General features: G+C 34.9%; 48 protein-coding genes and 14 tRNA genes (2 of these 62 only partly in view). 16 read left to right on the forward strand and 46 right to left on the reverse strand.

Features of this window, described 5'->3' with window-relative positions; all coding sequences use genetic code 11:
* On the reverse strand, nt 1-438 hold the 5' portion of the coding sequence (locus tag V6R96_RS17760; RefSeq protein ID WP_336379761.1) for an HAD family hydrolase. It extends 231 nt beyond the left edge of the window; the window shows 438 of its 669 coding nt (coding positions 1-438); the start codon lies at nt 436-438; the stop codon falls past the left edge of the window.
* Between the two features lie 659 nt (nt 439-1,097).
* Nucleotides 1,098-2,633 carry a SulP family inorganic anion transporter gene (locus tag V6R96_RS17765; protein WP_336379762.1) on the reverse strand — a complete coding sequence of 512 codons (1,536 nt, stop codon included), beginning with the start codon at nt 2,631-2,633 and terminating at the stop codon, nt 1,098-1,100.
* A 585-nt stretch (nt 2,634-3,218) separates the two neighbouring features.
* On the opposite strand from V6R96_RS17765, the gene V6R96_RS17770 reads away from it, so the two are divergent.
* The 3 genes from V6R96_RS17770 to V6R96_RS17780 all read left to right on the forward strand — a co-directional run bounded on the left by V6R96_RS17770 (nt 3,219) and on the right by V6R96_RS17780 (nt 4,814).
* A complete protein-coding gene (locus V6R96_RS17770; protein ID WP_111959102.1) occupies nt 3,219-3,650 on the forward strand; it encodes a transposase in 432 nt (143 codons plus the stop codon).
* The gene (locus tag V6R96_RS17775) at nt 3,631-4,011 is read left to right on the forward strand and encodes a helix-turn-helix domain-containing protein (protein ID WP_336379763.1); all 381 of its coding nucleotides are present in this window, start codon (nt 3,631-3,633) and stop codon (nt 4,009-4,011) included. The genes V6R96_RS17770 and V6R96_RS17775 overlap by 20 nt, the downstream gene beginning before the upstream one ends.
* Before the next feature lie 665 nt (nt 4,012-4,676).
* Complete coding sequence (locus V6R96_RS17780) at nt 4,677-4,814, forward strand: hypothetical protein (protein ID WP_336379764.1); 138 nt, start codon at nt 4,677-4,679, stop codon at nt 4,812-4,814.
* A 111-nt stretch (nt 4,815-4,925) separates the two neighbouring features.
* Here the strand turns inward: V6R96_RS17780 and V6R96_RS17785 are convergent, their stop codons facing one another.
* Together V6R96_RS17785 and V6R96_RS17790 are read right to left on the reverse strand one after the other, a co-directional pair.
* Nucleotides 4,926-5,162, reverse strand: a complete 237-nt coding sequence (locus V6R96_RS17785; RefSeq protein WP_223558382.1) for a phosphate ABC transporter substrate-binding protein — start codon at nt 5,160-5,162, stop codon at nt 4,926-4,928.
* 365 nt (nt 5,163-5,527) lie between these two features.
* A complete protein-coding gene (locus V6R96_RS17790; protein ID WP_336379765.1) occupies nt 5,528-7,045 on the reverse strand; it encodes a TROVE domain-containing protein in 1,518 nt (505 codons plus the stop codon).
* A 375-nt stretch (nt 7,046-7,420) separates the two neighbouring features.
* On the opposite strand from V6R96_RS17790, the gene V6R96_RS17795 reads away from it, so the two are divergent.
* Nucleotides 7,421-7,870 (forward strand): VOC family protein, encoded by a 450-nt coding sequence (locus V6R96_RS17795; RefSeq protein WP_111959098.1) that lies wholly within the window; start codon nt 7,421-7,423, stop codon nt 7,868-7,870.
* A 36-nt stretch (nt 7,871-7,906) separates the two neighbouring features.
* On the opposite strand, the gene V6R96_RS17800 is transcribed toward V6R96_RS17795, so the two are convergent.
* The 25 genes from V6R96_RS17800 to V6R96_RS17920 form a co-directional block, all read right to left on the reverse strand.
* Nucleotides 7,907-9,250 carry an SWIM zinc finger family protein gene (locus V6R96_RS17800; protein WP_111959097.1) on the reverse strand — a complete coding sequence of 448 codons (1,344 nt, stop codon included), beginning with the start codon at nt 9,248-9,250 and terminating at the stop codon, nt 7,907-7,909.
* Nucleotides 9,251-9,254: 4 nt separating this feature from the next.
* The gene (locus V6R96_RS17805) at nt 9,255-11,951 is read right to left on the reverse strand and encodes a DUF6493 family protein (protein WP_336379766.1); all 2,697 of its coding nucleotides are present in this window, start codon (nt 11,949-11,951) and stop codon (nt 9,255-9,257) included.
* A gap of 581 nt (nt 11,952-12,532) precedes the next feature.
* Complete coding sequence (locus tag V6R96_RS17810) at nt 12,533-12,904, reverse strand: cyclic-phosphate processing receiver domain-containing protein (RefSeq protein ID WP_336379767.1); 372 nt, start codon at nt 12,902-12,904, stop codon at nt 12,533-12,535.
* Between the two features lie 19 nt (nt 12,905-12,923).
* Complete coding sequence (locus V6R96_RS17815) at nt 12,924-13,409, reverse strand: ribonuclease H-like YkuK family protein (protein ID WP_223558376.1); 486 nt, start codon at nt 13,407-13,409, stop codon at nt 12,924-12,926.
* A gap of 132 nt (nt 13,410-13,541) precedes the next feature.
* Nucleotides 13,542-13,612: transfer RNA gene (locus V6R96_RS17820), tRNA-Trp, on the reverse strand.
* A gap of 8 nt (nt 13,613-13,620) precedes the next feature.
* Nucleotides 13,621-13,693: transfer RNA gene (locus tag V6R96_RS17825), tRNA-Gln, on the reverse strand.
* A gap of 7 nt (nt 13,694-13,700) precedes the next feature.
* Nucleotides 13,701-13,773 (reverse strand) — tRNA-Phe (locus V6R96_RS17830).
* A gap of 87 nt (nt 13,774-13,860) precedes the next feature.
* Nucleotides 13,861-13,934: transfer RNA gene (locus V6R96_RS17835), tRNA-Leu, on the reverse strand.
* 338 nt (nt 13,935-14,272) lie between these two features.
* A tRNA-Glu gene (locus V6R96_RS17840) sits at nt 14,273-14,344 on the reverse strand.
* Nucleotides 14,345-14,428: 84 nt separating this feature from the next.
* A tRNA-Tyr gene (locus V6R96_RS17845) sits at nt 14,429-14,512 on the reverse strand.
* 145 nt (nt 14,513-14,657) lie between these two features.
* Nucleotides 14,658-14,739: transfer RNA gene (locus V6R96_RS17850), tRNA-Cys, on the reverse strand.
* A 244-nt stretch (nt 14,740-14,983) separates the two neighbouring features.
* Nucleotides 14,984-15,055, reverse strand: a tRNA-Asn gene (locus V6R96_RS17855).
* A gap of 92 nt (nt 15,056-15,147) precedes the next feature.
* Nucleotides 15,148-15,221: transfer RNA gene (locus tag V6R96_RS17860), tRNA-Ile, on the reverse strand.
* 94 nt (nt 15,222-15,315) lie between these two features.
* Nucleotides 15,316-15,387, reverse strand: a tRNA-Pro gene (locus tag V6R96_RS17865).
* A gap of 63 nt (nt 15,388-15,450) precedes the next feature.
* Nucleotides 15,451-15,522: transfer RNA gene (locus tag V6R96_RS17870), tRNA-Asp, on the reverse strand.
* Nucleotides 15,523-15,527: 5 nt separating this feature from the next.
* Nucleotides 15,528-15,601 (reverse strand) — tRNA-Arg (locus V6R96_RS17875).
* Nucleotides 15,602-15,605: 4 nt separating this feature from the next.
* A tRNA-Lys gene (locus V6R96_RS17880) sits at nt 15,606-15,679 on the reverse strand.
* A gap of 116 nt (nt 15,680-15,795) precedes the next feature.
* A tRNA-His gene (locus tag V6R96_RS17885) sits at nt 15,796-15,868 on the reverse strand.
* A gap of 880 nt (nt 15,869-16,748) precedes the next feature.
* Nucleotides 16,749-17,771 (reverse strand): hypothetical protein, encoded by a 1,023-nt coding sequence (locus V6R96_RS17890; protein ID WP_336379768.1) that lies wholly within the window; start codon nt 17,769-17,771, stop codon nt 16,749-16,751.
* Nucleotides 17,761-19,467: an APC family permease gene (locus V6R96_RS17895; RefSeq protein ID WP_336379769.1), complete on the reverse strand. Its 1,707-nt coding sequence runs from the start codon at nt 19,465-19,467 to the stop codon at nt 17,761-17,763. Before V6R96_RS17895 ends, V6R96_RS17890 begins: the two co-directional genes overlap by 11 nt.
* On the reverse strand, nt 19,457-21,838 hold the full coding sequence (locus V6R96_RS17900) for a hypothetical protein (RefSeq protein WP_336379770.1): 2,382 nt from the start codon (nt 21,836-21,838) through the stop codon (nt 19,457-19,459). The genes V6R96_RS17895 and V6R96_RS17900 overlap by 11 nt, the downstream gene beginning before the upstream one ends.
* Nucleotides 21,829-22,572 carry a hypothetical protein gene (locus V6R96_RS17905; protein WP_111959089.1) on the reverse strand — a complete coding sequence of 248 codons (744 nt, stop codon included), beginning with the start codon at nt 22,570-22,572 and terminating at the stop codon, nt 21,829-21,831. The genes V6R96_RS17900 and V6R96_RS17905 overlap by 10 nt, the downstream gene beginning before the upstream one ends.
* Nucleotides 22,545-23,678 carry an AAA family ATPase gene (locus tag V6R96_RS17910; protein ID WP_336379771.1) on the reverse strand — a complete coding sequence of 378 codons (1,134 nt, stop codon included), beginning with the start codon at nt 23,676-23,678 and terminating at the stop codon, nt 22,545-22,547. Before V6R96_RS17910 ends, V6R96_RS17905 begins: the two co-directional genes overlap by 28 nt.
* Nucleotides 23,678-24,325: a hypothetical protein gene (locus tag V6R96_RS17915; protein WP_336379772.1), complete on the reverse strand. Its 648-nt coding sequence runs from the start codon at nt 24,323-24,325 to the stop codon at nt 23,678-23,680. The genes V6R96_RS17910 and V6R96_RS17915 overlap by 1 nt, the downstream gene beginning before the upstream one ends.
* 199 nt (nt 24,326-24,524) lie before the next feature.
* Nucleotides 24,525-24,914, reverse strand: a complete 390-nt coding sequence (locus V6R96_RS17920) for a VOC family protein (protein WP_336379773.1) — start codon at nt 24,912-24,914, stop codon at nt 24,525-24,527.
* A 306-nt stretch (nt 24,915-25,220) separates the two neighbouring features.
* Between V6R96_RS17920 and deoD the strand changes: the two genes are divergently transcribed.
* Nucleotides 25,221-25,931, forward strand: coding sequence for a purine-nucleoside phosphorylase (gene deoD, locus V6R96_RS17925; RefSeq protein ID WP_111959085.1), 711 nt, complete (start codon nt 25,221-25,223; stop codon nt 25,929-25,931).
* A gap of 75 nt (nt 25,932-26,006) precedes the next feature.
* Here deoD and V6R96_RS17930 read toward each other — a convergent pair whose 3' ends face one another.
* The 3 genes from V6R96_RS17930 to V6R96_RS17940 form a co-directional block, all read right to left on the reverse strand.
* Complete coding sequence (locus V6R96_RS17930; protein ID WP_336379774.1) at nt 26,007-26,792, reverse strand: TatD family hydrolase; 786 nt, start codon at nt 26,790-26,792, stop codon at nt 26,007-26,009.
* 127 nt (nt 26,793-26,919) lie between these two features.
* Nucleotides 26,920-27,570 (reverse strand): hypothetical protein, encoded by a 651-nt coding sequence (locus tag V6R96_RS17935; protein WP_336379775.1) that lies wholly within the window; start codon nt 27,568-27,570, stop codon nt 26,920-26,922.
* Between the two features lie 56 nt (nt 27,571-27,626).
* The gene (locus tag V6R96_RS17940; RefSeq protein WP_336379776.1) at nt 27,627-28,673 is read right to left on the reverse strand and encodes an MBL fold metallo-hydrolase; all 1,047 of its coding nucleotides are present in this window, start codon (nt 28,671-28,673) and stop codon (nt 27,627-27,629) included.
* A gap of 305 nt (nt 28,674-28,978) precedes the next feature.
* Between V6R96_RS17940 and V6R96_RS17945 the strand changes: the two genes are divergently transcribed.
* Nucleotides 28,979-31,120, forward strand: coding sequence for an outer membrane beta-barrel protein (locus V6R96_RS17945; protein ID WP_336379777.1), 2,142 nt, complete (start codon nt 28,979-28,981; stop codon nt 31,118-31,120).
* A 121-nt stretch (nt 31,121-31,241) separates the two neighbouring features.
* On the opposite strand, the gene map is transcribed toward V6R96_RS17945, so the two are convergent.
* A complete protein-coding gene (gene map, locus V6R96_RS17950; protein WP_336379778.1) occupies nt 31,242-32,006 on the reverse strand; it encodes a type I methionyl aminopeptidase in 765 nt (254 codons plus the stop codon).
* A 233-nt stretch (nt 32,007-32,239) separates the two neighbouring features.
* Nucleotides 32,240-33,634 (reverse strand): MAC/perforin domain-containing protein, encoded by a 1,395-nt coding sequence (locus V6R96_RS17955; RefSeq protein WP_336379779.1) that lies wholly within the window; start codon nt 33,632-33,634, stop codon nt 32,240-32,242.
* Nucleotides 33,635-33,878: 244 nt separating this feature from the next.
* On the opposite strand from V6R96_RS17955, the gene V6R96_RS17960 reads away from it, so the two are divergent.
* The 10 genes from V6R96_RS17960 (at nt 33,879) to V6R96_RS18005 (ending at nt 45,801) form a co-directional block, all read left to right on the forward strand.
* The gene (locus V6R96_RS17960) at nt 33,879-35,456 is read left to right on the forward strand and encodes a Na+/H+ antiporter (RefSeq protein ID WP_336379780.1); all 1,578 of its coding nucleotides are present in this window, start codon (nt 33,879-33,881) and stop codon (nt 35,454-35,456) included.
* A 156-nt stretch (nt 35,457-35,612) separates the two neighbouring features.
* Nucleotides 35,613-39,008 carry a VCBS repeat-containing protein gene (locus tag V6R96_RS17965; protein WP_336379781.1) on the forward strand — a complete coding sequence of 1,132 codons (3,396 nt, stop codon included), beginning with the start codon at nt 35,613-35,615 and terminating at the stop codon, nt 39,006-39,008.
* Nucleotides 39,009-39,526: 518 nt separating this feature from the next.
* Nucleotides 39,527-40,966, forward strand: coding sequence for an SIR2 family protein (locus V6R96_RS17970; RefSeq protein WP_336379782.1), 1,440 nt, complete (start codon nt 39,527-39,529; stop codon nt 40,964-40,966).
* Complete coding sequence (locus V6R96_RS17975) at nt 40,966-41,658, forward strand: TIR domain-containing protein (RefSeq protein WP_336379783.1); 693 nt, start codon at nt 40,966-40,968, stop codon at nt 41,656-41,658. Before V6R96_RS17970 ends, V6R96_RS17975 begins: the two co-directional genes overlap by 1 nt.
* Nucleotides 41,659-41,660: 2 nt before the next feature.
* Entirely contained in the window at nt 41,661-42,242 is a 582-nt protein-coding gene (locus tag V6R96_RS17980) for a toll/interleukin-1 receptor domain-containing protein (RefSeq protein ID WP_142724212.1), read from the forward strand.
* Between the two features lie 60 nt (nt 42,243-42,302).
* Nucleotides 42,303-43,463 (forward strand): toll/interleukin-1 receptor domain-containing protein, encoded by a 1,161-nt coding sequence (locus V6R96_RS17985; RefSeq protein ID WP_336379784.1) that lies wholly within the window; start codon nt 42,303-42,305, stop codon nt 43,461-43,463.
* Between the two features lie 7 nt (nt 43,464-43,470).
* On the forward strand, nt 43,471-44,139 hold the full coding sequence (locus V6R96_RS17990; RefSeq protein ID WP_336379785.1) for a hypothetical protein: 669 nt from the start codon (nt 43,471-43,473) through the stop codon (nt 44,137-44,139).
* Nucleotides 44,140-44,449: 310 nt separating this feature from the next.
* On the forward strand, nt 44,450-44,725 hold the full coding sequence (locus V6R96_RS17995) for a nucleotide modification associated domain-containing protein (RefSeq protein WP_336379786.1): 276 nt from the start codon (nt 44,450-44,452) through the stop codon (nt 44,723-44,725).
* Nucleotides 44,712-45,197: a TIR domain-containing protein gene (locus V6R96_RS18000; protein WP_336379787.1), complete on the forward strand. Its 486-nt coding sequence runs from the start codon at nt 44,712-44,714 to the stop codon at nt 45,195-45,197. Before V6R96_RS17995 ends, V6R96_RS18000 begins: the two co-directional genes overlap by 14 nt.
* Before the next feature lies 1 nt (nt 45,198).
* Nucleotides 45,199-45,801 (forward strand): hypothetical protein, encoded by a 603-nt coding sequence (locus V6R96_RS18005; RefSeq protein WP_336379788.1) that lies wholly within the window; start codon nt 45,199-45,201, stop codon nt 45,799-45,801.
* Here V6R96_RS18005 and V6R96_RS18010 read toward each other — a convergent pair.
* From V6R96_RS18010 to V6R96_RS18065, 12 genes are all read right to left on the reverse strand, one after another.
* Nucleotides 45,798-46,802 (reverse strand): thymidylate synthase, encoded by a 1,005-nt coding sequence (locus tag V6R96_RS18010; RefSeq protein ID WP_336379789.1) that lies wholly within the window; start codon nt 46,800-46,802, stop codon nt 45,798-45,800. The genes V6R96_RS18005 and V6R96_RS18010 overlap by 4 nt on opposite strands.
* Complete coding sequence (locus tag V6R96_RS18015; protein WP_336379790.1) at nt 46,763-47,785, reverse strand: nucleotide kinase domain-containing protein; 1,023 nt, start codon at nt 47,783-47,785, stop codon at nt 46,763-46,765. Before V6R96_RS18015 ends, V6R96_RS18010 begins: the two co-directional genes overlap by 40 nt.
* 33 nt (nt 47,786-47,818) lie before the next feature.
* On the reverse strand, nt 47,819-48,109 hold the full coding sequence (locus V6R96_RS18020) for a hypothetical protein (RefSeq protein WP_336379791.1): 291 nt from the start codon (nt 48,107-48,109) through the stop codon (nt 47,819-47,821).
* A gap of 179 nt (nt 48,110-48,288) precedes the next feature.
* Complete coding sequence (locus V6R96_RS18025) at nt 48,289-49,167, reverse strand: hypothetical protein (protein ID WP_336380201.1); 879 nt, start codon at nt 49,165-49,167, stop codon at nt 48,289-48,291.
* Nucleotides 49,168-49,217: 50 nt separating this feature from the next.
* Nucleotides 49,218-49,865, reverse strand: a complete 648-nt coding sequence (locus V6R96_RS18030; RefSeq protein WP_336379793.1) for a hypothetical protein — start codon at nt 49,863-49,865, stop codon at nt 49,218-49,220.
* Nucleotides 49,866-50,409: 544 nt separating this feature from the next.
* Nucleotides 50,410-51,048, reverse strand: a complete 639-nt coding sequence (locus V6R96_RS18035) for a hypothetical protein (RefSeq protein ID WP_336379794.1) — start codon at nt 51,046-51,048, stop codon at nt 50,410-50,412.
* A gap of 911 nt (nt 51,049-51,959) precedes the next feature.
* Nucleotides 51,960-52,625: an EndoU domain-containing protein gene (locus V6R96_RS18040; RefSeq protein WP_336379795.1), complete on the reverse strand. Its 666-nt coding sequence runs from the start codon at nt 52,623-52,625 to the stop codon at nt 51,960-51,962.
* Nucleotides 52,626-52,718: 93 nt separating this feature from the next.
* Nucleotides 52,719-53,966 carry a tyrosine-type recombinase/integrase gene (locus V6R96_RS18045; RefSeq protein WP_336379796.1) on the reverse strand — a complete coding sequence of 416 codons (1,248 nt, stop codon included), beginning with the start codon at nt 53,964-53,966 and terminating at the stop codon, nt 52,719-52,721.
* A gap of 123 nt (nt 53,967-54,089) precedes the next feature.
* Nucleotides 54,090-55,106 carry a hypothetical protein gene (locus V6R96_RS18050; protein ID WP_336379797.1) on the reverse strand — a complete coding sequence of 339 codons (1,017 nt, stop codon included), beginning with the start codon at nt 55,104-55,106 and terminating at the stop codon, nt 54,090-54,092.
* 31 nt (nt 55,107-55,137) lie between these two features.
* A complete protein-coding gene (locus V6R96_RS18055) occupies nt 55,138-56,415 on the reverse strand; it encodes a DNA polymerase (RefSeq protein ID WP_336379798.1) in 1,278 nt (425 codons plus the stop codon).
* A gap of 1 nt (nt 56,416) precedes the next feature.
* On the reverse strand, nt 56,417-56,917 hold the full coding sequence (locus tag V6R96_RS18060) for a ribonuclease H-like domain-containing protein (RefSeq protein ID WP_336379799.1): 501 nt from the start codon (nt 56,915-56,917) through the stop codon (nt 56,417-56,419).
* Between the two features lie 18 nt (nt 56,918-56,935).
* Nucleotides 56,936-57,671: the final stretch of a primase-helicase family protein gene (locus V6R96_RS18065; protein WP_336379800.1), read on the reverse strand. It continues 830 nt past the right edge of the window; 736 of the gene's 1,566 nt are visible here — the last part of the coding sequence; its start codon lies beyond the right edge, outside the window; the stop codon is at nt 56,936-56,938.

Consider the following 57,671-nt stretch of genomic DNA (forward strand, 5'->3'; position numbering starts at 1 on the left):
TGTTCTCCCTTTGATAAATCCTGTATTGCTCAGAATATTAACCGTCTTTCCTTCATTCTTGATCTGATCAAAAAATTCTTTTATGTTTTCGAAAATGATAACAGGCTTATATTCTAAAAACAGGTCTTCACTTTTCAGATAAAAGCCGTTCAGTATTTCTTTATCCAATTGTTTTACATCTACATCCAGCGAACCCAGAATCAGTAAATACATTTCAAAAGTATCAATATTTCCACCTGTAACTTCATTAATTGTATTGCAGAGATCATCATAATATTTTACAGTCTTCGCAACTTCCTCTACAGGTTTGTTAATATCAAAAAACAAGGTGAACAGCTCAACTCTTTTTGTTTTAAATTCAGGGTGAGATTTGATTAAGGTGAGCCACAGGTCAAAAGAAAAATGACAGTGGTTGTGAATGTCGATATCCGTTTTCAATAGTTTTAAGTTAAAAGTTTTATTTAGCTTTCTTGAAAAAGATTTAAAATTGTTTAATCATCAACAAGTGTTTCTTTGGGTATTCTTCCCAAAGATAAAATTTTTCTTAGAAAAGCATGATGTACTTCTCTGTTTTAAGAAATTTTTATGAATTTTCACCTGTTTTTCTATTGATTTCAGTTGGGCTTAACAATTTGTTTAAATTCATTAGCGAAAAAAACCAGCATGAAACTGTCGCACTATGCTTTAGCGCTGGATTTCATTGCCAATACATTAGTAACCTAAAAAACGGGGGCTGTAAAATGATTTTACAGTCCTTGTTTGGTTATTGCAGAGTGAAATGTGAATGGTCAATTGTGAATTTTTGCGTACTATTTAACCACAAAAGTCACAAAAGATTTTAATTCTAAACACTTTAGCTTTAGTTTCAAAAGTTTTACCATCCTGAAAACAAGAAGATCACATAAGTGAAAAATCAAAGATTTTCATAAAACTGTAGTGCACTTTATGCGAATGATATATTCAACTTAAAAAAACTTTTGTGACTTTTGTGTTGATGCTTTGCTTCCCACAGATTTCTCAGTTGAAACAGATTTTTAAATTTCTGAATCTCTAAATCTTTTAATTCTTAAATTTTTAAATCTTTCAGTCTCCCCCCCTTATTCCGGCATCACCTTATAAGTAGGGTCCTCCTGAATATTGACTTCAATCATGGCCTCCGCATTTTTCAGCATGGCACGGCAATCTTCACTGAGGTGGCGCAGATAAAGCTTTTTGTTTTGCTGACTATATTTTTTAGATAGTTTATCCAAAGCATCAATAGCACTCATATCCACAATGCGGCTTTCTCTGAAATCTACTACAACTTCATCCGGATCATCCATCAGATCAAACTTATCCATGAATGCAGTTACTGAACCAAAAAATAAGGGGCCGTATATTTCATAATGCTTTACTCCATTTTCGTCGATGGACTTCCTTGCCCTGATTCTCTTGGCATTATCCCACGCAAAAACCAATGCAGCAATTATAACGCCTACAAGCACTGCCAGTGCAAGATTGTGAAGGATAATCGTTATCAGGGCTACAGTAATCCCTACAAAAATATCGGACTTCGGCATTTTATTGACGATCCGGATAGAAACCCACTGAAATGTACCTATGGCAACCATCATCATAACTCCCACCAATGCTGCCATTGGTATTCTTTCAATAAACGGAGCTCCGAATAAGATGATAGCAAGGATCATTACCGAACCTATAATCCCGGACAGTCTGGCCCTTGAACCTGCATTGAGATTGACCAATGTCTGTGCTACCATGGCACAGCCTCCCATTCCTCCGAAAAAACCATTGGTAATATTGGCTATTCCCTGTGCTACAGACTCTTTGTTGGCATTTCCTTTTGAATTGGTGATCTCATCTACCATGGATAACGTAAGAAGAGATTCGATAAGACCAACCCCAGCCATCACCAAAGCATAGGGAAAAATGATCTGCAGCGTTTCTAAGGTAAAAGGAATTTGCGGGATATGAAAACTTGGAAGATTTCCATTGATGTGTGCTATATCTGCTACAGTTTTTGTAGGAATATTAAAACCAAAAACCACCGCAAAAACTACGATAATTGCCACCAAAGATGCAGGAACAGCTTTTGTAATCTTAGGAAAAAAGTATACGATAGCAATGGTAAGAGCTGTGAGTCCTGCCATAATATATAAAGGCATTCCCTGAAGCCAGCTGATGGCTCCTGTGCTGTCTGTTATTTTAAACTGTTCTATCTGGGCCATAAAAATAATGACCGCGAGACCGTTCAAAAAGCCATACATTACAGGCTGCGGAATGAGCCTTACAAATTTCCCAAGCTTAAAAACTCCGACAAGTATCTGAAAAATTCCGGCAAGAGCAACGGCGGCAAAAAGGTATTCTATTCCATGAGATTTTATCAGAGCGATCAATACAACAATAGTGGCTCCGGCTCCTCCCGAAACCATTCCGGGGCGGCCTCCTAAAATTGCCGTGATAAGTCCCATCATAAAGGCAGCATAAAGCCCTGTAAGCGGGGACAATCCGGCCAGAATCGCAAAAGAAAGTGATTCAGGGATCATGGTCATAGCCACTGTAAAACCTGCCAGAAGTTCGTTTTTATAATTTATTTTTTTCGAAAAATCGAATAAGCTTATGGTATTTTTCATTGAGCTGCAAAGGTATATACTTGAAAGATGGAATGCAATTACAATGTTTAAACTTTTTGATTGAAATAATTCACATCCCCGTATAATTAATATGTTAATTTTATTTAAAATTCATTCTGAAAGAGATTTTTTATGCATTTTTAGGAATTAGGTTCTATTTTTTCTTTAAATTTGAAAACTAACAGGCAGATTATTCACTATCAATTAACATTTTACGGATAGTATGATCTGCCCATACTAAGGTTAATAGTTGAAAATATTACGAAAACTGTATGAAAAAGTTTTAAAGACATATTCCTACAGAACATGATAAAGGCACATGAATCAATGACTAAGAATACAGCAATTGAAAAATTGAGGTATAAAATATTTTTTAAGACATAGAGCCTGAAACAATATCGGCCGGTCATCCCTCTGACTGTCGACTGTACATATATCAAAGTATGGTACTAAGCTTAAATTTCTTTTTTGCTGCCGCTGAGATTTTCTCGACGTACCCGTATTTTAAATGTGCTGTCATTCGCCGGAATGTAATATATTTTCTATTTTCTTTAATTCATGAATTAAAAAAATAGTACTCAATAAATGTTATATAAAGAAATTCATATAGGAAAGTTTATCAAGGAGATGGTTGATGAAAATGAGGTATCTATGGAAAGGATCTGCAATTTTCTCAATAAGGATGATAAATTTATTGAAAATGTATACCAAAGCAAATCCATAGATACGGATTTACTTTTGAGATGGAGCAAGCTACTGGAATATGACTTTTTCAGACTCTACAGCTCGCATCTTATCCTTTATGCACCTCCATCTGCAGTAAATAAGAATCAAAAGAAATCTGATAAGATTCCTTATTTCAGGAAGAATATTTATACTCAGGAGATCAAAGATTTTATTCTGAAAAGGATTCTATCCGGCGAGATGACCTACGGTGAGGTCATCAAAGAATATTCTATCCCCAAAAGCACGCTTCACAGATGGCTTCAGAAAAATAATGATAATAATAACGGATAAACAGAAATTCTTTATGCGTCCCAATTACAAAAAGATATATTATGATATGCTGAGGCTGGAGCATCCGGAAAAGCTGAAAGATCCAAAGATCAAAGAGCTCTTAGGAAAGCTGAATACCACAGAAGATGTGTTAAATTTCAACGAAAAGATTTTTGAGCAGTCGAAAGAAAGCCAGGTCAACAATCAGAAGCTTAGAACTTATGATAAGGAAACCATGTTCAAGCTTTTACAGTATCAGAATAAGCATGGTTTTTCTACCAGCTACATGTCACGAAAATATAAGATCAGCAGAACAACGATCATGAACTGGAAGAAAGCTTTCGAAGAAGAAATAGAACAAGTAATTAATGCCGGCGAATAATTCACCGGCATTTTTGTAAAAGGTAATGAATTGCAATAAGTAAGGAAGCTTGATGCAAGAAGAGGGAAGTTATCAAAGTTGAAAACTACAACTGTAACCAAACTATATTATTTTTTAAGACAACTCCATAAAATTCTCTGGTAACTGCCTGAAATTATTATAACCTATAGTTAACTCTCATCTTCCTTCTTCCATCTTCCTGTCGTTTAATTTTTTAAAACAAGGCAACAGCTGAAAGTGTATAAGCGTGCTCTAACCAACTGAGCTACTCTTCCTATTGATAGACTGTGTTTTTTTTGTGGAAGAGACGGGACTCGAACCCGTGACCCCGTCGTGATGAGCGAAGTAACACTGTTCTACGGCACTTGATATTAACCTTTTTTACTTTTAATTTATACTCTCATTTAAATGAGTGATTTTTATAAATCAAGGTAATACTGAAAGGATCTTCTGCGTTTTGCTCTACCTGCTGAGCTACAATCCCGTTTACAACAAGGAAGGCAGGGATCGAACCTGCGGCCTAAACGTTTAACAATCGAAGTATGATCCTAAAACGACACTTGATTATTTAAATTTTCATGATTATTTATTTTTACTTAATGGTTGATTTTAATTGATGTCATATTTATCTAAATGATATTCCTTTTTTTTAAATCAAGGTAACAATGAAAGGATCTTCCGTGCATTTGCTCTACCTTCTGAGCTACCTCTCCTTTTCGAGGGAAAAGGCAGGAATCGAACCTGCGACCCAATGTTTCAAAATCCCGAAGTATGATCCTAAAACGACACTTGATTATTTTTAAGCAGGGCATTCAGTTCAAACAGAAACTTACGGCAGAGTGATACCCTTACACCATCTGTTTCCAGAACAGGATTCGAACCTGTATTGCTGCCCCCAACGAAGCAATTCTGTTTTACGGCACCTGCTTTATATTTTTATAGTGAACCTTTCTATATTTTTTCCAGTTTCTCTGGTATTTTTCCTGACGGGAATTCACCGTTTCGAAGCCATGTGGAAAGCAATATGAACATCCCATTTTATCTCCATGCAGCAATCTTGAGATCTGTATGCCGGAAATTTTCTTTGGAAAATCAATAATACCATATTCATTGACTCCAAAAGCTTGCCTTAATACTTTTTCTATTTTCATATATTGAGAATTAACCTCAATACACTGCTTCTTTAAGACATGGTTTATAAATTTTCATGGTTATTTGTTTTTAAATTTTACTTTCCATTTTATAAAAACCAAGCAACTAGCCATAAGAGTCTTTGAATGTATTCAAATTGGAAGTTTGACGATGAAACTCTTATTGTACGACATTGGTTTGTTTAAGCGGGCGATTAAGCGGAAAGACTTTGTTTCAAGTCGAAGTCGAAGAAGTTCTTTCCTTACGGCACCGGATTAATAACAATGCAAAGCTATTCCTGAAGTGCGCATTCTTTTTACGCAGTTAATTTTATTTCTGTTATTGTAAGATTAAAATCATTGATCATTGATGAAAGCAGCGCCTTTTACAGCACTACTTTTTTAATGATTTGAACGGCAGACTCTCTGTCTTCCAGGGCATTCAGTACATCGAAAACCTTGTCTGACCAGCCGGCAATAAGATATACGTCATTTTTTCTGATATCCAACGGCTGTTTTCCGTAACCTGCCAGATCAAAAATATACAATTTTGCATCCGGAGCAATACTTTTGTATCTGTTCCAGGAATCTTCAAAAGAATGTCTGGTCCCATTGCTGTTCCACAACTGAGTGTCGGTAAACACCATTACTTTATCTGCTCTCTCTCTTCTTTTGATCAGATCTTCAATCACCAGATAACCGTTGGTGGAATAACCTACTTCGCCTTCACGCTTGTAAAACTCATTCACGTTTCTCAGAATACCGTTTTTAGGCATCGGCACTCTCTTCCAGCTGTCACCAAACATACCGGTGATTACAGTCTTACACTTTGACTGCAAGATCATAGCCAACAGTAATCCAATATCGTAAAGCAATACTTTACTTTTAGGAGAAACAGGCTGTTGCATAGAACCTGAAACATCCGCTGCAATAACCACCGAAGTGTTAAAACCAAAACCTTTAATGTTTTTTGCACTCACCATCACAGCATCTTCCAATGCTTCCAAAATGGATGACAGGTAAGGTGAATCAAGAGTCTTCAGTTCCCTGTAAGCAGCTAAAAATCTGAACGGAAGCTGTGTTGAATTCATGACAGCTTTTTCATTAGATAAATAGGTACAGACTTTATACATCGCATCAGAAGAAACACCTGCTTGTATAATATTTCTCAGGTTTCTTAAGGTTGCCATATAACCCAACTTATTACTGAAGATCAATTCTTCCCATTTATTTTTAAATGCCTGCTTTTTTTCGGTTTCATCAGCAAATTTTGTCTGACCTAAAACGGAAAGCTCAACTTCCCATGTGTAGGGAACTTCCAGAGTATCACCCACAATTTTGTTAAAAACTGCCTGCTGATCTTCATCTTTTGCTTTCGGGTGAACCAAAAATAAGGCATCTTTAAGCGTTACTTCTGCTTTTCTGTTGTATTTTGCGAACTGGTATTCATCAAATTTATTGAAAGACTTTGCAAGGCCTTTCTGGATCTGCTTGGAAAGCCTATTTAGCTTTTTGGTTTCTGTTCTTTCATTAGCAATCTGATAGTAAGCTAAGAGTTCAGTGATTTCATCTGCCCTCTGAACAACACCATCTACTGTTTTGCTCACTAAGTCTGTACCTGAGGCTTGTTTTGCCAGTTCTGCAGTCAGCACCAGAGGAATAGAACGTAAATACATATCTTTTCTCGCATAAACCGCCAGCTTAGCAACAAATTCAGGGTCATTTTTTTTGATCAGAGATTGAATTCTTTCCAATCTGTCATTTCCTTTCTCATAAGATGTATTGGATAATCCTGTTGTAACAACAGCACTATATAGTTCTTCGGCAGGGGTCATACTAAATGCTTTTGCACCTTCGTAGTTCACTACGGTATTTTTCTCTTTTTTTAAAAAATTAAATTTCATAAGTTACTGTTTTTTTTGTTAAGCATACAGAGGATCCTCTTCCTCTCTGATTTCTGATGCAAAGTAAAAACAGTATTACGCAGTCTTTTTGCGCAGTAAATATTTATGTGATTTTTTTTAATTGAGAGAAAATATTTCTCATAGGTTTCTTGCACAGATTGTGGAAATTTATACTTGAAAATTTAAGTTTTGGCTGAAACCAATAGTTATGATTACGTTTTGTAAGCGGGTTAAAGCCCACTCCTATTGAATTTTAATAATAAGTTCTTTTTTCTTTAAATAAAATTTTTCTATTACTCAATTCAAATAAAGGAATCACAGAACTTATATTGTTGGAGACGCATTGCCTAGCTTTGTGGGTATAAAAATAAAATCATGATCAAAGGATTATATGAAACCCACATTCAGGTAAGCAATTTAGAGAAATCTATCAAATTTTATACTGAGGTATTGGGATTGAAACTGGCACATAGGGATGAAACACGTCCCATTGCATTTTTGTGGATCGGTGAAGGTAAAGAATTCATGTTGGGATTGTGGGAACAGAAGGAAAACCTTCAGATAAGACATTTTGCTTTTTCAAGCAGCAAGGAGGACATCTTAAATCATTCTGCAAATTTTCTGAAGAAAAAAGAACTGAAGCCTTATAATTTTCTAAAAGACGGCAAAGATGAGCCTATGGTCTTTGCATGGATGCCAGCACTTGCCATCTATTTTAATGATCCGGACGGTAATCAGCTTGAATTTATTTCAGTCCTTGAAGGCGAAGGGAGACCGGAATTGGGCGTACTTTCCTATGAAGAATGGATGAAGATCCATGAATAAAAAGGACAGACTTATTTTCAGAAGCTGTCCTTTTAGTTAGTCATATATTAATTTCTTTACGGCCAGAACGTGTTTACATGGTCCTCTTTCGCCTTGGTATTTGCTGAACCATTCGCAAGTACACCGTTCTTTATCATGATCTATGATCACCGTGTGATGTACGTCGGTGCCTTCTACTCTGGCTTCGGTTCTGGCTGCAATTTTATTTAAAATCTCTACCTTTCCTTCTGCAATAAGCTTTTCTGCATTTTTCATCCGTGGATTTAAACCTGCAATTCTATTGAGCTTAAATGGCAGCCTTCGATAGAAAAATCCCTTATCATCCAGATCATAACCCAAAAGTCCCATAGCAGCCAATCTTCCTGTAAGATTTTCTGTTTTTTTCAGACTTATATTTTCTTCTAAGGCAAATGCCGAAGGGTTAAAAGACTGATTGGCATAAGCGTATTTATCCAGTGCATTGATCCATTCATCAGAAATATTATCGATCAGGCTGTCCAGTATTGCTCCTTCCCCGGAAAATCCCCGCCAGGTTTCTCTTGACAATGAAAAGCTGAACTTTATATTTCCCATATAAAGCTGCCATGTAGTAGACTGCATGTCAACATGTGGAAATACCTGCATCTGGTCAATATAAGGAAGAAGAGGTTCCAGCAGGCGCAACCTGTGAAGTCCGCCAATACAAATTGAATCGGCCGATTTTACCGGCGAAAACATGGGTTTATTTCCTCTGATGATTAGGTAGTAATCTGATTTTACAGATCCTTTCGGTATTCCTCTGAAGAGCTGCTGGGTCTGGATTTTATTAAAGCAATGAAGCTTTTCCGATTCGGACAGATAAATCTGAACAGTACTCAATCCTTTGATCCATTTTACAGGCAACGGAACCTTCCGTTCGATCACTTTTTCCTCTTCTTTGTAAAGTCCGACTTCTTTTTCTCCCACGGAAAGCATTATTTTTTCATTGGGACGTATACTTCCTAAAGCAGTAATCATCGACTGGTTAAAATCTACATTGGTAGTTCCATTTTCCAGAAATTCACCATGCAGACCATCCGGCAGTACATCTACTCTGGCGTAAACACCGGCACAGTGTGAAAATCCTTCAAAACGCAACCTGCTGTTTCCGGCAGTAACGATAGGGTCTTTAAGCAAAGCCATATGAAACGGCGACAGGTTAAAGCTTGATTTCACAATATTAGAAAGTGTGATAAGGCATCTTGCCAATATAAACGGCTGGCTAACATCTCCCCAAAAAAAGCAGGGAGCATCTGTATTTTTCTGAATTTCGCTATACTTAGACAGGAATAATTCTTCGGATACATCTTTTTTTATCAGAGACGAGGGCCTATGATAGTTGTAAATGAGCATATCTTCCATTAATTTATTTTTTTAGAAGAAGATTGCAGGTTTTTTTCAGACTGGAATTATCTTTCCAGCTATTCAGTTTTTCTTTTAAGTTTTTATCAGGCTCTGATTGATTCAAAGCCAAAACCTCGTTGTAAATATCCAATATTTTTTTAAGATTGGTAACCGGGGTCTCCATCTGCAGCAAAATATGAGTGAGAAGCTGTTCCAGCGCGAGATTGTGATCTTTACTGACGTTAAGCATCTGGTGTTGTACAAGATCTGCAAATCTCTTTACAGGAGCCCATTCCAGTTTTTCATGAAGCCCGACAACCTGTCCCAAACGGGCATTATCCATTACTTTATGGGAAACATGTTCCAGCCAGATTTCAGCAGCAGTTCCGCGGATCACTTTGTCTCCGTCCAGGAAAACAGTTCCCAGAAACAGGTACCCCATTGAATCCAGAGGCTTTTTCATCTGATGCAGTGCCTGTGCCGTACTCAGAACAAGTCCTCTTTCGTAAACTTCTGCGATCCCTGAATAAAACAGACAGTTTTTAATGATTCTGGCAAAAACATTTCCAGGCGTATTGGGAAAGCTCCATATAAAGGACGGGGTCTCAGAAATATTTTTCTGTTCTGAGATAAAGTATTCTAAGAAAAGCTGATGTTCTCTTTTTTTTAAGTGATATTTAGGAACGTTGATATTAAGCTCGACAGGATAATAGGAATTCTTTTTGCTGTCTATGGTTTTCCATTTATAATTACCGGTAAGGAATTCTTTAGGAATATCATCATACCCGAAGCCTTTGAATTGTTCAAAAACTTTTTCCGGAGAGCGTGTAATTCCTGCAGTCATCCACCATGATGGATGTTCAATTTTTCCTTTCGGAGCAGAGTCTTTGTTAAAGAAGAAAAGCAGAAGCTCTTTATATTCTCCTTTTAATTTCTCTTCAGCCTGCTGTAAGGCGTCTGAGGTTTTTTCCAGTGAACAGCGCTGCAATGCAAGCTGTACATCCAAATCATGGGGCTTTATATTTTTATTCTGATAAATTTCAAATCTTTCTACCAATGCTTCGGGGCTTATCCAACATGGTTCATGGGTTACTGTAGATAGCAGAGGAGTTTGATCTCCTGATGTAATCTTATCAAAAATATGTATTGCAATATGTTTGAATGGCTCCATGGCCAATCCTCCGGCATAGATATCTTTGATGGGTCTCAGCTTTTTATGATAGGAAGAATAAGCCTCTCTTGTGGCTTCGTCTTCACGGGTTTTTTTATATATTTTTTCCAGGCTTTTAAGCTGAAATGGAAATTTTTCTAATAATGAAAGTCCGTAATTAATAATCAGATTGCACAGTAATACATTAAAATGGTGTACTTCCCATCTGGCAATAGTTTTACATGCTTTTTGAAATACGGGTTCAAACAGTTTTACAGAATTTGCATCAGCTTCATCAGCAAAACGTACAAGTGCTGCCAGGGAAATATCGTAATAATGCGTTCCGGGATTTTCTATGGCTTGTGGAAGAAGAAACATGAGGTCTTCAAAGCTTTCGGGTTCCTTAACTTTGCATTCTTTATTGATGAGTTCCAGCGTTTCTGTTTCAACAGCATCCAGCTCCAGCTTCCTGTTTTCTATGTATTGAACCAGCCCCGGCCTTACATTAGCCAAAATATTATCTTCGTAATGAGACAGAGCTTCTTTTATTCCTTCTGATACAGGGATATATTTAATAATAATTTTTGCTGCTTTGGTCTGTATACTTTCGTCTTTGTTTACAAATGCTGCACTTAAGGCTGTTGCCAGATTTTGTGTATCAGTTTTCTTTTTCTGAAAGATTTTTTCAGTGACTGCCAGGCTGGCTGCCACAACTGTTTTAACTTCTGAACTTAACAGATTAGGAAGAAAATATGAAAATTCACCGGTTCTGAATGCCGGATACTGAACTATTTTTTTTAATTGAGCAAGTATAGTATTAACCGCTTTGGACTGTACGGAAGCCAGCCCTGCCATCAGTTCGTCCTGCAGAATGATCAGCTCCTCATCAGAAGGTTTCAGAATATTGAATGCATCCATGAACCATCCTGTCACATTTTTATTAAAATTCCTGTTTGCAGCCAGAAGACATTCTCTGAGGAATCTTTTTCTTTCAATTTTATTTTCAGCAATCAGTTTTTGAACCAATGGAAGCCATTCTCTTTTAAAAGGCAATGATTTTGAAGGAAATTCGCACAGGTACCAGAAATGGATTTCCAGTGTTTCCGGAAATTTTTCCAGATCATATGGATGAAGGCTTAAATGGTACCCAAGAAGTTCGGGTCTGGGCTGTACATAGCCTTTTTCTGCCCAGCCTAAAATATCATGGTAATTAAATGCTGTAAATTCTGCATCTATGGAGTCATTAATAAAATCCGAAAACCAATGCGGACATCCCCACTCCAGTATTTTTTCGGTTTGCTCTTTATCTCTGAAAAGACTCCAGTAATTTTTCCCGTAATGCTTCTGATCCATACAGACAAAAGATGCGATATCAATAATAGAATGCTGATCTGCAGAACCGGCAGTGTGATAGGAGTTTTTCGTCATTACAATCTTGCTGATCTCCCGGTCCAGTTTTTTTATGGTCGGGACCAGCGCTTTCTTTTCTTCTTCTGTAAGCTGTTTCAGAAGTGGAATAATCTCATGTACTCTTTCCTCATTAAGGATCTCATAAAGTCTTTCTTTCATTTGTTTTTTAATTTGATAATAATTTTTTTCAGGTTATTTTTTGTTTTTTGCATTCGTTTAGCCGTCCGGCTACAGCCTGGTCATATAATTCATCATAAGATCTTTGGTACTGTGGCAAGCATAGAAATGTTGTCATGCCCCAATTTTTATTTAAGAATTTCTTTAGAATTACTGAAGTTCTTTTTTTTCTTTTGAGGTTCACTTTATAAGAAAAAGGAATAATTTTCCTGATTTTATAGTGTAAATAAATCGCCTTTCGTTCATCTTCAATAAGTATAATTCCAAACTTAGGGACTAAAATAATAAAAAATGTCTGACAGACATGAAATTAACCTTTTAAAGTGATTTTTTTTAACAAAAAATTATGTTTTCAATGACAGTTTAAGGGGCATTTCTGAATAAAAGTTAAAAAATTTCTTTTTAATTTTCCAGGCTTTTTATATTTGATGATGTAAAATAAATAATATTCCGAATATTTTTTTTATACAAAAAAAACTCCCTTAAAAAAGGGAGTCATCAGATTTCAATTTTTAATATTGTGAAATGGTGATCAGCTGTAAAAAATATATTTGGTTTCTTTTTTAATAGTTTTTAAAGTTTTCCAAAAGGCTTAATATATTCTTCTTTCCTACCGGATTCATTGAGTGGCAGTAGAATTTGGGTAAGTCTAAATAGTTATCCATACAATATTCTATCAGCCATTTGGCACAATCGTAACCTGTTTTTTCAGCATATTCATCAGAATTAGGTTTCAGATAATGTATATCTGCAAGGTCATGGTCAAAAGAAATCATTTCCGGAAGTCCTTTTTTCAAAATTCTGTTGACAAACTGCCCGTAATTGCGAACGATATGCCAGTCTTTTCTAAGGAAAATATCCTGTTTGGTATAATGATACGCCTCAATGGGATATCTGATATCATCCAGAAATAATAATCTTTTGGTCATTTCCATGATTGTGTATTTTATTTTTTTAAACCATCATATCAGCACAATTGGAGCTTGCAAATGCGTGGGGTTTTGCTTTAAACACATATCCCATTCCCAGAATATAGCCCATAGCATCTTTTAATGCAGTATTTGACTTGAAATCCGGATCGGTATTAATGTCTGCGTGTACCTCCATTTCCACACCATAAGCATCCAGAACGGCACAGATAGCGTAAGCAATTTCTACGGATCTGTTGACCTCGTTCAGCATTCGTTCTTTGATACTGATCTTCTGTATTTGTCTTTCTTTTCTGATAAAGGTAAACGCTCCTTTTCCCTCACGTACAAATACTACTGCCGTAGCATAGCTGATCGCTTCGCCGTAAACATGGGAATCTGAGCCCACACATACTTTCAGGCGGTGACCGTTAGCCTGTTCGCGGATAATGGCTTCTTCTACCAGCTGGGTGATAGGTTTCTGGAAAAAATTTCCTTTCATATTCTGCCATACTTCTTGTTGCGTTTCCATTTTTTACATGTTTTAAATTTGTTTTGTTTATAAATCAATTTGTGAATTGTGAATTGTGAACTGTTAATTCGCTTTGCTGTCAATTTTAATATTCACTTGAGCAGCAAATTCACATTGCCCCTTCACTTTTTGCACTCCGAACAGGACTCGAACCTATACCATCAGTTTTGGAGACTGAGATGCTGCCATTACACCATCAGAGTAGTTTTTGTTGATTCATCAGGACTTGAACCTGAACAATAAGAGTCAAAGTCTTGTGTGCTGACCCATTACACTATGAATCATTTTTTGTGGATCAAAACCGAATTGAACGGTTCCCTTTTGCTTTTCAGACAAACGTGCAGACCTTCTACACCACTGATCCTTTTTTGTGCCTCTCCCCAGATTCAAACTGGGACTTTACGGGGTTTAAAGCCGTTTTCTCTGCCTATTGGAATAGAGAGGCATTTTGTACGGGAAGAGGGACTCGAACCCCCAAAACCTTGAGCCTAAATCAAGTGTGTCTACCATTTCCACCATTCCCGCGGGTTTTATGAATAATGAGTAATCTGTAATATTTGTGAATTGTCAATGGTCAGCTGTCAATTTTTTCATGGTTTTTAATTCACATTTGATGTATTACAATTCACAATTGACTATTCATTACCAGTCAAATTACTTATTGCTATTATTCGTTACTTATATAATTAAGGTCAGAGAAAGCCTGTCTTTAAAACTATGCCTGTTAGTGTTTGTAAGATCTTCTGCGCTGGACAAACTTTTCTCTTTCCTGTTTTTCTGTGAATGATCAGCCAATTTATTTTCTCGATCTGAACTTTCATGGTATTAATAATTCATAACTGACTTTGGACCATTCACGTCTGTACTCCATAAGGGAATCGAACCCTTGTCGTCCGGTAGAAAGCCGGATGCACTTACCGCTATGCTAATGGAGCATTTTAACCAACCGACCAGGAATCGAACCTGAACAACAAGAGTACTTTTCCTGCATGCTGCCGTTACATTATCAGCGGTTTTTGTGGAAGTAGCAGGATTTGAACCTGCTCAGCAATGAAGCAACAGATTTACAGTCTGCCCCGGCTCTCCAACTCCGGCGTACTTCCATGATAAAGAGTAATTCTAATTTCTAACCTCTAATCCTCTTGTGAAGAAAACAAAAGCCTGTCTGTATTTTTAGTTTGATATAAGAACTTCTTCGCTCGACAAACTTTTACTTTTCTCCGGAACTAATCTCATTTTAGTTATTTGAGATGGTTATGGGATTCAAACCCACTCAGCTTATGCAACGGTTTTGCAGACCGTCCCGACTCTTCCACTTCGGCGAACCATCAGATGTGACACAAATGATCAATGATAGTTGATAGTTAATAGTTAATAGTTAATAGTTAATAGTTAATAGTGAATTTACACCCTTCTAACTTCTAACTTCTAACTTCTATTTTCTAACTTCTCTCATCTAACTTCTAATAAAAAAGAAAAAGGCTGTCGGTATTTTCCATATTTGGCGTAAAGATCTTCTGCTCTTGACATACCTTTTTTCTCTTCTTTTGAAACAATTAACATTGAGTTATCTGCGATCCCGGAAAGATTCGAACTTTCAACTTCCGGTTTAACAGACCGGCGCTCTACCATTGAGCTACGAAATCTTTTTTGATGTGAATGGTGAATTGTCAATCCGCTACTGTCAATTTTTAAATTCACTTGCGAAGCAAATGCGCCATTCACTTATCATCTTTTGTAATTTCGGAAGGACTCGAACCTTCAGCCTCCGGTGTATCAGACCGACGCTCTAACCAATTGAGCTACGAAATCTTTTTTGATGTGAATGGTGAATTGTCAATCCGCTACTGTCAATTTTTAAATTCACTTGCGAAGCAAACTCACAATTTACCATTCACTTTTTTAGTCTGGAAAGCAAGATTCGAACTTGCGACCTCCCGCGTCCAAGACGGGTAAACAACCACCGTTATCTTTCCAGTTTTCAGGTTCCGTTTCCATTTTTTCCGGGAGACAGCCGGAATAAAACGTTTCATGAACCTTGCGGTCTATGCGGGAATCGAACCCGCAGTGCCCAAGAGACAGTCGGGCAGGTTAGCCTTTACCTCAATAGACCTTTTGTGACCTCGACAGGATTTGAACCTGTACCCTACGGTTTAGAAAACCGATACTCTATCCAATTGAGTTACGAGACCATTGTAATCCCAGAAAGACTTGAACTTTCAACCCCCGGTTTAAAAGACCGGTGCTCTAACCCATTGAGCTATGAGATTGTTTTTTAATGTGAATGGTGAATTGTCAATTTGCTTTGCGTGTCAATTTAAATTCACAATTAACTATTGACCATTTCACATTTAACAAGATTCATCATTAACCATTCACATGTGTTGGGTATCTTCGGGGATTGAACCCTGTTCTCCGGTTCCACAGACCGGCGCTTTACCAAATAAGCTAAAGAAACCATAAAAAAAGCACCTCTTTTCGGGAGGTGCTGTATATATTCTGACGTAAGAGATCATTAGCTGACCCACATATATAAGCACCTTTTAACTATAAATTCACTATCGAGAATGATACATGCATATCCTTTCGGCTCCTGTCCGTGTAATCTCGAATATTGATTAGATATGTTATGTAATTGTTTCATTATATTCCTGCTATTTAAAAAGTTTTTGAATCCTGAAAACCTGCTGCTTTCAATTTTCGGTTGCAAAGTAAGTATGAAATTTTTTAACTCACAAATTTATTTTTTACTCAAACTATTGAAAACCAATAAGTTAAATTTAATTTTTAGCATAAGAAATATCTGTCCGCAATATCCTGCAGATCTGTTAAATACCTAAATGACTGTCTCTCATCGGGTTACTCATCACTCTTATTTATTGTATTAAATGTTCATTGTTAATTAAAAATTTTTTGTTTTTATGGTTATTTTTTTTCATTCTAAATAATTTATGGCCTAAAACACAAGAAACGCCTCGATAACTCGAGGCGTTTCTGCGGTATTTTGTTTAAATTTTTACGGGTTTATTGTAAATAATTTTCAAAGCAAGCACATTTCGCCTCATTCCATATCATCCATTCGTATCCGAATAATCCTTTTATTGAAGGGCTATCGCATAGATTTACATTGATATGTGCTCTTTGTATTGTCATAATTTTTCTGGCGCAAAGATATGAAAAATTGTTTTTCAGCAAGGAAATTACTCCTTCTGTCCGCTGGAAGGAGGGATAAAACCGAGTTGACTTCGAGGGCCTCAGCCAACTCAATTTTGCCGGCAGAACATAATTTTGTTCAAATTTTTAATCTTTAAATTATTAAAATCTTTAAATGCTACAATCTTAATTCCTCAACATTTTGTTCCTTCCTGTTTTAAACCTCGAAATATCCTTTAATATCACACTGTCATCAGGATTGAAATATTTGAGCTCGTTAATGATCTCTGAACGGGTACCTACTTTTTCCGCAATAATTTCATAGGCGATAGTTCGGGTTACATCCTGCAATTTGGTATCTTTTTTAAATTCATGCTTCATGGCTTCAAGGTAAATCATCTTTTTGTAGGAAGGTGTTTTCTGATAAAGATTCTGAATTTCAGTTTCGAGTTTTTTGATGTCATAAACATTGGCAAAATAATTATTCAGGCAATTGAATGCATCTTTATCTTCATTCCAACCCTTCAATAGCACTTTTTGAGCTTCTTCAGGCAGCTCCATTTTCTTGCTGTATATCAAAGAAGCTTTTACCATCTGGCTGTTGGCCGTATAGTCGTCTGCCATCATCTGATAGTAGCTGTGGGCATTTTTAAGATCATTCAGTTCTTTGTAAAGATCTCCTACTTTCTCTTTCTGCTGCATTTCTTTATACAGATCGATAGCTTTTTTGTACTGCTTTGCTTTTTCGTAACAGGATGCCGCTTCTGACTTATTGTTTAGTTTTTTTAGATAGACTGCGGCCGCCTCATTGTAGAAGCCCCCATTTTCCAGTGTTTTTGCACCCCTAAAATTATCCTGAAGAAGATTCATATATACTTTTGCTGCCTTTTTATAGTCCTTTTCAGCGATATATTTTTCGGCAAGTTCTTCGTATTTATTTCTGATCCTATCAAATAAGGAGGTTTCCAGATAAAAATTTCCGCCTCCGGAGCCTCTTCGTCCAGAGTTTTGTTGGTTTTGTTCTTTATCTTTTAAAGCAGTGATCACAATCATGATTATAAAAGCTATGACCAGGAAAATCACCAACGTTCCCACCACACTCCAAAAGCTTTCGTGAAATAACTGTGCTGCAATACCAATGATCTTAAACACCGCCAGGATCATAAATGCAATCAGGAATTTGTCTATAAATTTCTGCTTATTCATCATCTTCAGGGTTTAAAATGGTTTTATCTTCGTTAAACAGGCGGTAAAGAAGAAGGATGACACAGATCACCAGAATCCATACAAACCAGTTGTACCCAAACATCTTTATCAAAGGATAGAATAGATAAACCAGCATGGAAACAAGAACAGCAGACAGAATCAGCTTTACCCATAAAGGTACATTATCTCCGCCAAGGTTCAGCGACTTCCTTCTGAAGATGAAAGAATAGATTCCTACAGCTCCAAACATGAAAATCACAAGATACAGGATATCTGAAACTTTTGTTTTTTCAGGTAAACTACTGTCCCCGGACTCAAGCTGTCCTATTTTTGAATCTTTAACAGGAGTAGGTGGAAGATCCATTATATCAAGTGTTCCGTACAGTTTTCCAAGAGAATCCGCTACGAGTGCCTGTTTTTTCTTTAAAACAAATTTTACCACTTCGCCATTAACCGGCTTTCCCTTACTATATTGTTTGAGGGAATCTGAAATACTGCGTTTCATAGTGGCTTCCTGCTGAACCAGATGTTTCGTTATTTTTTTCGAATAAATAATTTTCAGGGAGTCCCTACTGCTCTGTTCTCTGGCATTAAGTTTTTCAATATCATTTCCAACCTCTCCAAGGTTTCTGCCACCTGATTTTTTATACTGCTCCCTTTCGTTTTTGTCTTTTGACATGGCAGCACCAGCCGCAACATATTCACTGGAAAGTTTTTTTCTTGTTTTTCCGTAAATAGAGTCAATTTTCATGTCAATATCCGTCACACCTGACTGATAAGCGATCATATCTGCCTGTGCTTTTTCAGCTCCGTTCATGATCTTACCGGATGAAACGAGAAAATCCTCTTTCACGGTTCTGTCTTTATCTGAAGGTATAAAAATTCTGAAGACTATAGCCATCACGACAACGCCCCAGAATATCCATCGGAAATTCCGGCTTCCTGCTGTTTCTTTTTTACTGCCCGGACCTCCGAACAGAGCACTCAGCCAGCTGTCTCCGAAAGTGAATTTTCCAAAGCCATCACCACGAGAAGTCCCCATAATATCTAAAGGCACGCCCAGTTCTACAGCTCGGTCAGGATACTTTTCTATATATTTTAAATATTTTTCAATTTCTTTTTTATTTCCTGCCATCACTTTTTTGAGATCAAAAGGCAGGTTTTTCATCCACTCTTCTTCATTTCTTGGCTGCTGAAGGGTTGCCAGAACTTTTTCATCATCCATCTCAACAGCAAAGCTTTCGATATATTGAGGGGTTTTCACCCCATTGGATGGTTTTCTCGCCCTGCCTTCTGTTATTTCAGGTTCCTTCAGCACAGAGAGCCAGTCTATTTCTTCTGAGAGCTTCACTAGACCAAAGTCGGGATGCATAACGACATACCGTGAACCGACAGACTGCCAGTCTTCCGGATTGATCCTTGGATAAAATATGGTATTTTCAGGAATAAAAAGTCTGTCATCTACACACTGGAAATAAGCATTTTTCCCGATTTCCTGTGGAACTTCATCATAAAATATAAGCAGGCATCCGTATAAAACATTAGGCTGGTCTGCCGGAATAGCATAGGATTTTACTTTATTGAGATCTATTCCCAATACTTCCATTTCATAAAGCCATACGCGAGGCGACGGGTCTTTGATCAAAAGCCCTTTTTTAGGATAGTTGTTTTTCGGAAAAGGTTTTATTCTAAGCTCCATAATCCAGGATCTGATCAATAAACGCTGTTAAATATTGAGCATACATTTCTTCCATAGTCTTCACTTTCAGCAGGGTCTGTTTCGGAAAGTAATATTCCGAACCTCCATACTCTGTATGGGTTGCTAAGGCCAAAAATCCATACTCCGTGGAAGGAATATAAAATGTAGGAATACCGGTATTGCTGCTTTTAAAAGTAAGCATTCCGCGGGAATCCGTAATGATCTCGCTGCCATCCTGAAATGTAAACTTATTTTTGTTCTGCTCTGCAGGGATTTTAACCGTAAATCTGTTTTTATAAAGGTTTAATGAGTTGTCATACAGCCTGCACAGTTCATTTCCGGAAATGACGAGATTGTTATTCTCATTGATTCCTATTTTATTGAAGTTACTGATTATTTTCATGCCGCTTCGATTCAGTTTGGCAACTTCTGTTTCTGCTTTTGCTATATTTTTATCTATTTCACTATCATCGTTAAATATGGATTCCACAGAGATATTTCCTTCTAAACTGATCTTATAACGGGAAGAATTCATAGGCTGATGAAGGTAAAAGTTTCTTCCGAAATAGATCAGATGGTATGAACTGGGGATATTGAGTCCGGTAACATTCTGTTCGGAATATTCTTTTGTGTTGAGATTCAGTTTTGAAATAAGTTTTTTATCCGGCTGATACTGACATAAAATAAAATGCTGCTGTTTGTTTTTAGCGAGAGCAAACTCGCCTCTTGGTTTCACAGAAATATCTTCTATTAAAACTTCGCATCCATGATAGATTTTATAGTAATCATAAGAATTCCGGTCGTAGTAATTATCAGAAAGATAAGTTTTCAACAGCTGTTTTTTTGAACTTAAAATATAAAATTCGCCTTCATAGAGAAACTGGGCAATTTTATTGGATGGAGTCGGAAACAGGATCGGATAGTTCTGCGGCAGATCTGTTTTTTTACCGTTAACATTATGAACCTTTTGCTTGCGCTGTGGCGGATTGGCCCATAATTCCTGAAGCGGAAGCTTTATCTTCTGAATATGCTTGCGCGCTCCTTTATGATGTTTATAAAAATTCAGTTCGCCATCTGAAGATGTTGTGATCAGGAATTTCAGCCTGTCCCTGTTTTCGTGGATCACTTTCCTTGTCTTTTCATCAGCAAGGTTTTCCTGGTGAGTAATGAAGAAAACTTCAAGCTCTTTTTCGGTATGCTCTTCATTAAAAAATTTCCCAAGTGCTTCTGAAACATCCAGAATGGGGCTGACCAGATTCAGAGCCTCGATAACATCTTCCGGTTTATCAAGAGAAACCGGTATACCTGCCTGCCCCAAGGCAAAAACCTTACACTCCGAATGGGCTTTCGGATGCCTGATCACCGCAATAGCCGATGCAAAAGCCAATACTTTAGGTGTTCCCCAGTTTTTCAGGGAAGTATCAATTAAAATAATACGTTCAAAAATATTTTCTTCCGGTGGAATTTCTCTCTGGATATACAGAGCTTCGTTATTGGCCACACGGTTCATGAAAACCTCATCATCATTGGCAAATTCAGAAAGAAGCATTCTGTGGAGGTCACCTTTATTGGCCATATCTGAGATCCCTCCAATGGGCTGCTCCCCGGGAGAAAGGTGACGCATAGGAATTCTCAGTCCGCTCCAAATCCTTTTGATCAGGCTTCCTACCTGAAATGTTTTGGGCTCCTCGATTAATTGTTGAATAAAATCTTTATCGGTTTCTACAGTTGTCTCTTCCTCTACGACTTCGTCATCCAGTTCAGGTTCATCTATGTGATCCCGCATGGCATCAACAATAGACTGGGTTGTCGGAAATTTTTCATTCAGGAGATTGAGTGTACTCAAGTCCCTGTTAATAGCTGACGGTCCGGCATACTTTTTCCCTGCACTGGCTGCCAGCATATGGGGTCTTTTGTAGTAGGTGGTCAGAATCATTTCTGCCTTTCCGGGAGCTATCCTGTTGTGGGAATCCTGGAAAATTGTCTGGAGTAGTACAATTCTGTTTTGTCCCTGTTTATAGATTTTATTTAATGATTTCAACTTTTCAAGGAACTCAATACTCTTTTCAGCAGTAAAATCAAAATTTCCAATGCTGTGAAAATTGGCTGTATGATTCAAAGGGCCTGCAAAATCGGTATAACCGTCCTGCATCGCATACAAAACCATCAGCAAGGCTCCAAACGGAGGCCATCCCTGTGGCTGAAGTTCTTTCAGGATCTCCATGACGTAAGGCCTGTAGGCTATAGCCCCAACACCGGGAATGGAGATGAGGTTATAATCATGGTATCCGGAATCTCCGGCGATATCCTCGTCGGTTACCCACTCCCAAAAGTAGTTTTCGTATGACTGGAAATATTCGGTTAAATCCATTCTTTCGTTTTTTCAGTAAGACGGAATGAACTTACGGACAATGGGCGGAAGTTTTCTTTTTTAAGGGAAAGATAAGTACCGTCTTCATTCCATAGTAACCATTTGTCTGACTCTTTATTATATTGCTGCTGTAAAAGAGAACTCAAATTTTTAAATTCAAAGTCAAAACCTGCAGGCAGAAGGTGGCTATCTCTGGTCCAATATGTTTTTCCGGGCAAACTCAGCAACGGTGTTCCCAGGAACAATGCTTTATCATCAATAACTGTCCATTCAAGCTTTTCCAGCTTAAATTTCGGCAGTAAAGGAATACTTTCTTTTATTTCCTCAATTATACTTAATAAAGCCATGACAGCATGTTCTTCATTACCCGGTTTTAATCTCACCTCCACTTTTTCACCGATTCCGAAATAATTATTGTTCGAAGCCGGAAAAGTAAGGCGTAAAGCTTTATCTATCGGTGACCAAAGTAAGGCCGTTCTCATTTTTTTACTTGGTACCAGTGCCTCTTTTTTGAACAAAAGTCCATCGCGCAATTCGTACAGTATGAAATTAGGCAGCTGCTGGATATCTGAGGAGATAGCCTGTTCCTCAGTGAAGCCTTTCAGCCAAACCGTCTCGTCATCTATTGCAATCTGTACATTTTTCCAGTCCCGGATAGCACCCAGAAAATCTTCATCGGCCCGGGGAATTTCTGCCCAGAATTCTTTTACACCGTTTGAAGGATCTTCTGCCATAAGCTTTCAATTTCTTGCTGGATATATTGCTTCTGCTCCGGATTTCTGATCCAGTCGCAACGGGTCTGCAGGTATCTCAATTTATCTTTGATCACGTTCTGTTCTTCAAAACTCAGCATTCCGCTGTTCCATTTTTCCACGAGGATTTTTACGTCCTTCATCACTTCCTCCGGATTAGGAGTTTTGTTCTGCATCGCCTGTGGATGGGATTTCGGGTTATCGTCTTTTTCAATGGTTCTGTTGATGATGCCTTCCAGAATCTCAATCTGTTCTTCTGTATCCCAGATATGCTTCAGTACCCAAAGATCGGAGAGCACAGCTTCATTTCTTCCACAAATCAGGGCGCTTGCCGCGATCAGGTTCTGAAGTTTTACGGCTCTACGGTCGGAAATGGTAATTCCTGTATTTCTCAGGCTGATAATTGTATTTAAATAAACTTCGTAGATGGGCCTCAGATCTATGGTTTTGCACAGATTCTGAAGTTCTCTGATTTCATCTGCCTGAATTTCAGGAATATTGGCCTCTGTTTGGTTTTCCAGTTTTCTTCCGGCCAGAAGTACCTGCTGAAGCAGTTCAGGATTTACGTAATCAACATTAATTCTAACCAGAAAACGGTCAAATAATGCATTCAGAGATTCATCTTCCGGAAGAACATTACTGGCCCCAACGAACATCAGGGCCGGCAAATGTTTTGTTTCTTTTCCTCTTTTAAATATTTTTTCATTCAAAGCGGTCAGCAGTGAATTCAGGATTGCAGAATTGGCATTGAAGATCTCATCGAGGAAAACCAATGAAGCTTCGGGCATCATGCCTTCGGTATTGGTGAGAAGTTCTCCTTCTTTTAATTTACGGATATCAAAGGGTCCGAAAATTTCGTTCGGTTCTGTAAATCTGGTTAATAAATATTCAAAGTTTTTTCCATCTTTTACTGTTTTCGACAGTGTTCTTACGATAGCGGATTTTGCGGTACCCGGAGGTCCGTACAGAAATGCATTTTCTTTGGCCAGAAGGCATATTCCCAAAAGGTCTACAACATCATTTTTTCCTACGAAAGTATCTTTTACGTAGTTGAGAACGGTATTAAGTTTTGTAATATTTTGTATCATTAATTTTCTTCGGTTATTATTTTTAATTCTCTCCAGTACGTATCTTTATACAGCCCAAAATCAGCCAACAGGAGTTGATTAATATATGGGATTTCTGCAAGAGCATAGGCTTTCTTCTCAACAATCCTTTCGAGATATAATTTCCTGTAGATTTTGTCTTTCAGCTCTTTTTCCCAATTGACTTTTTCCAGATTAAGATGATATCCAATTCCGGAATAATGAAACTGTGTAAGAATATCTTCCAGAATTTTAACCAAAGGATCATGAGGATCAGCAGTTTGCATTAAAGTTATGATCTGGGGAAGAAATCTTAGTGACAGATCTGCAGACAAAATAGAGGAAGTATCGGATGTTATTTTCAGTTTTGGGATCAGCTTATCCAGATCTTTTGCCGTGTTTTCACGGATGAGGTAGAGCTGTGCACTGTAATACAGAACTTTCGCGGCCCAAACTGCAGCTTCTTTATGGCAATAAATTTCTGTAGATAAAAATTCCAGTCTTTCTTTTTCAAATTCTGTTTCAAAATAATCACCGGCTTCCTGTTCTTCTTTTTTCGAAATTTCATGCAAATTTGAAAAAACGGTAATGCAGCCGCTTTTCCGAAGCAGAAAAATAGTATCTAAAAATGGTGATTTGGTTTCCGTCATCTAACAAAAATAAAACTATTTTGCAGAGAATAAAATTTTTTATGTGAGTGATTGGCAGCTAAATAATCTTTATGATAAATAATTCACAAAATGCCTATTAATTATGACTTAGATATTTGATGTTGTATTTTTACTCTCGCAGATTTAGCAGGTGGATCTGATATTTTGCTCCTGTGAAGACCTCTTTTCAGATTACAAATCAATCTGTTATTTCTATAATATTGTTTTCAGGATCCAGAATAACACTTTCATAATAGCCGTCACCTGTTGTACGTGGCTCTCCGGCTATAGTGTAGCCGTCTTTTCTTAAAGTTTCTGTCAGTTCATCTACTTTTTCTTTACTGCCTGTCGAGAACGCCAAATGAATAATCCCATATTGCTGAACATCATAAGAAATGTTGCTTTCCTGAATATCCGGTCTGGTCATGATCTCGAGACGGCAGCCATTGTCAAAGCTTAAAAAATAAGACTGAAACTGTTTTAGAGAATTGTGATATTTTTCATTGGAAACGGCTCCAAAATATTTCTGATAGAATTCTCTGATCTTTTCCAGATCTTTTACCCAAAAAGCAACATGCTCAATTTTCATTATGATTATCTTTTACTTTGCTAAAGTAAGGAGGAGATTCCTCAAATACTTCTTCTGTGTTATTCTTTTTTGAAACTGTATTGGCAATACTAAATATTAAGCTTCTGATTAAGCCTCATAGGTTTTGGAAATCTATGAGGTTTGTTCGGAGAAGCTTTTTCCTTTTTTAACCACCCCGTCAGATCTTCGATCTGCCACCTCTCCGGAGAAGGGGAATTTGTACTTAGAAAACTTAGGGTATTGAAATACGACCGTTGAGATGTTACAATCTAAAAGTTGTTATCTTTGTCGCTTCAAAATAACATTATGAGTATTCACATCAGTGCAAAAAAAGGAGAAATTGCCAAAGTAGTATTGCAGCCGGGGGATCCGCTTCGTGCACAATATATTGCTGAAAATTATTTGGAAAATGCTAAGCTGGTCAGCAAAACAAGAGGAATCTTTTATTATACCGGTCTTTATAAAGGTAAGGAAATCACTGTAGGCGCCAGCGGAATGGGCTTTCCGAGCATCGGGATCTATTCTTTTGAATTATTTACGGAATATGAAGTAGATACCATCATCAGGATCGGAACATGTGGAGCCTATACAACAGACCTTAAGCTTTTTGATATTTTAAATATTGAAAATGCAGCGAGTGAAAGTACGTATGCAAAATATGCCTGGGAAATTGAAGATGAGATACTTCCTCATCAGGGAAATATCTTCGGAACGATCAATGAAACCGCTCAGGAGCTTTCTTTAGCAACCAAAGCGATCAATGTACACAGCAGCGATATTTTCTACAGAAAAGACCCGAATGTTCCTGCTATTGCTACTAAGTACAACTGTCCGGCCGTAGAAATGGAAGCTTTCGGATTATTCGCGAATGCACAACATTTAGGAAAAAATGCAGCTACGATTCTTACGGTAACCGATATTATTCCTACCCACGAAAAGATTTCTGCTGATGAGAGAGAAAAAGCCCTTAAACCAATGATGGAGCTGGCTCTGGAATCAGCGATAAAAAGTCTTTAATAGAAAAGAAGTTAAGCTGCTGTTTCGCAGTTTCGCCATAAAAAAAGAGCTTTACCTGATGAGTAGAGCTCTTTTTTATAGTTTGAAAAAATTTCTAGTGGTTTCCGTAGTTGCATGTGCGACTTCTGAAATACTTATCTTCTTTAGGTGTGCGATTGTCTGTGCTACATACGGCAGGAAGGAAGGTTCATTCCGGCGGTTCTGCATTCTCGGCATATTTTTCGGCAGCATGAACGGGGCATCAGTTTCTATCATCATGCGATCTATCGGTGTATATTTTATTACTTCTTCCAGCTGTTTAAATCTTTTGCCATCACTTATAGCTCCGGTAAATCCCAGATAAAACCCTTTGTCCAGATAGATTTTAGCTTCCTCCAGCGTTCCTGTGAAACAATGGACAACAGCTTCCGGCAAGTTGGTAAGGTATTCATCTGTAATTTCATTAAATTTTTTAAAAGCTGATCTTTCATGAAGGAAAAGAGGCTTACGAACCTCAACGGCCAATTCCAGCTGGGCTCTGTAGCATTTTTCCTGAATAGGTCTTGGAGAAAAATCCCGGTCAAAATCCAGTCCGCACTCTCCTACCGATACCACATGATTCAATTTCAAAAGGTTCCGAAGTTCCCGGATACTCTCCTGGTTAAAGGATTTGGCATCGTGGGGATGAATTCCTGCTGTAGAAAATAAAATCCCGGGATATTCTTCTGCGATTTCAGCAGATTCTTTGCTTCCGCGTACGCTAGTCCCGGTGAGGATCATTTGTTCCACTCCATTATCCAGGGCGCGGTTAACAATTTCTTCGTGTTCATTATAGAACTGTTTATTGGTCAGGTTAATGCCAATATCAATGTATGTATTCATTTGTTTTTGTTTTGTATAAAGGACAGATAAGATTGATTTGTATTGCTAAATTTTTGATCTGAAACTTTATCAATACAAAATTATCTGCACAGTACGCAATCTTTTTACGCAAGTAAAGTTTTATACGCTATTCATTGATAAATTTTTCCAGGAAACCGATTAACTGTTTTCCTCCGTGGCTCCATCGGATCCCGTGACCTTCTTTTTCCCTGGCTTCAAAAACAAGTTCATGTTTGTAATGATAGAAAACATTCCACCAGGTTCTGTTGTCCAGAATATAGCTGATCTTTTCCATGACTTTTTCCTGTTTCTGCAGATTATTCCCTTTGATCTCGCCCCAAAACTCATCATCCATTCTTCCGATATGTTTTTCCCAGGCTCTCTGCGCAATGGTAATTTCGCTGTTAAAAGGTTTCCGGCAGGCTTCAAGCAAAGTATCTTTCAAAGGTGGAACAGCATTTTCATCACGAACGCTGGCAGAAGTCAGGCGCTGTCCCAAAATATTCAACCAGTGTTCAAAAGGTATTTTTTCAAGATGAGCTGCTTTTACCTCATCTGTATCCTTGTTTTGAAATATATTGATAAAAAGCTCAAAACTTTCTTTTCTGTCTGTTTTAATTTCTTCATTAAAATATGGCTGCTCCCATTCCAGACTCTTGTTCTGAAATTTCACGATATTATTTTTCATAGTTTGTAGATGCTCTCTGGCAAGAACAGCCCGATATTTTTCTTTCCAGGGATCTGAAATTAATGAAATACAGGATTTAAACATATCCATTTACAGATATTTTATAAGATTGATAACAGAATAAAGATTTTCTACAAAGCTCTGAATTACATCAATTCCTTCCACCATTTTTTCCAGGTTATTTCTCCCAGCTGATCGAGATCTGCTTTTTCTCCAATCATAGGAAGTGTCACAGGGATACTGTTTTCTTCTGCATATTTTGAAACAAGTTCCAATGGCTCAAACCAGGGATGCTGAGCTAATTTAAATTTAGAATTATGGACAGGAATAAAGTTTTTAGCTTTCAACTCCTGTACTTCTTTGATGATCTGCTCCGGAAGGCTGTGAATGTAAGGCCATTTTTCATTGTATTGGCCACATTCCATTACCGCAAGATCAAACGGTCCGTACTTCTCCCCGATCTCTTGAAAGTGGTCTCCGTAACCGCTGTCACCGCCTAAGAACAATTTTTTAGATGGAGTCTGTAAAACAAAGGAAGTCCACAGTGAGATATTCCGGTTCAGGAGTCTTCCCGAGAAATGTCTTGCAGGAGTCAGTGTAATGGTGAAGCCACCTTCCAGATAAATGCTGTCCCACCAGTTTTTCTCAATAATTTTTTCTGAATCCCAGCCCCAGTACTCGAAATGCTGCCCTGTCCCCAGTCCACATATCACCTGACCTACTTTGTCTTTAAGCGTCTGAACAGTGGAATAATCCAGGTGATCCCAATGATCATGGGAAATCAGGAGAAAGTCTATATCCGGCATATCTTCCGGTTTGTAATGATCTGATCCAGGGAAGGCCTTTATGGATCCCGGCATTGGTGAAGCGTTGCCACTGAAGACAGGATCTACAAGGAATTTTTTGCCATCGATCTGGATAAAGTAAGAGCTGTGCCCGAACCATACGAGAACATTTTCTTCCGGTTTAAGGTTTTTCAGATCTGTGATCACAAAGGGAAGAGATGATTTCGGGCTTGTATTCTCAACTTTGCATAGGGCCTGCAGGAGTAATTTGGTCATGCTTTCTCCTTCCAGTAATGCAGGTGTGGGAAGTATATTCTGAAATTTTCCGTTGGTATAGTTGGTCAGCGTACTGAAATAGGTTTTTCTTTTTTCGTTGGGAAACTGCCCCATTTGTTTCTTTAAATTCATTATCACTGTTTTTATGCTCTGAATCCTGATCATTAAGATGTATCAGATGAATAAATATAAGAATAGATTTCTTATTTATATGAATCAACGAATAAAGGGAGCGTTTTACTTTATATGATCTAATATCTTCTGCACATAGTTCTGTAACTTTTGATATGAAACAGTAAATGGATCAGCCCCAATACTTCTTATGGAGTATAATTTTCAATAAAAATAACAGTATCGATGAATTTTTTATTTATTTTCCCAATGTGATGTAACAAATGTCCTGCAATAACTGTCTTATTGGTGAAATATCACTTTGAATGAAAATAATTATATCTTCAGCTGCATTATTAATCGGTTCTTTAACATTTGCACAAGTAAAAAATGACACCATCAAGGAGAAGGAAAACCAGATTGAAGGGGTTACATTAACGGCCAGAAAACCTACTGTAGAATCTAAGGTGGACAGAACGGTGTTTAATGTGTCCAACAGCTCTATCCTTGCAGGAAATACAACATGGGATGTTCTTAGAATGACCCCTTTGGTGAGTATTGATAATAATGATGCTATAAAAGCGGAAGGTGAATCGGTGACGGTTTACATCAACGACAGAAAATCTGTTTTTACTGGGAAGGAATTAAAGGAATATCTGAAAACCATTCCTGCAGATAATCTGATGAAAATTGAGGTGATCACAAGCCCGTCATCCCGTTATGAAACAGCCGGATCGGTCATCAATATTGTACTGAAAAAAAGAGATGATGAAGGAATGAAGGGCAGCGTAACCTTCAATAACAGGCAGAATACTAAAAATTCTCAGTATACGAATCTTAATCTTAATTACCATAAGAAAAATTTCACCCAGACTCTTGTCGGAAGTTACAGCGACAATACCTGGGCACAAAAGAGCCTATACATCAACTCTTTATACAAGGATAATGATGTTACCCAAACCAACAATGAAAACATAAGCAGAAATAAAAGTCCTTCCCTTTCCTCAACCTCTGAATATGAACTGAATGATAAAAATAATATAGGACTTATCCTTGAATATTATCAAAGCAAAAGTTCCACAACCTCGGATTCTGACTTCATCAGATCGAAAAATGATGTGCTGTTTGATTCTTACCATCAGGAGCAGGATGCAACAGGGCACTACCGAACACTGGGAACAAATCTTTTTTATAAGTATTATGATAAAGAGAAAAACAGGATATTGGATGTCAATTTAGGGTCCAATTACAATTCTCAGGAAAATACAAATTGGTTTTTAAAAACATCCAATATAACACCGGCTGTGAGCTTGTTAGGCCTGGATTCTCATGAACAGACCCGAAACTATTATCTAAAAGTAGATTATACGCAACCGCTTGGAAAGGGCGGAAGCTTTGAAGTGGGTGGAAAAATGGATTTCAATAACAATGTGATCCCCAATAATGTATCCGGAAACAATGCAGATAATCTCCCTTCGAACGATGTTTTCCACTATGAGGATAATATCAATTCCCTGTATGTGAACTACAGCAAAACTTTTTTCGAAAAGCTGGAAACAAGAGTGGGAGTCCGTTATGAACATATCGATTATAAAATGAGACAGGATGTGGCCGGTACGGAAAGAAAAGATTCTTACAGTACCCTTCTTCCCAATCTATTGGTGAAATATTCTTTTTCGGATAAATATGATCTGAGCTTGACCTATAACCGTAATCTCTGGCGTCCGTGGTATTCGGAATTTAATCCTTTTCTTGTTCCTACCAATGACGGAACGTACTCACGCGGAAATATGGACCTGGAGCCTAACCCCAGCCACAGGCTTTATATGAAATTCGGGATCCTGAAAAAGTATTTTCTTTCGGCCAGATATATGTACACTGACAGGGATTACTGGACATCTATTGCAGAGGAAAATGGAAGAACGGTTAGCCTACCTGCTAATTTCAACGGAAAGGTGCAGAAGTATTATCTGTTTGCGAATACCAACCAGACTTTCCTGAAAAATAAAATGAATGTGAATGTAGGAGTTGGATGGTATTATATCGACAATCATGATTTCAACGAAGTCAATGATCTGAAAGGTAAAAATTATATAAGCTATCTGGGTGCTTCAGCTAATCTGTCGTACACCAACCTGTTTGATAAAAACATTAACCTGAGTGCATGGGTAGAGCTTTCCAACCAGAACAACGGAAATTCCTATGCGAATAAAACGAATATTTTCCACAATATCTCTGCCACCAAAATATTCCCTAAAACACAGATGGAAGTAAGCCTTCAGCTGATGAATATTTTCAGCAGACCGAATTTTGATTCCACCACCTTCAGCCAGGTCGGAACCACCAGAAGTTCTACAAGATCCGACTGGTATGGATTTTCACTTACTTTTGTGAAACGTTTCGGAAATCAGAAAGTAAAAGGAAATACGAAGACGGATGTAGAGAAAAACAGCGGCGGCGGAAAATAAAAATAAAAAATCAGTGCCGGCAGAGACTGTTTGCAAACGAAATAAACAAGCAAAAATAATAGCTAAAAAAGACACTTGCATTGATGTAAGTGTCTTTTTATTCTATATGAAGAGTAAATTCTTAGTTCAGGATTTCATTCATTTGTGTTAAAATAATGGGTTTTCCATCCGTTACCACAATGGTATGTTCGTGCTGTGCCATATAACCGCCTTTGTTTCCTACCATAGTCCAACCGTCATTGAGCTCTACAGCAAGGTTTGAAGATGTTGAAATAAATGTCTCTATGGCCACCACAGAGTTCTTTTTGAACCGTCTGGAATCGAAACGGTTTTTATAATTAAACAGCTCATCAGGCTGCTCGTGTAAGCTTTTCCCAACACCATGCCCGGCAAGATTCTTAATCACTTTAAAACCTCTTTTCTTAGCTTCAGTTTCCATGAGAAATCCAATATCAGCTATTTTTACACCTCCTTTTATAGAATTGATGGCTTTTTGTAAAATATCTTTGGAAGCATCTACCAGTTTTTGGTGGGAATTAATATCTTTTCCAATAACAAAAGAACCTCCGTTATCTGCCCAATATCCGTTAAGTTCTGCTGAAACATCAATATTAATCAGATCTCCTTCTTTTAAAATCCGCTCATCGGTCGGAATACCATGACAAAATTCATTATCCACACTGATACAGGTCCAACCAGGAAAACCATACGTTAAATAAGGAGCTGATTTTGCACCAAAATCTGAAAGGATCTTCGCCCCGTATTCATCAATTTCTTTTGTCGTCATACCGGGTTGGGCATAATTCATCATTTCTTTTAAGGTATAGGCTACAGCTTCACTCACTTTCTGCATTCCTGCCAATTCATGTTCATTCGTTATTGACATTGTTGTTTCTTTTGGTTATATGGATTTTTTTTCACGAGTTTAATACCCTTTGAAAACGACAAAGTTAAGGATTTGAAATTATTTACCTCATCATATAAGTGTATCATTTTTTTCACCACAGAATCAAAACAAAAATTCATAATAAAAACTTATTGAAATTGAAACCCAATAAAAAACCGTCTCAACTTTCATGTGAGACGGCTTCCTGTAAAGGTATCAACAAATATATTTAATTAATAGGCATAAAAAGGAATGCCCTCTGCTACATAATTAATTGGAGTTCCGGGATAAGTAGAATAATAGTGATCTCTTTCACTTCCGCTATAGAACTGATAAATAGGTTTTTTTGAACTGTCCATTGTTGCATAAAATGCAATTCCTTCATAGGCATATTGGTTAGGCGTTCCAGAATGAGTAGAATAATAGTGGTCTCTTTCGCTTCCACTGTAGAACTGATAAACCGGAACGGTATTCGGAGCTTTATAAGTATATGCTTTAAACTGCTCGCCTTCAGCCTGATAATTATAAGGTGTCCCAGGAGAAGTTGCTAGGTAATGATCTCTGTCGCCAGGACTATAAAAACCGTAGACCGGAACAGGAATATAATCTAAGAAAACTTTATTATCAATCAAATATTGATTGACATATGCCTGAAGCTGAGCTTTTTTAACCGGATCTTTTACTAAATCATAAATAAATACCAGTCCATTATTTCCAAAATCTACCAAAACAGCATTATTTACAGTAGAACTGTTTTGCCAGTTGGCGATATTGATTTTAGGATTGGATTGGTCCAGGTTCAATTCACCGATCAGGCCTTTTGCAGGATCTCCCCCTCTTGTTCTATATGATAATTTTCTGGAGAAGTTTTTGTGTGATTCCGCTGTATTTACATCGTTCTCTACATTGACATCAAAAATACCTTTCATTCCGACTTTCACACCGATTCTGGCTGCACGGTCACGGGATTCATTAGTTGTTTCAGATTGGAATATAACATCCATTTTAGCACCCGTATAAATGTCTACCGTTACGTGTGTACCATAATCCTGGACAATTTGCTGAGGTGTTTTTGTCTGTAAATCCTGCACAAATTCGGGAGTCAGGTAGTCTCCCAACATACCTGTTGTTGCATTGAATCTCAATCTTCTTTGTTTGATTAAAAGATTGTAGCTTCCATAAATATATTTTGCATCAAACTTATTGGTGTTAGTCACTGCAGAATTAAAGCCCACTGAAAGTGTTTTCTTAAATAATGGGATACCAGCCGTTACATCCACTTTGGTCGACACCATTTTAGAATAGGTTTCGGCATTTTCACCATACTCTTCTACATAATCTTGTGAAAGTGTATTTTCAGCAACCAATCTGGGACCTTGCTCAGCTTTGAATCTGTCAATATCAATTACTTTAAAACCTGCTGCACTCGCATTTGCATATTCACCCGCGGCATTATAACCATGTCCCAGAACATCATACTGCCCGTCACCTGCAAATTTTCCGGCGGCTATACGACTCTCTTTTCCAAGGTTCTCAGATGTCACTTCAGTGTTCAACTCCTCCGAAGAACATGAAGCCATGAAAAGCAACAGCAATGTGCTGAAGCAAAGTAAAATTTGTTTTTTCATAGTTATTAAAATTTTCAACAAAAGTAATATTCAACACATGGTGAAAAAAGTAAAACAATATGATATATATCACTAATTAGGGATTTTAATAACTCATGAGAAGAGCCCATGTAAATGATAGATAGAAACAGTCTAAATTTAATCGGTACCATTTCTATATCTCCAACATTTAGAGTGTGTTTAAATTTTAAGCAGGTTCTAAATGTTTTTAAAAATTTGATATATATTTATCTAAAATTTATACATGTTAGAAAATTTCGAATTCTATCTTTTTTTGGTTCTGCTCATCACCATGCTTATTATGCTGGCGAAAAAAATTAAGGTCGCCTATCCTGTCTTGCTTGTGTTGGCGGGGCTTTTAATAAGCTTCATTCCGGGCGTACCACCCATAAAAATAGAACCGGAATTAATATTTATCATTTTTTTACCGCCCTTATTGTATGAAGCAGCCTGGTCAACTTCATGGAAAGAACTTTGGCGGTGGCGGAGAATTATTTTCAGTTTTGCTTTTGTCGTTGTATTTTTCACCGCGTTATCGGTTGCTGTCTTCGCTAATTATTTTATTCCGGGATTTTCTTTAGCTCTAGGCTTTTTATTGGGCGGAATTGTTTCTCCACCCGATGCAGTAAGTGCCGGTGCGATTTTAAAGTTTGTAAAAGTACCCAAAAGACTGGCTTCCATTCTAGAGGGCGAAAGTTTGCTGAATGATGCTTCTTCTTTAATCATTTTCCGGTTTGCCATGATTGCTGCAGCAACCGGACAATTTGTATGGCATGAGGCAGCAGGAAGTTTTGTATGGATGTGCATTGGCGGTGTAGGAATAGGACTTATCATCGCATATATTTTTCTGAAAATGCACAAGATTTTACCCACTGATTCAAACACTGATATTTTACTGACTTTTATTGCGCCCTTTTCGATGTATCTGGCAGCAGAGCAGCTTCACGCCTCCGGAGTTCTGGCGGTGGTAAGTGGCGGCTTATTCCTCTCTTATCGCAGTCATGATTTTTTGAGCAGCGCCTCCAGAATACGTACCGTAACGGTTTGGGAGAGCTTTTGTTTTTTACTGAATGGAATTGTTTTCATGCTCATCGGCTTAGATCTGCCCGAGATTGTTTCCGGTTTAGGTGACACCGATATTTATACGGCAATCGGTTATGGAGTTGCGGTTACCGCAGTTCTGGTTATTGTAAGAATTTTTGCCGGCTATGCAGCGGTGGTTACGACCTTAATTATGAGAAATTTCATCACCGTTGCAGACGCACAATCTCCTGGCTGGAAAACGCCAATGATCATTGGCTGGACGGGAATGAGAGGCGTAGTATCTCTGGCCGCAGCACTTTCAATTCCCCTGACTTTAGATGACGGGACGCCTTTTCCACAAAGAAACCTGATTCTTTTCATCACATTTGTCGTGATTCTTTTAACATTGCTTGTTCAGGGACTTACACTTCCTTTTTTATTAAAAAAATTCCCGCCAATCGACCGGGATTTTGTGAGAAGTGAAAAAGAAATTGATTATGAAATTCAGAACAGTCTTGCTCAGGTGGCAGTTGATAAAATCCATAGTGATTATGCTCACAAAATAGAAAGCTTCCCGGCATTAAAAGATCAATTACAGCAATACGAAAAACAACTGAGCAGTTCAGAAATCATCATTAATTACAATGAATACCGGAATATTTATATTGATATTCTCGAAACTCAAAGAATCTGGCTTATTAATAAAAACCGCGAAGAACTTTTACTAGATGAAGAAATCATTAGAAAACATCTTCGCTTGCTTGATCTTCAGGAGGAAAGATTGAATATGAAAAGTTAGAGCTTCTTATACTAATAGGAGTATCTTTAAAAGTAATAATAAAAAACTGCAACACTTTTATAGTATTGTGGTTTTTTGTTGTAATCCCGTCTGTAATGTCCCTGGTGTATTTAAGCAGACGGGTTATTTTTATTATGTTTGTATAAAAATACAATTATGAAACTCTTTACATTATCTGCATTATTTTGCTTTGTAACTGTTTTTTCTCAAAAGCAGTTTACTATCGGTATTTATTGGCCTCCTGATCTTTCAAATTCATTTGTTCCCGTACCAGGAAATTATCATGGTACAGGGAAAGCAGAGATAAGTCTGAAAACAGATGGTGGTTTTTGGCTTGTAAATAAAAATACAAGTACAGTTAACAATGACTATGATAATGTATGGGATTATAAGGGTCCGGAAAGGGGTGGTCCTACAGATATACCCGCCCCAGCTGATTATGATGGTGATGGAATAACAGATATGGCAGTAAAAACAGCAGGAGGATTATGGATAATTGATTATGCAGCAGATGGTTTTCACGGATGGGAAATAACTTACAGCGGTTATGGAGATGCAACCAATCATCCTGTACCTGCTGATTATGATGGTGACGGAAAAGCTGATTTGAGTGTTAAAAATGATGTGGGATACTGGAATATTGATTATTCACATGATGGCTATGACCTATCAACTAATGGCTGGGATTATTCAGGTACTCAAAGAGGAGGAGTTACAGATATCCCTACTCCGGCTGATTATGACGGTGATGGAATAGCAGATATGGCAGTGAAAACAGCTGGTGGTTCATGGCTTATTGATTATGCAAAAAATGGATTTAACGGTTGGGATGAAACATTTACAGATTATGGAGACGCAACCAATCACCCTGTTCCGGCTGATTATGACTATGACGGAAAAGCTGATTTAAGCATTAAAAATGATGCAGGATACTGGAATATTGATTATTCGCATAACGGTTTCAATGGCTGGGATTATATCGGAGCTAAAAGAGGAGATGTCACAGCCATTCCTGTTCCGGCTGATTATAATGGAGACGGATATGCAGATTTAGCAGTAAAAACAGCAAGTAATTTGTGGCTTATAGATTACTGTGATCCTGCAAACACAAATAATTATTTTGGAGGATGGGAAGTATTCAATGATATGAACCTGTACACAACTATTGATGACATTGGTGAAACCACCGAAGATATAAATGCTGTCGGACAAGTAAAAGATGCCGGGATTAATTTACTCATTACTCCAACAATAATGTTTACAAATAGTTTCTTTATGCAGGATTATTATCTTAAAATTGCAGGAATGAACGCCATGAAAGTTACTATAACCAATCATAACTTATATGAAGCTTCAGATCCTGGACTTTCTACTGCTGATAATCAGAAATTTGTTAACCATTTTAAAAATGACATATCTTCATCCCTTAAAGAAAGTATTTTTGGAGTTGATTTTAAAGATGAACCTAATCTGACCGATGCAGCAAATATAAACCAGTGGATTAGTTACCTGCACAGCAATTACAGCGAAAAGCCTTTATTTTTAAACCTTCTTCCAAGATATGGTGCTTTTCAAAATGATACAGAATACCAAGAATATCTTGATGCTTATATAAATACTAATAGTACAGATATCATTTCATTTGACCATTATCCATTTGAAAGCAATGGTAATTTTATAACAAGTTATTTTTATAATTTATCGGAAGTTAAAAAGAGAATTACAAATCAATCTTTCTGGGCTGTGATTCCTGCTGATAAAGATCACTTGTTTTCTCCCATTGAAAATCAATTGAGATTTCTGGCTTTTTCTCCCATTGCATATGGAGTTAACGGAATTACATACTGGCCTTACAGACAAGGATTTAAAGATGACAGCCAAAAATATAATTACATAAAAAAGATCAATACCTATCTTAGAAATAATATACAGCCTATTATATCCACGACTTTCAATACTAAAACACTACATAAGACTAATACCACTCTGAATACTAATTATCCTTTCAGTAATGACGAGCTTTTGCTAAATAATAAACAGATCGTAAAAGATATTGATAATGATAATACTCTTGTCGGAATATTTGAATCGAAAATTACCAATAATACTAAAACCATCTATTTATGGATTGTAAACAAAAGTATCGGCACAAGTATTAGTAATCTGAAAATTACCCTAAATGGATATCTGGTTGATAAAATATCAATAGGACCTCGTTTTGATACTAATGATAATGGCTATACCAATATATCAAATGCAATTTATGATGCTGTGTCAAATTCTACAATTTTCACTGTATCAAATGTTTTACCCGCAGAACCAATAATTATTAAAATCAACAGACACGAAAAGAAACTCCTTCCTGATTATAATGGGGACGGAATTGCAGATATGGCAGTAAAGACAGCTGATGGCAGGTGGCTTATTGATTATTATAATAAAAACAGTGTTGATAAATTTGATGGTTGGGAAGAAACATATACAGGTTATGGAGATGATACCAATCATCCTGTTTCTGCTGATTATGACGGTGACGGAAAAGCTGATTTAAGCGTTAAAAATGATGCCGGATACTGGAATATTGATTATTCAGGGGATGGCTATGACCTGTCAACCAATGGATGGAATTATTCAGGGGCTCAAAGAGGAGGAGTTACTGATATTGCTGCTCCGGCTGATTATGATGGTGACGGAATAACAGATATGGCAGTAAAAACAGCCGGTGGCTCATGGCTTATTGATTACGCAAAAGATGGATTTAACGGTTGGGAAGAAACGTATACAGGTTATGGAGATGATACCAATCATCCTGTTCCTGCTGATTATGACGGTGATGGAAAAGCCGACTTAAGCATTAAAAATGATACGGGATACTGGAATATTGATTACTCACATGACGGTTATGATCTGTCAGCTAATGGCTGGGATTATTCAGGGTCTCAAAGAGGTGGAATTACAAGCATCCCAGCTCCTGTTGATTATGATGGTGACGGAATAACAGATATAGCAGTAAAAACAGCCAGCGGAATATGGTATATCGATTATGCATATAACGGCTTTAATGGTTGGGATGAGAACTATTCCGGTTATGGAGACGCAACCAATCATCCTGTTCCTGCTGATTATGACGGTGATGGAAAAGCCGACTTAAGCATTAAAAATGATGCGGGATACTGGAATATCGATTATTCACAGGACAGTTATGATTTGGCAATTAATGGATGGGATTATACAGGGTCTCAAAGAGGTGGAGTTACAGACATTGCCACTCCGGCTGCCAGAAATAGTAACAATCTTTCCGGAATTAAACAGATCGCAATCAATTCCTCTAATAGTATTGTTATTAATTATTATCTGAATAATGATTACAGCAATGCAAAAATTATAATTTATAACAGTTTGGGAAGATCTGTATCCGAAAAAGATTTATCCCCTAAAAAAGGAACAGGAAATATTGAATTTACTGCAGAAGAATTAATTTCAGGAATTTATTATTGTACATTAATACTCAATAAAACTGTGACTGACACTAAACAGATGTTGGTAAAATAAACTTCAATAAGTAATAACTAAAACAAAAAGATCGACTAAAACCTGTTGTGTGTTGTTAATGTTTAAGAAATAACTTAGCTAAAAAGCAGGTTATGGCAAAGATCAAGAATAGTCAATTAATATCTCTTGATTGATTAATTACACATAAGTCAGCTTCACCTACTCATATATTTTTCCAAAATACTATGAAAGACTGAACTTTAGTATAGAAATAAAAAAAGCACTCTATTTGAGTGCTTTTTAGTGGTCCCACCTGTAATGTCCCCCGTGTATTTATGTGGGATTAGAGGGAGTTATATTTACTTTATATCAGCTATCTATAAAAATATTGGAGTTGTGTAGAGTGCTGTGGATGTAGATGGGTTTAAGCGTGTTCAGGGAAAACTCATTAAATTACGGAAAACCGTATCATAACTTACAATACTTTTTTTATTTTTGATAGAGTATACATATAAAAGAGACATACAATCTCTCTTTACTGAGTTATTGAAAATTAAAAAAAACTAATAATATAAACTATGGATTTTAACACAACTGAAATTAATGCATTTATCAATGATTATGTTTCTAAATTAAGACAAGGGACCGCAACAATTTTTTTGGGAGCAGGTATGTCAAAAGCTGCGGGGTTCGTTGATTGGAAAGGTTTATTAAGAGACTTAGCTACAGAACTTGGTTTACGGGTTGATGAAGAAACAGATTTAATTTCTGTTGCTCAGTTTCATAAAAATAAAAATAACAATAGAAACAAAATAGATGAAAAAATAGTAGATGAGTTTACAGATTCTGATGTCGAAACTGAAAATCATCGTATTATAGCCAGACTGCCCTTTTCAACAATTTGGACAACAAATTATGATGATTTAATTGAAGATGCCCATGAAAAAATACATAAAAAAATAGATGTAAAAAGCGAGGTGGATGATTTATTCATAAACAAAGGCAATAGATCATGTATTCTTTATAAAATGCATGGTGATAAAGATAAGCCAAGTAAAGCTGTTCTATTAAAAGAAGACTACGAGAAATACTATTATACACACGAACCATTTATCTCTATTTTAAATTCAGAGCTTATAACAAAATCTTTTTTATTTGTTGGCTTTAGTTTTACCGATCCCAACATCAACTATATATTTGGGCGTCTTACACATAGGTATAGTGATAAAAGCAAAGATCACTATTGCATTATGAAAAAGACAGCACTGAGTGACTGGGATAATAACACAGAAAAATTCGAATACGAAAAAATAAAACAAGAGCTATTTATTAAAGAGCTAAGTAGATACAGAGTTCAAACTATTTTAATTGAAAACTATGCAGATTTAACACTATTATTAAAAGAAATCGAAAAGAGATACAACTCGCATTCAGTTTTTATTTCCGGTAGTGCTATAAATTATGGTGATTTTACACAACAAGAAGCTCAAAGTTTTATTCATTTATTATCGAAAGAAATTATTAACAATAATTTAAATATTGTGAATGGCTTTGGCTTAGGTGTAGGTAGTGCGGTAATAAATGGAGCTTTAGACGCTATATATTCAAATCCTAAAAAGTTTTCAGAAAACCAATTAATTTTGAAACCATTTCCTCAATTTCCTTCAGGTGGTAAAAATTTAGGAGAATTATGGGAGGAATATAGGCAAAATATGATATCAAGAGCTGGCATATCATTGATTGTTTTTGGTAATAAACAAGAAGGTGATGATATTATAAATGCGGATGGTGTAAGAAGAGAATTTGAGATTGCAGTTGAAAAAGGCTTGATTCCCATCCCTTTATCTTACACTGGCTATATGGCAAAAGAAATTTTTGATAAGATATCACAAAACCCTACAGAATACAATTTGACTGAAGAAATTTACACAGATATTTCAAGGTTAACAATCCAAAAAGATAACATTGAGGCATCAGTAAAAGAAATTATTTTGATTATAAAAAAGATAGCTAAGTAATGGGAAGAAAAGTTTTTGTGTCATATAAATATGCAGATACACAAGTTCAAGATTTAAATATATACGAAGAGAATTGGTTCGGAAATCAAACTAAGATTCAGACAAAAGCAAGGCACTATGTCGATGAATTAGCTAAGATTTTAGATAATGAAGATCATATATTTAAAGGTGAAGATGATGGTCAAAGTTTAGCTGACTTCTCTGATGAATATATCGAATCCTCCCTTCGAGATAAAATTTATGATAGCTCGATAACAATTGTATTGGTCTCGAAAGGGATGAAAAAAATTTGGGAAGCGGAAAGAGAACAATGGATACCGTGGGAAATTTCATATTCTTTGAAAGAGTATACAAGAAATGGACGTACAAGTTTGTCTAATGGTATTATAGTAGTTGTTCTTCCAGATGAATGGGGAAGCTATGAATATTATATTACCAATGACAATATTTGCAATTGCAGATCTTTAGATACATCATTTCTGTTTCAAATATTAAAAGACAATATGTTCAACGCAAAATCTCCTACAACTGCGAGCTGCTCAAATGGATCAACAATCTATTACGGTGACAGCAGCTATATTCAATCAGTAACATGGGAAGATTTTAAAAAGAATCCAAATTTCTATTTAAATAAAGCGATTGAATTACGAGATAAAAAATATGACTATAATATAACTAAAATCGTGAAATAATTATGAGTTATATAACCGAATCAAAATTAAAATCTTATAGACCCTCCATACATTCTTCATATAAAACTACAAGCTCTGTATTAAGAGATTTTAAAAATGAAACTAAGTCTTTCAAAACAAAAATATTTCTTTCCCACAAACATGATGAAATGCAGGAACTAGAAGGAGCGATTGCTTTTCTTAAAAACTTTGGTGTCGACATATATGTTGATTGGCTTGATGAAGGGATGCCTAAAACTACTTCGGGGCAAACTGCAGTTAGAATCAAAGAAAAAATAAAGGAAAATCATAAGTTTATTTTATTGGCTACAGAAGCTGCGATTAATTCTAAATGGTGTAACTGGGAATTAGGACTTGGTGATGCATCAAAATACATTCAAAATATTGCCATTTTCCCAATTAAAAAAGATTATTCTGAATTTTCAGGAAGCGAATATTTACAAATATATCCATATATAGACTACTTGGAAACATCCAGATATATAAATGGTCATTATAGAGGTTCTGGTGCATATGTTGTTTTCCCCAACATTAATGGTAACAACAAAGTAATAACCCTCTCTGAATGGTTAAGATCCAGATAATTAATATATTTTATAAAAGAATTGACAAATCTAGCTTAAAATAACTTCAAAAAACAAGAAATGTTATATAAATATCAATTAGTTTTATTAGGAGAAAATAAGGAGCTCTTTAAAGAAATAAAGTTATCCTTACAAAAATCATTTGATGAATTAAAAATCATTATTGATCTATTAAAAATAATAACTACAGATAATATTGATGAATATTCTGGAGGTCAGCCTGCTTTTGTTATTTATTCAGGTAATAAAAATAACTTAGACAAAAAAACTTTAGAAATTATAGAACATCAGAAATTAGATGGAAATGTTATTTTGCCGATCTATTACAATGATTTCTATGAAGAAATGCCTGAATTATTATATAACCAAAATGGTCTAAAATTCAACAATAATGTTAGTAAAATACGCAATATTATTTTAGAAGGGTTCGAATTATTAAGAAAAAATAGGAAGATATTCATTTCCTATAAAAGATCAGAATCTAGTAATATAGCTATTCAGCTTTACGAATTTTTAGAACAAAATAATTTTGATGTATTTATAGATACTCATTCCATAGATAAAGGAGAAGAATTTCAAGAGGAACTTTGGCACAGAATGACCGATTGTGATTTAATTCTAATGTTAAATACCAAAGGATTCTTGGATAGTGATTGGTGTAAACAAGAATTGGACAAAGCCCACGTAAAAAGAATAGGAATAGTGCATCTTTTATGGCCAGATTCTGATTTTGCTGATTTTGCTCATTTGGGGTTTTCCTTAAAATTAAAAAATTCAGATTTTGAAAAACCAATTTTTTCAGATTTAACCAAAGGAAAATTAAAACAAAACAAATTAAAAGATATTATTGATCTTGTTGAAAGTTCTAGAGCAAGAAATTTAGCATCAAGGCAAGACGCTTTAATTACAGATTTTACTCAAGCGGCTCACAATAATAAAGTCGAAGTAAATCTCCAATATAGTAGATATATCACTCAACTATTAGATAATGGGAAAATAAAAGTATACATTCCAACTATTGGTATTCCTCAATCTATTAATTGTCATAATTCTCAAAAGCTTATCAATAAAATTGAAAATAAGGAAATAGAATCGATCACATTAATATATGATGAAATGTCAATAAGAAATTATTGGTTGGAACATCTAGAATGGTTAAATAAATATTTGGAAATTAAAACACTTAGAAAATTAGATTTTAATAAACACTTCTCAAATTAAACAAGCTATGAAAAATATATTTTTATCAGCAAGTATTCCTTTACCTGAAAGACATCCTAAATATTATAATACAGCAGATATTATTGCAATTAGAGATGCTGTAATAGCACTAGCAAGTTTGGTTCTATCAAAGCACAGGATTATTTGGGGAGGACACCCCTCAATCACACCTTTAATTTATTATGTAATTGAACGGACTATTCAAAATGAATTTTTAGAGAAAGATTTTGAAGAATTAGATTTAGAAGAAGAGAAAAAAGCAGTTGAAAAAAAACTTAAATCAACAATATCTAAGCATGTTATATTATACCAATCTCTATTCTTTAAAGATAAATTTCCTGCAGACAATGATAAGTTTGAAAATATAGTTTATACGGATAGCGCCGGTGATATTCAAAATAGTATTCACTTAATGAGGGAGCGTATGTTATCCGACTATAAATATGATGCAGCTGTTTTTATAGGAGGAATGGATGGTATCGAAGTTGAATATAGAATGTTCATTGAAAAATATCCTCATGCATTGATTCTACCAATCGCAAGTACTGGTGCAGCAACAAAAATTGTATATGACAGTATTTTCCCTGAGCATAAAAAAAATGAACGGTTTGTCAAAGATTATGGCTATATGTCCCTTTTTCAAAAATTTTTAATGGACAATATGGCTGATCTGTAGAAAAATATTTATAAATACTATAATAAATGTGTCTCACACCCAAATAAAAAGACAACTTCGTCATACTCTTCTTCAGATCATTCTAATTTCAAATTAAATATGATCCACTAATATTATACAAATAATCAACGATAGAGATTATTAATAATTTAACAGACTCAATAATTTAAAACAAACAACAAATATAAAAAACATTAAATTACGACAATTTGACATACAAATATCTCATTAATCTGAATTATCATTATTAGGTATATAATTTGAGTTAAAAATTTAAATAAAACTAATACTAATTTTAACTCAAATTACTATGCAAGAAAAAGAAATACAAGAGATTACAAATGAGGTAACTCAAATTTTACTGAAAAAAAATGAAGATTACGGAGGTGCTAGTTTTGATTTGGGATTAAATGGAAATATGGTTCATTTATGGGATAAAATTAGAAGATACAGAACACTTGTAGAAAATGCTATGAGGGGAAAAGCTCCTAATTTTGAAACAATAGATGATACATTAAAAGACATTATCGGATATGCTGTTATTGGGTTAATTATTTCAAAAAAACAAAAAGATGAGAAAAAGTAAAACTAAAAATATTTTTATTAGCCATTATCACAAAGATGACAAACATGTCCAACAGTTGAAAAAACGACTGAAAGATGCTGGATATAATGTACGAAATTCGTCAGTAGATAGTACAAAATATCAAAATACAAAACCTAGCACAAAATACATTCAGCGTCATTTATCTCGTTGTGTCAGATGGTCAGGAACATTCATTTGTTTAATTGGGGAAAAAACTCATTCACGCCCTTGGGTCAATTATGAAATAAAACAGGCAAACAAATATGGGAAAAATATTGTTGGTATATATAAGCATGGGTGTAACAACAATGTAGAACTTCCAAAGGAATTTAAAAAAAATGGAGGCCCTACTATAGGTTGGAATTCATTAGACAAATTAACAGACGTATTAGATGGTAAGAGCTTTCCTCAGGAATGTCCTGATTCTAAACCATCATCTCCTATATTTCCTATAACTAGAATAAACTGTTAATATGAATTTTTCATACAAAATTGAACATGATTTTGGATTAGCACCTAATCCATTTTGGGGTTATTGTACTTTGGCAGTTTGTAAATCTCAAATTAGAAATAACTCTGAACTTGAAATTGGCAGTTGGATATTTGGAACAGGATCAAAAAAATTAAATAAAGAGAATCATTTAATATATGCTATGAAAGTAGAAGAAAGGATTACTTTTAACGAGTATTGGAATGATCCTAGGTTTCAATGTAAAAAGCCTGTACTAAATGGTCCTTTAAAAGTTATGTATGGTGATAATATTTATCATCAAAATAGTGGAAAATGGATTCAAGAAGATTCCGCACACTCATTAATTGACAAAACAAATACAGAACACTTAACAAGAGATACAGGAGGGAAATATGTGTTAATCTCTAAAAATTTCTTTTACTTTGGTAATAAAGCCATTCCTATTCCAGAAAAATTTGTATCTGAAATTCCATGTAAAGGAAGAAATTTTTGCTCTAAACAACTAAAAAACGATATAGTAGAAGATTTCGTAAATTGGTTAAATAATAAATATACTCCTGGAATTATTTACGGTGACCCTATAAATTGGCCACAAAATATTTAATTCAAAATTTCATTTAAAATCGGATTAATAAAATCAACCTTTTTACCCGATATTTTTCTATAAAAAATCTTTACCCAATCGTTAAAAAAATCATCCTCCATATCAAACAATTGATCTAGCCTGCCCAATCTCATTTCATTTTCGAAATGAGATAATTTTTTGATTGACGCATCAAAGGTCTGAAGTGAATTAAAAGTCTTATTGTAAGTATAGCCATTATCAATTGGAACCGTATTTGCAATACACTCGATCATATTTTGATGTCTATGTTTGTAATAGTGTAGATTATTTGCTATGTGGTAATAACTACCTATTTCAAGTCCTAATATTGCTGCAAAATATTCTTGTAAAAATGTATAATTAAAGATGTTAACTCCAGTAGCTCCCCATATTAAATCATTAGACCTCATATAAACTGTCAAATTAAGTTTTTTGTCTGGAGTACACATAAATTGAAGTAACCTAGTACAAGGGAGATCTTTTGTTATTTTTAAACTCTTATCAACATTTAAATAATCTTTTGGCGGATCACTTAATGTTAATACTGCCTGTCTATTGTAAAGATCATTTTTAAAACATTCTTCAATATAAACAAATTGATCAGTGATAATGTTTTCAAAAATTGGTTCAGCTGAATTTAAAGCTATTTGATAATCTTGAGAATTTCCATTAAAAAATCTCATTCTTGGACCATACCCTCCCCTTATATATTTCTCATCATCAGAAAATTCTTTTAATTTAGAGAGGTAAAATTCAATAAATTTCAAATCATTTCTTCCTGATGCCAACCATAGAGATTCAGCATACGGAAGGAAAATATTCCATTTCCTTTCTCCAATATTAATCCAACGTGCAGTTGGGTCTGTAATTTTAAACATTACTGGTTCTGGTAACTCAACACATTCATACCCCCTTACATTTCTTGTTACACCATGCTCTAATATAGCTTTGGAAACTCCAACTAAAAAAGAGTTAATCCCTGTAAATTCTGCTGTATACATTCCCTATTCAATTTATCATTAATTCCCCATTTAGGAGGAAAGAAAAATGCGATATTATTATTACTGCGTTTGTATTTTTGTTTAATCCTTACATTATCAATTTTTAAGTCTGGCATAACAGCTCTGAGATATTTATCAGTTTCACAAAAACAATTCTGAATATCAATTAATTTAGGATCTCTTCCAAACAAATTTTTAAAATTGTTAAAACCGTATTTTTCTCTATATTTCTCACTATTGTCTAATGTATATTCTATTAAATATTCTCGTGAGAAATCATTATAATTTAAAAAACATTTTTTCAACCCTCTAACGGCACCAATACCAGCTTTTACAAAAGAATTCTCATCAAAATTAATTACTTCAGAATAATTAAAGTCTATTGTGTATTGATAGCCTAAAAAATCACCAATAAAAGGACAAGATGTTAAGTATAAATATATATCTTCTAATGATTTTGAATTACTAATTTTTAAGAATAATTTATCTTTAATAAAATATTTCTCGATCATTTTTAGCCATCGGGCATGCTTTGAGATGATATTATTAAAATCTTTATGAGATCCTGTCATTAGATAAGCAGAATTAAAAATAGGTGTAGATTGTATTCTCTCAGAAAGCAAGGAAGAAATTTTTTCCGAGTCAAAATTTTTAACAGAAATTTCCCCTATTTTGGAAGTTAAAAATTCCCAAGTCTCAATTTTATTGAATACTTTAAATATAAGTATCCTCAATAAAATATCTTCTTCAGAATTATTGATATAGTTTTTATTATAAATGACATTGTTAATTAGGTATTGACTTACCCTATCACTTGCTCTATAAACATTAGTAAATTTATGTTTTATAAATACTTTATCTTTTGTTAAATGATTTTCAGGGGAATAATACTTCTCCCAAAATATATTCATTCTTTCTTCCATAAAATAGAAAAAATACCTAAAAGCTTCCTCTCTTACAATTACATTTTTTTTAGTTAGCATGTTTTTAGTTAACTGTGATTATTTATTATTTTATTAAAAAACACCTAGTTTTCTTCTGCATTTCTTCAATTCATCTTCACTAAATAAAGGTTGAAATTCTTCTAATAAAGCCAAATACTCTATTGACAGATCTACTCTATCAGCCAAAATTAAGTCCCTTAGTCCTAACGTTTCCTTACCATTTATTAATCTCTTCGCTCCCTCAAAATAACCATACTTATCTAATAGAAGCTTTAATTGTCTGAATGAACGAATCTTTTCCATTTCAGATACATTTGTCGCTAAGTGTACTTCAAATTTCAATTTTAATTCTGTTATATCCATATAAACATAAGTATTTATTCATTATCAAATATAACAATCATGTTACACAAATAACATATATTTAAAATTGGAGTAACAATAACTATTACTAGATTAATCAAAAAAGCCCTTTTAAAGAGGGCTTTTCATATATAGATAAAGAATTAATTTCATTAAATGATTTAAGTTATTTAAGTTTATTACAAAATAAAATAATCATATTTTCCAAAGCTGTTTTCATTTGAAACACCATCAGAAACCTTACATTTAAAATAATTTTGAGTAGAAGAATTCTCTAGATTGCCAATAATTTCACCCGTAGAATTTAAATAAAACATATTCTTTAAATATTTGTTTCCAATTGATTTAATTATTTTTACTTCGTTACCATTCGATGTATTTAATTCTACAATCTGATTATTGTTAATGGTGTACTTAAATCCATATAACTGTCCGTTTTTTGAAATAGCTAAATTATCATACCCAAAGTAGTTAAAAAACTCTGTATTCCCATTTGTAGTATTGATTTTGTAAAGAGATTTTGTTGTATTGTTTTCACAAATAATGGTATTGGTAGTTTGTGAGAAAACAAAATTTTTAAGATAATTACTACCAACAGACTTTAATGTCGTAATTTCTGTTCCATTGGTTGGATTCAATTCTACAATACTGTTATTGTTATTATTGTATTTAAAGGCATATAACTTATTTCCTCCAATAACAAAATCATCATATCCATTATAGTTATACTTAGAAATTGTTCCATCAGAAACTTTTATTCTGTAAAACTTTTTAGCGTTATTTTCGTTCACCTCTCCAAGTATTTCATCTGTATTGCTATAATATTTCGCTATTCTTAAATACTGATTTCCCAGATTAGCTATTGTTTTGATTTCACTACCATTGTTAGGATTAAGTTGAACAACACTATTTGTTCCATTATCAACATATTTAAATGCAAATATTTTTTCTGTGATCGGTGTTTGCGATTCATTGACTTCTTCGTCAGTAGTTTTTGAACATGCGGTTAAAAGTGTACATAATCCTAAGATTAAGAATTTCATAGTTTTTGTTGTCATAATTTTATTCGATTTTGAGTTTATATTTTATTGGTTGCGTTTTGATAATATTATTTGGTTTCAAGATATTTGGAGATGTTAAAAGAGTAATCATTAGAATCTGCAATATTGTTTTCAACTTTTTCCTTTGCTTTTAACCATCGATCTGTCACATCTCTTTGAGACACTAATATTTTTTCGGAGGTATTATTGATTTGGTCTTCTGTACTGATATAGTACTGGGTAAATACCTGTTTCACTGGATAACTGAAATATTCTACAGGAATAGTACACGATTTCAATTCATCTATTACCCAGTTTTCATTCGGTTTCCAGTCGTATTTAGTTTTGGAGTTTGCAATAGAACTCAAAACCGGATCAAAAGAATCAGATGTACTTCTGCAATTAAGTTCATTCCCATTAACAAGAACAAGAACAACTTCTCCTTCAATAGTGGTAGATTTGTAAATATTTTTGGTATTATTTTTTAAAATGCCTTTGAATACATAAAGTGTAGATACCGGATTGTTATTTCTTCCTATAGAACTGCTTAATACAATGAAATTACTGAACTTATTTTTTTCGACTAAAAATTTTTCTGTTCCATCTTCATTAAGATATGAGGTATCTAATCCGTTATTGGTTGATTGTTTATTGCAGTTGATGAGTACTAATGAAGTAAATAGAATAAGTAGTAGTGTAGAAAATTTCGTTTTCATTTTATTATTTATTAGGTTTTCAATTTTATAGACTTTTATCTGATATTTCTTACTGAAACCCGTAATGATGTATGAAAACAAAACAGGCTTGAGACATTATCTCTACCTGCCTTTGAGGGAGTCGAAGCCCTGTGTAACAAAGTAAAGCAACGCTCAAGCCCTAAGCCTGAGCATTTTGCTAAACTTTTTTCTGTTACACTTTTAATTTTCGACTTTTCAAAGGCAGAAATCAGTTTGCGAAATGCAATATGTTTTTATCTAATTTTAAATATTTATATTCTTATATATTTTTTTGTTTATTTACTGTTGTAAAGCTATTAATTTTAATAGTCTCAAACAACATTTTTACTTTTTGACTTAAATATTAATGTAATATTTTCATCCACATTAAATAAAACTTAGATTGAGTAGTATATTCTGTTCAAAAATAGTTTATCATTTCAGTTTGGATATTTGATGCCAAAAGTGATTTAAAGTTTATCTACTTTGTTAAAAATAGTGTTATACAAAAATGTACCTCAAAGCACCAGTTTTACATTTTAATTTACCTTTCATCAAAACGACAGGTGATAATCTTTCGTTGATGTTTGTGGTATCCTGTAACAATCTGATACTTTTTGAATAACCCTCTTTCGTTCAGAGATTTCGTCCAATTGGAAACACTTTCCACGCTTACACTCAGGCGATCTGCAGTATATTCTCTTTTAGCAAAATATTCTTTTTCTCCTTTGCTGATTGAGTTGTACTCTCCCCAAAGTAGCTTTTCACCTGTTTTTAACGTTTTATCAGAGTAAATTTCAAAAGGAAGTTTAATATTTCTTTGATCTTTATTTTTAGTGTTTTCGTTACTTTCTTCTGATTTTTCAGCAGTTTTATAATGGTCAGAGAGAAAATATTGTCGCCCCTCTTTTTTTAAATATCCTTTTTCTATAAGGCTTTTCCTGCAATCTCCAATAATATTGGGGTGTAAATTAAAAAGTCCTCCTACATCTTTATTTGTTATTTGGTTAAATCCGAGTTTACTTTTGAGAGAAAAATCCAATCCTAATAATAATTTTTCGTTGAGTGATAACTCCGAATTCATTAGGATTTCAAAAGGGATCTCTATCATTAATTTTGCTGGAACTCGTTCTATCATAGGTTCTATTGACTCAATATTATCTTTTTTAGTATCTTTTTTCACTGTACCGCATTCTGATTTTTACTACTACTACTTTTTCGGACTGCTACTTAGCTTTCCTCTTTATTTTTTCTGCTATTAGCCCCATTACGGACTACAAGAGTGGTCGACTACTTTTAAAGTCCTTTTTTAATTTTGTACCACTCGGTTTTTCTGTTGGAATCGGAAGGTATCCTCCACTATTGTTTGATAAAATGACTACCACAACTACATTTTCAGGAAGTAACAGTACTTTTTTATCACCAATCGTACATTTTAATTCACCTAATTTTGCATTTCAATCTAACCAATTTTGCATTTCATTATCACCAAAAATGCACTTCAAAATCACCAATTTTGCACTTATATTTAATAACATAATTAAAGACTTAATTAAAAACTTTAATTAAAGAGATAACCAGAAGCGGTAAACCGCTTCGCTTTCTTTTTCAAAAGGACTATCATACATTTATTAATCCTTTGAATAACTTAAATTATCCTTTGAATCTAAAATAGTAATTCTTCTCTATTCCTTTGAATTAAGGAAAAATTTAAACAAATAACTATTGTGAACGATTTTTAGCCTTATTCTCAACTTGAAAATTTTAAATTGGTATTCCGTATCAGTTTTTATGATCAGTTATGTAGAACACCTTTGAAAATGTTTACTACAAAGGATTTTCTTAATATTTCTACACAAATTCTTTTTCCAATATATGGAACTACAACTGACTTCTGTTGTATCATTTAAAATTATTCGTGGACTTCACCTTGTTAAATAATAAAATGTTTGCAAACTATATCTAACAAGAGGTTATGTCGTATTTCTTTCTAAGTGTAATGTTTACATGATAAACAAATAGACCCACGTTTCTTTGAGTGCCTTCCTCTTTAATAAAAAGACACTGAAAGAAACTTATATTCAATAACTATTACTAATCCAACAATGGATAAATAGTTATAATCTCGGATTCTTTTATAATTAATTTAACTTTAATATGATCTCTGGTTTCTGATAGATATATATTCCCATCTTGATGAATCTTATTCTCATAAGCATAATTGAGTTCTGAAAAGAGCTTTTCTAAGGTCCAATCATCAGGAAAAAAATGAGTTGGTTCGCTTTTTTCAACCCATTGATCACTATTATTGTCATATTTGCTTATTCTGGCACAATAAACCCCTGTTATTTCATTTTTATCCAAAATTTCTAATATTTTTATTCTCTCAGGATTGAAAAAATGTACCCCCTTAACTTCTTTCTTATGTATTTTTCCAACATTTATATGGTGGAATGCTTTAATGAAAGTGAGTTCATAAGATTTTTCAAAGGGAATCTTAATAAAGTTCGCAATCTCCTTAATATTTTTATTTGCCAAGACACGCTCTTTATGCTTTTGTAATTTTATTTTGGAAAAAATTATTGATCTTTTCTTCAAATCTATTACTGAATCAAATGGTCCTTCTCCTTCATCACTGTCTGTAAGTTGGGGAATCATTTCAAAATCTTTCCTCAGCTTACGAATTTGTGGTAGTTCGCTTTTTTTCAAAGATTCACTATCAACACCATTAACGAAAATATAATAGTAGTATTCTTGCATAATTATATAAAATTTTATATTTATCAAAAATAACTATTCAACAATTAAAAACCTGCTAAAAAGCAGGTTTCAAATCATAACTAGGAAATTAAACTATGCAGATTTACTAAAATATTCTTTCAACAGTTCCGCATTCTCATCTTGTGATATTTTGATATAGCTGTTAAATGCCTTCTCAGTTCTATGCCCTGTAATATTCATAATTACTCTAGTAGGAACACCCCTCTTGAACATATTCGTTGCAAATGATCTCCTAGCAGTATGAGTACAAATCATCTGATATTTTAAAAGATGATCTTCAATCCTTTCTTTCCCTTTATTTCTGATTTTTAGAATTTTATCATTAATTTTTGCCAAGTCGCCCAACACTTTCAAATTTCTATTCATTGTCTGATTAGATACAGACTTCGGAAGATTGTTCGGATTATCTTTGTACTTATCCATGATCTCCCTCACTGCCGGAAGAATCGGAATATTTACCCATTCACTCGTCTTTATGGTTTTGATTCTAAGAATATCACCAACAATATGTTCCTGCTTTACTTGGCTAAAATCACTAAACCTCAACCCTGTATAACAACCGAAGACAAATAAATCCCTCGTTCTTTCCATTGTTTTATCACTACTTAAATCCAATTTTAAAAGCTTAGAAATCTCTTCTTCGCTGAGATAAATATTATTGACATCTTCTCTTACTGTCTTAAAATTCTTATGCTGGTAGCCTGTGAAAGTATTATAACCGTCCTCAGTTGCTGAGTTTAAAATCGCTTTAAGATTTTTAATGATTTTACCAAAACCATTATTAGTCAGCCCTTCAATTCCTGTATAAAAATCCATAAAGTCATAATAAAAATCAATATCAAAGCTCATCCAGTCTAATTTGTTTCTGCTATAGTCTTGATAATCTTCAAGCTTATGCAAAGCAGTACGATAACTTTTAATAGTACTCGCTGTAAGGCGATTCTTACCATTTTCTAAGTATTTTTCAGCATATTCAAAGAAAGTGTAGTGCTTCTTCTTCTCCGTTCCGTTCTTATCAGCATTGTAAACAGACTTTACATAATCTGTTGTAGGATCATTGCCATCGATCAGCATACCATTAACAATATCTTCCACTTTCTGACGAATTCCCTTTATGTAAATATTAAACCTGTCAGAGCCAGGATAACTCCTCTTTACCATTTGTGTTCTTTCATCCCAGTATTTTTCGTCAATATTTTTATGTGTTGAAAAATGGGTAGTTTTTTTCTTATGAGTATATCTAAGCATCAGTAGAGATTCAGGGCTTTTCTTTTTCTTCTGATAGTCAAGCTTACTCAGGATAAATTTAAATGTTGCCATTGTTTTAATTTTAGATTGTTAATTGTGAAACTTTACGACATAGTTTTGTCGTTATAACTTTAGCCCTAAACCCTAATGCGCTACAACGGTTAGGGCTAAAGTTTTTCAATTTTCAATCAAATGCTAAAACATTTGATTGTACTGATCCTCTAAGAGATTGATTGCTTTTCTGCGTTTGCTCTTTTGTGATGGGGTTAACCTCGAATTTTCAATCACATCAAACAGTGATTTGACAACATTTTCAGAAGCAACACCGCTTTCATATTGTTTAAGTCCTGCGTAGAGGATGTGAGTTAGGTCTGTACAATGAAGTAGTACAGGATTTTCATTCTTTAGAATTAAGGCTTTTCGGGAACTGATCAAATCCTCTTTCAGTTCATCCCAATATGAACATAACGGCTCATACAAATCAAGATAAAAAATACTGTCAAAATAAGGGTAAGTATTAGTCAACTTGATTTCGTGTTTTATCAATCCTTCTTTCGGATAATTCCCAAGTGTAAACGTTTTTTTAGTTTTGGCATTTGCAACGGCATCATAGATTTTATAGTGAAAATTTCTTTTTCGGTCGCCATACATCTTAAAGCCGTGTGTTGATTTTTCCAGTTCGTAATCATAGATTCCTACAATAGAATTGATATAATCTTTGGCATCTACATTCACTTTTTCATACGCTCCGAATTCCAGTTCTTTGATTTCGGAAAACGTTATATCAATACCAGTCAAATCTTTTATTAACATTTTGACTTTATAAAAATCTTCCAAAAAAGTAGTACAATAATTATGTCCATGCAATAAGTAAGGTAGACTAAACCGTAAAACAATAGATTTTCTACCAAAATAAATACTAAAATTCTTAGCGTATTGCCATGTTTCAGTTTTCAAAACAAACTGGTTTTTAATGGTGGGGTGCTCTGTCAGATTTTCCCATTTTATCTCAATTTCTTCAAATGGAATATCAAATTCTTCCAGTGGGATTTCTAATTTTAAAAAGTCTATTTGAAAATTGGTAAGTTTTACTTGGTTTTTTTGTGAAGTTTCAGACATTGAGTTTTTCATTTCGTAAAAATTTTTGTTAATTATAATTGTTTTGTTTCCTGTTAATTCAGAAGTACTGCTGGTGAATTCTACTTTTGACATTTACAAATATTTAATCGTTAGTAATTCTTATTTAGTGAGCTTCTGCCCAATTAGCCCCTTTACCGAGTTCTATTGTTAGTGGAATAGATAATTTTACGACGTTTTCCATCTCATGTTTTATAAGCTTTTCCATGATTTCCACTTCACTTTTAGGAACCTCAAAAAGCAGTTCGTCATGGATCTGGAGTATTATTTTTGACTGCAAACCTTTCTCTATAATAGCTTTATCACATTTTACCATTGCCATTTTGATTATATCGGCTGCACTGCCCTGTACAGGAGAATTCATCGCAAGGCGTTTTCCTTTCTCTCGAATATTCAAATCATTAGAAGCTAGTTCGGGAATTGGTCTGGTGCGTCCGAATAGTGTTTTGGAATAACCATGATGATCAGCATAATCGACTAATCCCTCCAAACAGGATTCTACACCACTGAACTCGGCAAAATAATCTGACATCATTTTCTCGGCATCTTCCTTAGAATGATGTTTCTTTGTAATTGATGTAAGAGATTCTGCTAATCCTACTGCTGACATTCCATAGATTAAACCGAAATTGATTGTCTTCGCAATTTTCCTCTGTTCCTCCGTTACTTCTGAAACCTTACAACTGAACACTTTGGAAGCTGTTAATTGATGAATATCTATATCATTACAATAAGCATGAAGTAAAAAGCTGTCTTGGCTCATCTCCGCCATTACCCTAAGCTCAATCTGTGAATAATCTGCACCAATCAGCACACAACCTTTTTCAGCAATAAAAACCTCCCGCAGTTCCGAAGCAAGGATCTTAATTTCATCAGTTTCATTTTCTTTGTCCTTTAGCTTTACATTTGGTATATTCTGTAAGTTCGGATTACTACAACTGAAACGTCCTGTAGCTGTTCCTATCTGATTTAAGTTACAATGAAGTCTTTTCGTTTTCGGGTTAACTTCTTTCAATTGATTACAGAAGCTTAACAGAGTATTGGTTTTCCTGTAATCTAAGATTAATGGTACAATTTCATGGTCATTCACAAGTTTACCTAAGTGCGATTTATCAACAGAAATCAATCCCGATTTACCTTTAGAAGTAACTTTAGGTTGAAGTTTAAGAGTTTCAAAAAGCAGGGTACTCAGCTGTTCATTGCTGTTAAGGTTGATTTCAGTTCCTGCAACCTCCATTATTTTTTTGGTGGTCGTCTGTAGTCGATTTAATAACTGATGTTCTACACGTTCTAATTTCTTCGTGTTTATTTTTACACCATTGCGTTCGATTTTAGTTAGAACACAGATTAAATTGTGTTCTAACTGATTAATAGCTATATCCATTTTAGTTTTGATTTAATTGTTGAGTTAAATAATGATACAATTGCAGGGTTAGGTCTGCATCTTCACAGGCATATTGCGTGAGTTCTTCTTTTGGAACTTCGGTAATATCCCTGCCTTTCCTCATTTCATCAAAAGAAATCTGATGATAATGGAGGTGGAGTTCTGAAATTTCTTTCAATCCGTGAGTTTTACGGTTAGGATCAAAGAGATAATCTAAAATCATTGTGTCAATAATTTCTCCTTTAATATCAATCCCATACTGATGAAAGAATTTTAAATCAAATTTGGCATTATGAAAGACTTTGGTAATCGTTTCATCTTCTAGTACCCATAAAATCGGTTGTAAGAATTCTTTCACTTTGGCTTTATTTTTATAAAAAGGGAGAACAATGTTAAATCCCGTTCCTTTTTCAACAGATATAGCAACACTCACAATATGGTCTGTAAATGGGTCTAATCCTGTTGTCTCCAAGTCTATGACTAAGATCTTTTGTTTATTCATTTTGTTTAATTTTAATTATTAATTTTCGGTGTTATCACCAGTACTGAAAAATTTCTGTAAGTGATTGACTAATCGGGTCATTTTATTAGGAGTATCTACGGTTTTGTAGTCAGTTTTGATGTCATTAATTGTCAAAAAGGTCTGTTTTTCCTCCGTTTCTTTGGTAATGATTTCAATAAAAACCTTAGTATTACTTGGAGTTTCTACATAGCCTATACCTTTATATTCCAGATATTTTTTAAGTCTTATGGTAAATCCTCTCAAACTCAACTGATACCGTGATCCTATTGATTCTTTCCTGAATTCAGCAAATAATTCTTTTTTATGAAGCCTGGTTTTGGTCAGTAATATCTGATCTAAAAATTCCATCAGTTCCAATCCTACCTCGCTGATAAGTTTTCTTAACTCTAAGTTGATAGGAGGCGCTTTGACCAATCCTTTTTCGAGATACAGCTTAATACAGTACAGCATATAGTGGTCAAATCCTAACCATTGATTCTCGTTCCACTCATCAAAGAAATGATGTCCGAATTCATCATAAACTGTTAAATCCTTGCCGTAATGGGTTGATAATTCAATTTCATGTTTCCTCCTTTCTGTACTGTTTCCTGACGGAGATTTTACATAGTAGTTGCTTGTGATAATCATTTTCGGACCATGCTCAAATGCAATAAAAATATCATGCTTGTACTTCCTGCTTATGGTAAACCCGTCTGTTATTCTGCCAAAGAATCCCTCGAAGTTTTGATTTTCT

Source organism: Chryseobacterium sp. CCNWLW53, from assembly GCF_037083525.1.
Taxonomy (GTDB): domain Bacteria; phylum Bacteroidota; class Bacteroidia; order Flavobacteriales; family Weeksellaceae; genus Chryseobacterium; species Chryseobacterium lathyri.

Coding starts and splice junctions, on each gene's coding strand:
- V6R96_RS17945 (WP_336379777.1), top strand. CDS start 28,979: ATGAAAATAATTATATCTTCAGCTGCATTATTAATCGGTTCTTTAACA.
- V6R96_RS18015 (WP_336379790.1), bottom strand. CDS start 47,785: ATGCTAACTAAAAAAAATGTAATTGTAAGAGAGGAAGCTTTTAGGTAT.
- V6R96_RS18020 (WP_336379791.1), bottom strand. CDS start 48,109: ATGGATATAACAGAATTAAAATTGAAATTTGAAGTACACTTAGCGACA.
- V6R96_RS17785 (WP_223558382.1), bottom strand. CDS start 5,162: ATGAAAATAGAAAAAGTATTAAGGCAAGCTTTTGGAGTCAATGAATAT.
- V6R96_RS17805 (WP_336379766.1), bottom strand. CDS start 11,951: ATGAAAGAAAGACTTTATGAGATCCTTAATGAGGAAAGAGTACATGAG.
- V6R96_RS18045 (WP_336379796.1), bottom strand. CDS start 53,966: ATGGCAACATTTAAATTTATCCTGAGTAAGCTTGACTATCAGAAGAAA.
- V6R96_RS18030 (WP_336379793.1), bottom strand. CDS start 49,865: ATGAAAACGAAATTTTCTACACTACTACTTATTCTATTTACTTCATTA.
- V6R96_RS17915 (WP_336379772.1), bottom strand. CDS start 24,325: ATGACGGAAACCAAATCACCATTTTTAGATACTATTTTTCTGCTTCGG.
- V6R96_RS18055 (WP_336379798.1), bottom strand. CDS start 56,415: ATGGATATAGCTATTAATCAGTTAGAACACAATTTAATCTGTGTTCTA.
- V6R96_RS17965 (WP_336379781.1), top strand. CDS start 35,613: ATGAAACTCTTTACATTATCTGCATTATTTTGCTTTGTAACTGTTTTT.
- V6R96_RS18040 (WP_336379795.1), bottom strand. CDS start 52,625: ATGCAAGAATACTACTATTATATTTTCGTTAATGGTGTTGATAGTGAA.
- V6R96_RS18010 (WP_336379789.1), bottom strand. CDS start 46,802: ATGTATACAGCAGAATTTACAGGGATTAACTCTTTTTTAGTTGGAGTT.
- V6R96_RS17775 (WP_336379763.1), top strand. CDS start 3,631: ATGATAATAATAACGGATAAACAGAAATTCTTTATGCGTCCCAATTAC.
- V6R96_RS17920 (WP_336379773.1), bottom strand. CDS start 24,914: ATGAAAATTGAGCATGTTGCTTTTTGGGTAAAAGATCTGGAAAAGATC.
- V6R96_RS17800 (WP_111959097.1), bottom strand. CDS start 9,250: ATGGAAGATATGCTCATTTACAACTATCATAGGCCCTCGTCTCTGATA.
- V6R96_RS17935 (WP_336379775.1), bottom strand. CDS start 27,570: ATGGATATGTTTAAATCCTGTATTTCATTAATTTCAGATCCCTGGAAA.
- V6R96_RS17960 (WP_336379780.1), top strand. CDS start 33,879: ATGTTAGAAAATTTCGAATTCTATCTTTTTTTGGTTCTGCTCATCACC.
- V6R96_RS17890 (WP_336379768.1), bottom strand. CDS start 17,771: ATGATGAATAAGCAGAAATTTATAGACAAATTCCTGATTGCATTTATG.
- V6R96_RS17905 (WP_111959089.1), bottom strand. CDS start 22,572: ATGGCAGAAGATCCTTCAAACGGTGTAAAAGAATTCTGGGCAGAAATT.
- V6R96_RS17930 (WP_336379774.1), bottom strand. CDS start 26,792: ATGAATACATACATTGATATTGGCATTAACCTGACCAATAAACAGTTC.
- V6R96_RS18000 (WP_336379787.1), top strand. CDS start 44,712: ATGAGAAAAAGTAAAACTAAAAATATTTTTATTAGCCATTATCACAAA.
- V6R96_RS17765 (WP_336379762.1), bottom strand. CDS start 2,633: ATGAAAAATACCATAAGCTTATTCGATTTTTCGAAAAAAATAAATTAT.
- map (WP_336379778.1), bottom strand. CDS start 32,006: ATGTCAATAACGAATGAACATGAATTGGCAGGAATGCAGAAAGTGAGT.
- V6R96_RS17995 (WP_336379786.1), top strand. CDS start 44,450: ATGCAAGAAAAAGAAATACAAGAGATTACAAATGAGGTAACTCAAATT.
- V6R96_RS18050 (WP_336379797.1), bottom strand. CDS start 55,106: ATGTCAAAAGTAGAATTCACCAGCAGTACTTCTGAATTAACAGGAAAC.
- V6R96_RS17955 (WP_336379779.1), bottom strand. CDS start 33,634: ATGAAAAAACAAATTTTACTTTGCTTCAGCACATTGCTGTTGCTTTTC.
- V6R96_RS17770 (WP_111959102.1), top strand. CDS start 3,219: ATGTTATATAAAGAAATTCATATAGGAAAGTTTATCAAGGAGATGGTT.
- V6R96_RS18025 (WP_336380201.1), bottom strand. CDS start 49,167: ATGACAACAAAAACTATGAAATTCTTAATCTTAGGATTATGTACACTT.
- V6R96_RS17975 (WP_336379783.1), top strand. CDS start 40,966: ATGGGAAGAAAAGTTTTTGTGTCATATAAATATGCAGATACACAAGTT.
- V6R96_RS17990 (WP_336379785.1), top strand. CDS start 43,471: ATGAAAAATATATTTTTATCAGCAAGTATTCCTTTACCTGAAAGACAT.
- V6R96_RS17895 (WP_336379769.1), bottom strand. CDS start 19,467: ATGGAGCTTAGAATAAAACCTTTTCCGAAAAACAACTATCCTAAAAAA.
- V6R96_RS17790 (WP_336379765.1), bottom strand. CDS start 7,045: ATGAAATTTAATTTTTTAAAAAAAGAGAAAAATACCGTAGTGAACTAC.
- V6R96_RS17795 (WP_111959098.1), top strand. CDS start 7,421: ATGATCAAAGGATTATATGAAACCCACATTCAGGTAAGCAATTTAGAG.
- deoD (WP_111959085.1), top strand. CDS start 25,221: ATGAGTATTCACATCAGTGCAAAAAAAGGAGAAATTGCCAAAGTAGTA.
- V6R96_RS17810 (WP_336379767.1), bottom strand. CDS start 12,904: ATGGAAATGACCAAAAGATTATTATTTCTGGATGATATCAGATATCCC.
- V6R96_RS17815 (WP_223558376.1), bottom strand. CDS start 13,409: ATGGAAACGCAACAAGAAGTATGGCAGAATATGAAAGGAAATTTTTTC.
- V6R96_RS17970 (WP_336379782.1), top strand. CDS start 39,527: ATGGATTTTAACACAACTGAAATTAATGCATTTATCAATGATTATGTT.
- V6R96_RS18060 (WP_336379799.1), bottom strand. CDS start 56,917: ATGAATAAACAAAAGATCTTAGTCATAGACTTGGAGACAACAGGATTA.
- V6R96_RS17940 (WP_336379776.1), bottom strand. CDS start 28,673: ATGAATTTAAAGAAACAAATGGGGCAGTTTCCCAACGAAAAAAGAAAA.
- V6R96_RS18005 (WP_336379788.1), top strand. CDS start 45,199: ATGAATTTTTCATACAAAATTGAACATGATTTTGGATTAGCACCTAAT.
- V6R96_RS17980 (WP_142724212.1), top strand. CDS start 41,661: ATGAGTTATATAACCGAATCAAAATTAAAATCTTATAGACCCTCCATA.
- V6R96_RS17780 (WP_336379764.1), top strand. CDS start 4,677: ATGAAAGGATCTTCCGTGCATTTGCTCTACCTTCTGAGCTACCTCTCC.
- V6R96_RS17900 (WP_336379770.1), bottom strand. CDS start 21,838: ATGGATTTAACCGAATATTTCCAGTCATACGAAAACTACTTTTGGGAG.
- V6R96_RS17985 (WP_336379784.1), top strand. CDS start 42,303: ATGTTATATAAATATCAATTAGTTTTATTAGGAGAAAATAAGGAGCTC.
- V6R96_RS17910 (WP_336379771.1), bottom strand. CDS start 23,678: ATGATACAAAATATTACAAAACTTAATACCGTTCTCAACTACGTAAAA.